The 56,498-nt window shown below is 60.6% G+C and carries 47 protein-coding genes and 1 tRNA gene; 14 read left to right on the top strand and 34 right to left on the bottom strand.

The window, feature by feature from the left end; translation table 11 throughout:
• Positions 1–88 precede the first annotated feature (88 nt).
• From J2Y90_RS07080 to J2Y90_RS07045, 8 genes are all read right to left on the bottom strand, one after another.
• Complete coding sequence (locus tag J2Y90_RS07080; RefSeq protein ID WP_016772222.1) at positions 89–886, bottom strand: MetQ/NlpA family ABC transporter substrate-binding protein; 798 nt, start codon at positions 884–886, stop codon at positions 89–91.
• Between the two features lie 166 nt (positions 887–1,052).
• Positions 1,053–1,985 (bottom strand): sigma 54-interacting transcriptional regulator, encoded by a 933-nt coding sequence (locus J2Y90_RS07075; RefSeq protein WP_253497860.1) that lies wholly within the window; start codon positions 1,983–1,985, stop codon positions 1,053–1,055.
• 51 nt (positions 1,986–2,036) lie between these two features.
• Positions 2,037–2,618: an alpha/beta hydrolase gene (locus J2Y90_RS07070; protein WP_064361616.1), complete on the bottom strand. Its 582-nt coding sequence runs from the start codon at positions 2,616–2,618 to the stop codon at positions 2,037–2,039.
• A gap of 363 nt (positions 2,619–2,981) precedes the next feature.
• Positions 2,982–3,383, bottom strand: a complete 402-nt coding sequence (locus J2Y90_RS07065) for an ExbD/TolR family protein (protein WP_007972930.1) — start codon at positions 3,381–3,383, stop codon at positions 2,982–2,984.
• Position 3,384: 1 nt separating this feature from the next.
• On the bottom strand, positions 3,385–4,110 hold the full coding sequence (locus J2Y90_RS07060) for a MotA/TolQ/ExbB proton channel family protein (RefSeq protein ID WP_253497857.1): 726 nt from the start codon (positions 4,108–4,110) through the stop codon (positions 3,385–3,387).
• Positions 4,111–4,155: 45 nt separating this feature from the next.
• A complete protein-coding gene (locus tag J2Y90_RS07055; RefSeq protein ID WP_253497854.1) occupies positions 4,156–4,965 on the bottom strand; it encodes an energy transducer TonB in 810 nt (269 codons plus the stop codon).
• Positions 4,966–5,308: 343 nt separating this feature from the next.
• A complete protein-coding gene (locus tag J2Y90_RS07050; RefSeq protein ID WP_253497851.1) occupies positions 5,309–5,635 on the bottom strand; it encodes a hypothetical protein in 327 nt (108 codons plus the stop codon).
• 280 nt (positions 5,636–5,915) lie between these two features.
• Positions 5,916–8,276 (bottom strand): TonB-dependent receptor, encoded by a 2,361-nt coding sequence (locus J2Y90_RS07045; RefSeq protein ID WP_253497848.1) that lies wholly within the window; start codon positions 8,274–8,276, stop codon positions 5,916–5,918.
• A 165-nt stretch (positions 8,277–8,441) separates the two neighbouring features.
• Between J2Y90_RS07045 and J2Y90_RS07040 the strand changes: the two genes are divergently transcribed.
• A complete protein-coding gene (locus J2Y90_RS07040; RefSeq protein WP_042608540.1) occupies positions 8,442–9,386 on the top strand; it encodes a LysR family transcriptional regulator in 945 nt (314 codons plus the stop codon).
• A 177-nt stretch (positions 9,387–9,563) separates the two neighbouring features.
• Positions 9,564–11,180, top strand: a complete 1,617-nt coding sequence (locus J2Y90_RS07035) for an alkaline phosphatase family protein (RefSeq protein ID WP_253497845.1) — start codon at positions 9,564–9,566, stop codon at positions 11,178–11,180.
• A gap of 107 nt (positions 11,181–11,287) precedes the next feature.
• On the opposite strand, the gene J2Y90_RS07030 is transcribed toward J2Y90_RS07035, so the two are convergent.
• A complete protein-coding gene (locus tag J2Y90_RS07030) occupies positions 11,288–12,208 on the bottom strand; it encodes a TauD/TfdA dioxygenase family protein (RefSeq protein WP_253497842.1) in 921 nt (306 codons plus the stop codon).
• Positions 12,209–12,390: 182 nt separating this feature from the next.
• Between J2Y90_RS07030 and J2Y90_RS07025 the strand changes: the two genes are divergently transcribed.
• Complete coding sequence (locus J2Y90_RS07025; RefSeq protein WP_212615023.1) at positions 12,391–13,311, top strand: LysR family transcriptional regulator; 921 nt, start codon at positions 12,391–12,393, stop codon at positions 13,309–13,311.
• A gap of 101 nt (positions 13,312–13,412) precedes the next feature.
• Here J2Y90_RS07025 and J2Y90_RS07020 read toward each other — a convergent pair whose 3' ends face one another.
• Positions 13,413–14,426, bottom strand: a complete 1,014-nt coding sequence (locus J2Y90_RS07020) for an ABC transporter substrate-binding protein (RefSeq protein ID WP_253497839.1) — start codon at positions 14,424–14,426, stop codon at positions 13,413–13,415.
• A gap of 396 nt (positions 14,427–14,822) precedes the next feature.
• On the opposite strand from J2Y90_RS07020, the gene J2Y90_RS07015 reads away from it, so the two are divergent.
• Genes J2Y90_RS07015 through J2Y90_RS07005 form a run of 3 tightly spaced genes read left to right on the top strand, consistent with a single transcriptional unit; the run spans position 14,823 to position 18,858 of the window.
• The gene (locus tag J2Y90_RS07015; protein WP_253497836.1) at positions 14,823–16,421 is read left to right on the top strand and encodes an ABC transporter permease; all 1,599 of its coding nucleotides are present in this window, start codon (positions 14,823–14,825) and stop codon (positions 16,419–16,421) included.
• Positions 16,418–17,233, top strand: a complete 816-nt coding sequence (locus tag J2Y90_RS07010) for an ABC transporter ATP-binding protein (RefSeq protein ID WP_253497833.1) — start codon at positions 16,418–16,420, stop codon at positions 17,231–17,233. The genes J2Y90_RS07015 and J2Y90_RS07010 overlap by 4 nt, the downstream gene beginning before the upstream one ends.
• 14 nt (positions 17,234–17,247) lie before the next feature.
• Positions 17,248–18,858 (top strand): arylsulfatase, encoded by a 1,611-nt coding sequence (locus tag J2Y90_RS07005; RefSeq protein ID WP_253497830.1) that lies wholly within the window; start codon positions 17,248–17,250, stop codon positions 18,856–18,858.
• Positions 18,859–19,056: 198 nt separating this feature from the next.
• On the opposite strand, the gene J2Y90_RS07000 is transcribed toward J2Y90_RS07005, so the two are convergent.
• Entirely contained in the window at positions 19,057–20,127 is a 1,071-nt protein-coding gene (locus tag J2Y90_RS07000; RefSeq protein ID WP_253497827.1) for a fatty acid desaturase, read from the bottom strand.
• Positions 20,128–20,227: 100 nt separating this feature from the next.
• On the opposite strand from J2Y90_RS07000, the gene J2Y90_RS06995 reads away from it, so the two are divergent.
• A complete protein-coding gene (locus J2Y90_RS06995) occupies positions 20,228–21,232 on the top strand; it encodes an AraC family transcriptional regulator (RefSeq protein ID WP_042610181.1) in 1,005 nt (334 codons plus the stop codon).
• A 3-nt stretch (positions 21,233–21,235) separates the two neighbouring features.
• Here J2Y90_RS06995 and J2Y90_RS06990 read toward each other — a convergent pair whose 3' ends face one another.
• The 4 genes from J2Y90_RS06990 to J2Y90_RS06975 all read right to left on the bottom strand — a co-directional run bounded on the left by J2Y90_RS06990 (position 21,236) and on the right by J2Y90_RS06975 (position 24,870).
• Complete coding sequence (locus tag J2Y90_RS06990; protein WP_253497825.1) at positions 21,236–22,459, bottom strand: type II toxin-antitoxin system HipA family toxin; 1,224 nt, start codon at positions 22,457–22,459, stop codon at positions 21,236–21,238.
• Positions 22,452–22,700: a helix-turn-helix domain-containing protein gene (locus tag J2Y90_RS06985; protein WP_064361629.1), complete on the bottom strand. Its 249-nt coding sequence runs from the start codon at positions 22,698–22,700 to the stop codon at positions 22,452–22,454. The genes J2Y90_RS06990 and J2Y90_RS06985 overlap by 8 nt, the downstream gene beginning before the upstream one ends.
• A gap of 111 nt (positions 22,701–22,811) precedes the next feature.
• Positions 22,812–24,200, bottom strand: coding sequence for a heavy metal sensor histidine kinase (locus J2Y90_RS06980; RefSeq protein WP_253497823.1), 1,389 nt, complete (start codon positions 24,198–24,200; stop codon positions 22,812–22,814).
• A complete protein-coding gene (locus J2Y90_RS06975) occupies positions 24,190–24,870 on the bottom strand; it encodes a heavy metal response regulator transcription factor (RefSeq protein WP_253497821.1) in 681 nt (226 codons plus the stop codon). The genes J2Y90_RS06980 and J2Y90_RS06975 overlap by 11 nt, the downstream gene beginning before the upstream one ends.
• A gap of 136 nt (positions 24,871–25,006) precedes the next feature.
• Here J2Y90_RS06975 and J2Y90_RS06970 point away from each other — a divergent pair, with 136 nt between their 5' ends.
• Both J2Y90_RS06970 and uraH read left to right on the top strand, forming a co-directional pair.
• On the top strand, positions 25,007–25,492 hold the full coding sequence (locus J2Y90_RS06970; protein ID WP_041477439.1) for a GlcG/HbpS family heme-binding protein: 486 nt from the start codon (positions 25,007–25,009) through the stop codon (positions 25,490–25,492).
• An 11-nt stretch (positions 25,493–25,503) separates the two neighbouring features.
• Positions 25,504–25,914, top strand: a complete 411-nt coding sequence (gene uraH / locus J2Y90_RS06965; RefSeq protein WP_056786996.1) for a hydroxyisourate hydrolase — start codon at positions 25,504–25,506, stop codon at positions 25,912–25,914.
• Positions 25,915–26,040: 126 nt separating this feature from the next.
• On the opposite strand, the gene J2Y90_RS06960 is transcribed toward uraH, so the two are convergent.
• Complete coding sequence (locus J2Y90_RS06960) at positions 26,041–26,718, bottom strand: Crp/Fnr family transcriptional regulator (protein ID WP_253497819.1); 678 nt, start codon at positions 26,716–26,718, stop codon at positions 26,041–26,043.
• An 84-nt stretch (positions 26,719–26,802) separates the two neighbouring features.
• Here J2Y90_RS06960 and J2Y90_RS06955 point away from each other — a divergent pair, with 84 nt between their 5' ends.
• Positions 26,803–27,330 (top strand): DUF962 domain-containing protein, encoded by a 528-nt coding sequence (locus J2Y90_RS06955; RefSeq protein WP_253497817.1) that lies wholly within the window; start codon positions 26,803–26,805, stop codon positions 27,328–27,330.
• A gap of 88 nt (positions 27,331–27,418) precedes the next feature.
• Here the strand turns inward: J2Y90_RS06955 and J2Y90_RS06950 are convergent, their stop codons facing one another.
• From J2Y90_RS06950 to dibA, 6 genes are all read right to left on the bottom strand, one after another.
• Complete coding sequence (locus J2Y90_RS06950) at positions 27,419–28,408, bottom strand: sulfate/molybdate ABC transporter ATP-binding protein (RefSeq protein WP_253497815.1); 990 nt, start codon at positions 28,406–28,408, stop codon at positions 27,419–27,421.
• 3 nt (positions 28,409–28,411) lie between these two features.
• A complete protein-coding gene (gene cysW, locus J2Y90_RS06945) occupies positions 28,412–29,284 on the bottom strand; it encodes a sulfate ABC transporter permease subunit CysW (RefSeq protein WP_085733385.1) in 873 nt (290 codons plus the stop codon).
• Between the two features lie 12 nt (positions 29,285–29,296).
• Complete coding sequence (cysT, locus tag J2Y90_RS06940) at positions 29,297–30,115, bottom strand: sulfate ABC transporter permease subunit CysT (RefSeq protein ID WP_007952818.1); 819 nt, start codon at positions 30,113–30,115, stop codon at positions 29,297–29,299.
• A gap of 172 nt (positions 30,116–30,287) precedes the next feature.
• A complete protein-coding gene (locus J2Y90_RS06935) occupies positions 30,288–31,301 on the bottom strand; it encodes a sulfate ABC transporter substrate-binding protein (RefSeq protein WP_064361638.1) in 1,014 nt (337 codons plus the stop codon).
• 147 nt (positions 31,302–31,448) lie between these two features.
• Complete coding sequence (oscA, locus tag J2Y90_RS06930) at positions 31,449–31,631, bottom strand: sulfur starvation response protein OscA (protein ID WP_007917682.1); 183 nt, start codon at positions 31,629–31,631, stop codon at positions 31,449–31,451.
• Positions 31,632–31,869: 238 nt separating this feature from the next.
• Entirely contained in the window at positions 31,870–33,789 is a 1,920-nt protein-coding gene (gene dibA / locus J2Y90_RS06925; protein WP_253497813.1) for a phosphodiesterase DibA, read from the bottom strand.
• Between the two features lie 147 nt (positions 33,790–33,936).
• Here dibA and desA point away from each other — a divergent pair, with 147 nt between their 5' ends.
• On the top strand, positions 33,937–35,121 hold the full coding sequence (gene desA / locus J2Y90_RS06920) for a delta-9 fatty acid desaturase DesA (RefSeq protein WP_253497810.1): 1,185 nt from the start codon (positions 33,937–33,939) through the stop codon (positions 35,119–35,121).
• 211 nt (positions 35,122–35,332) lie between these two features.
• Complete coding sequence (locus tag J2Y90_RS06915; protein WP_253497807.1) at positions 35,333–36,322, top strand: GGDEF domain-containing protein; 990 nt, start codon at positions 35,333–35,335, stop codon at positions 36,320–36,322.
• A gap of 137 nt (positions 36,323–36,459) precedes the next feature.
• Here J2Y90_RS06915 and J2Y90_RS06910 read toward each other — a convergent pair whose 3' ends face one another.
• The 3 genes from J2Y90_RS06910 to gabD form a co-directional block, all read right to left on the bottom strand.
• Positions 36,460–37,671, bottom strand: coding sequence for a response regulator (locus J2Y90_RS06910; RefSeq protein WP_253497804.1), 1,212 nt, complete (start codon positions 37,669–37,671; stop codon positions 36,460–36,462).
• Positions 37,672–37,806: 135 nt separating this feature from the next.
• A complete protein-coding gene (gene gabT / locus J2Y90_RS06905) occupies positions 37,807–39,084 on the bottom strand; it encodes a 4-aminobutyrate--2-oxoglutarate transaminase (protein WP_253497802.1) in 1,278 nt (425 codons plus the stop codon).
• A gap of 185 nt (positions 39,085–39,269) precedes the next feature.
• On the bottom strand, positions 39,270–40,712 hold the full coding sequence (gabD, locus tag J2Y90_RS06900; RefSeq protein WP_253497800.1) for an NADP-dependent succinate-semialdehyde dehydrogenase: 1,443 nt from the start codon (positions 40,710–40,712) through the stop codon (positions 39,270–39,272).
• Positions 40,713–41,145: 433 nt separating this feature from the next.
• On the opposite strand from gabD, the gene J2Y90_RS06895 reads away from it, so the two are divergent.
• A tRNA-Arg gene (locus tag J2Y90_RS06895) sits at positions 41,146–41,222 on the top strand.
• A gap of 77 nt (positions 41,223–41,299) precedes the next feature.
• Here J2Y90_RS06895 and J2Y90_RS06890 read toward each other — a convergent pair.
• A complete protein-coding gene (locus J2Y90_RS06890; protein ID WP_253497798.1) occupies positions 41,300–41,569 on the bottom strand; it encodes a hypothetical protein in 270 nt (89 codons plus the stop codon).
• 46 nt (positions 41,570–41,615) lie between these two features.
• Positions 41,616–42,176, bottom strand: a complete 561-nt coding sequence (locus J2Y90_RS06885) for a YbhB/YbcL family Raf kinase inhibitor-like protein (RefSeq protein ID WP_253497795.1) — start codon at positions 42,174–42,176, stop codon at positions 41,616–41,618.
• Between the two features lie 138 nt (positions 42,177–42,314).
• Between J2Y90_RS06885 and J2Y90_RS06880 the strand changes: the two genes are divergently transcribed.
• Entirely contained in the window at positions 42,315–43,838 is a 1,524-nt protein-coding gene (locus J2Y90_RS06880; protein ID WP_253497793.1) for an FAD-dependent oxidoreductase, read from the top strand.
• 121 nt (positions 43,839–43,959) lie between these two features.
• Here the strand turns inward: J2Y90_RS06880 and pgaD are convergent, their stop codons facing one another.
• The 7 genes from pgaD to J2Y90_RS06845 form a co-directional block, all read right to left on the bottom strand.
• On the bottom strand, positions 43,960–44,481 hold the full coding sequence (gene pgaD / locus J2Y90_RS06875) for a poly-beta-1,6-N-acetyl-D-glucosamine biosynthesis protein PgaD (RefSeq protein ID WP_253497791.1): 522 nt from the start codon (positions 44,479–44,481) through the stop codon (positions 43,960–43,962).
• Entirely contained in the window at positions 44,478–45,833 is a 1,356-nt protein-coding gene (gene pgaC / locus J2Y90_RS06870; RefSeq protein ID WP_253497789.1) for a poly-beta-1,6-N-acetyl-D-glucosamine synthase, read from the bottom strand. The genes pgaD and pgaC overlap by 4 nt, the downstream gene beginning before the upstream one ends.
• Before the next feature lies 1 nt (position 45,834).
• On the bottom strand, positions 45,835–47,832 hold the full coding sequence (gene pgaB, locus J2Y90_RS06865; protein WP_253497787.1) for a poly-beta-1,6-N-acetyl-D-glucosamine N-deacetylase PgaB: 1,998 nt from the start codon (positions 47,830–47,832) through the stop codon (positions 45,835–45,837).
• 12 nt (positions 47,833–47,844) lie between these two features.
• On the bottom strand, positions 47,845–50,325 hold the full coding sequence (pgaA, locus tag J2Y90_RS06860) for a poly-beta-1,6 N-acetyl-D-glucosamine export porin PgaA (protein ID WP_253497785.1): 2,481 nt from the start codon (positions 50,323–50,325) through the stop codon (positions 47,845–47,847).
• Positions 50,326–50,561: 236 nt separating this feature from the next.
• Positions 50,562–52,067: a YdgA family protein gene (locus J2Y90_RS06855; RefSeq protein WP_253497783.1), complete on the bottom strand. Its 1,506-nt coding sequence runs from the start codon at positions 52,065–52,067 to the stop codon at positions 50,562–50,564.
• Positions 52,068–52,220: 153 nt separating this feature from the next.
• Entirely contained in the window at positions 52,221–55,724 is a 3,504-nt protein-coding gene (locus J2Y90_RS06850; RefSeq protein WP_253497780.1) for an AAA domain-containing protein, read from the bottom strand.
• Between the two features lie 71 nt (positions 55,725–55,795).
• Entirely contained in the window at positions 55,796–56,431 is a 636-nt protein-coding gene (locus tag J2Y90_RS06845) for a hypothetical protein (protein ID WP_039756312.1), read from the bottom strand.
• Positions 56,432–56,498 lie beyond the last annotated feature (67 nt).

Genomic DNA, 56,498 nt, shown 5'->3' with positions numbered 1-56,498 from the left:
AAGGCTGCGATCTTTTTTTGGGCACGCACAAAAACGCCGATGACCATCACTGGCCATCGGCGTTTTTACATCAGATCAAAGCGTCAGATCAGAACGCCGGCAACACCGCGCCGCTGTACTTCTTCTCGATGAAGGCTTTGACTTCCGGACTTGTCAGGGCCTTGGCCAGTTTCTGGATCGCGTCGCTGTTCTTGTTGTCCTCACGGGCCACCAGGAAGTTCACGTACGGCGAGTCAGCGCCTTCAATCACCAGCGCATCTTTCTGCGGGTTCAGCTTGGCTTCCAGGGCGTAGTTGGTGTTGATCATGTCCAGATCAACTTCTTTCAGTACGCGTGGCAGCAGGGCCGATTCCAGTTCCTTGAACTTGAAATTGTGCGGGTTCTTGGCAATGTCTTTTGGCGTTGCCAAAGCGTTTTTCGGGTCTTTCAGTTCGATCAGACCGGCCTTCTGCAGCAGGATCAGGGCACGGCCGCTGTTGCTGCCTTCGTTAGGGATGGCGATGGTCGCGCCGTCCGGCAGTTCAGCCAGGGTCTTGTACTTGCTCGAGTAGCCACCGAACGGTTCAACGTGGACGCCCTGCACGGTCACCAGGTACTTGGATTTGTCGTCCTTGTATTTACCCTGGTTGAAGCTGTTCAGGTACGGCAGGGTCTGGAAGTAGTTGGCGTCCAGACGCTTCTCGCCCACCTGTACGTTCGGTTGCACGTAGTCGGTGAAAACCTTGATTTCCAGGTCCACGCCTTCTTTGGCCAGGGTCGGCTTGATCAGCTCGAGGATTTCAGCGTGTGGCACCGGCGTTGCGGCAACCACCAGTTTCTCGCCGGCGTTGGCGAAAGAAGCCGTGAGCGCAGCCGCCAATGCGGTAAACAACAGAACCTTTTTCATGCAGTGTCCTTATCGAAAATCACGGTCGTCATCGACGACGGCATTAATACGTGTGCCAGTGAAGTGATATCGCTGGCGTGAGGCGGACAATACCCGGATTTTTTATTCCCGGACAATAACGTTTATTCAGCTTCATATTCCATTTTGTTCATGTTGAAGAAAACGGTTAAACCGTCTCGCTCAACTGAATCAGCCAATCTTTCAATGCCTTACGTTCTGCACTGGTACCGCCGATGTGGGTCTGCCTCACCAGTCGTTCGATCTGAACCTGCGGCGCAGACGCGTCGGGCAGGTTTAGATGCTCCGGCAGAATCTCGTCACCTGTGCTGACCAGCAGGGCGAAGTGAATGACGTTTTCCAGTTCGCGGGTATTCCCTGGCCAGCTGTGTTGTTCGAGTACACGCTGCGCGGCTTCGCTGATCAGCGGCACAGGCAGGTCGAGACGCTGGCTATAGATGCCGAGAAAATACTCGGCGAGCGAGAGGATGTCGCCGGTGCGCGCGCGCAACGCCGGCAACTCCAGATGACCTTCGCTGAGGTAGTGATAGAGCCGCTCGTGGAATTTTCCGGCGTCCACGGCCTGGGCCAGATCGATACTGGTCGCGGCAACCAGGCGCACATCCACCGGGCTCGGCTGATGCGCACCGACGCGGGTGACTTCGTGGTTTTCCAAGGCTGCGAGCAACTTGATCTGGATCGGCAGTGGCAGGTCGCCGATTTCATCCAGGTACAAGGTGCCGCCGTTGGCCGAACCGAACCAGCCGGCTCGGCTGCTGGCCGCACCGCTGTAGCTGCCGGCGGCGTAGCCGAACAGTTCGGCATCGGCGTAGGTCGGGCTGATCGCGCCGCAATTCACCGAAACGAACAGGCCGCTGCGGTCACTGGCGCGATGGATATGCCGCGCGAGCAACTCTTTACCGGTACCGGTCTCACCGCGAATCAACACGGAAATCGAACGCGGAGCCAAGTGCTCCAATTCCTCGCGCAACTGCCGCGAGCGCGGGTCGACAAACACCAGCGCCTTGGCGCGAATGCTCAGGGGGCTTTTTTCCGCGTCGGGAAAGGTCAGCAATGGCTGACCGAAGGTTTCGAAACTCATGGCAGGCTCCCGCCCAAAACCGCCAGCCGACGGGGGCGTTGAAAAATAAGGTCAGGCGCGACGGCGGGCGTGGTGTTCCAGACGGTTTTGCAGGCGATAGAGGTAGGCGAAACCCTGCTCCCAACGCTGATGCCCGGACTTGACGTTGATGTGCCCGGCCCCGGCGAGAATCCCCGCCTCCGCGCCCCAGTTGCGCGCCAGCTCCAAAGCGCGCGGCGCACTGACGGCGGCGTCGTTGTCGGAGCTGACGACCTGGCTGGGGAACGGCAACAGATCCGTCGGAATCGGTGCGAAATTGCGCAACGCCGGGGCGCAAGCAGGACGCTCGACATCGGCCGGCGCGACCAGTAACGCCCCGCGCACCTGACGCAGGTATTGCAGCGGCGCCGTCGCCGCCCAGTGGGCAACCGTGATGCAGCCGAGGCTGTGAGCAATCAAAATCACCGGCGTGCTGTCGGCGGCAACCGCTTCGGCCAGCGCGGCGACCCAGTCCTCACGGCGCGGTGTCAGCCAATCGGCCTGTTCGACCCGTGCGCTGTTCGGCAGGCTGTTCTGCCAATGGCTTTGCCAATGATCTTCTGGCGATCCTTGCCAGCCCGGCACAATCAGGTAACGGATTGATTCGTTGCGCATGGGGAGCTCTCCTGCGTCGTGTCTGTTCTGGGTCGAGTATAGGGAGACGAGTTATATTCGTTAAGGAATAAGAAGCTATTTATTAAGACCTGAATCGAATATAAGGTTTGTGCATGGCTGGAAATCTTTTCCCCCTCACCCCAGCCCTCTCCCCCACGGGGGCGAGGGGGAAAGGGAGCCGATCTTCATGTCGTTCAAATCCTGAGTTCGGCTCGAAATCTCAGGTCTGCGCAACTCGAACAATCACCTCGGTCAGTCCCCTCTCCCCCCGGGAGAGGGCTAGGGTGAGGGGCTTTTCTCCCTGCCAAAAATAAAAAAAGGGCCGCACCCTGCCAAGGAGACGGCCCCGGAAAACAAAATCTGTTACCGCGCAGTGATCACCGACAACTTGGTGATCCCTGCCCGTTCGATCGAAGCCATGGCCCGCGCCACTTCGCCGTAGTTCACCCCGTCATCGGCCTGCAATTGCACACGCACTTCCGGGTCCTTGGCTTTGGCCGACTTGAGGTTGAATTCGAGCAGGTCCGGCTGAATCTCGTCCTTGTTGATAAACAGTTTGCCGGCGCCGTCGATGCTCACCACCAGCGGATCCTTCTGCTCGACCGGCGCCACCGCTTCGGTCTTCGGCAGGTTGATCGGTATCGCGTTGGTCAGCAGTGGCGCGGTGACAATGAAGACCACCAGCAGCACCAGCATCACGTCCACCAGCGGCGTCACGTTGATCTCGCTGAGCACCTCGTCCGTGTCTTGCGTGGAGAAGGCCATGTCAGGATGCCTCCTTCACTTTTGCCGCGTTGCCCGGCGTTGCCACCTTGTGCGCGGTCGGGTGGATCAGTACGCGGAATGCACTCTTCTGCGCCAGGCTGTAGAAGTCGTGGGCGAAGTCATCCAGATCCGCTGCGGTCAATTTCAGACGCCGCAGAAAGTAGTTGTAAACCAGCACCGCTGGCACCGCGACGGCGATCCCCACACCGGTCGCGACCAGTGCCGCACCGATCGGGCCGGCCACCGTTTCCAGGCTCGCCGAACCGGCAGCGCTGATGCCTTTCAAGGCCTCCATGATTCCCCACACCGTGCCGAACAGACCAATGAACGGCGAGGTACTGCCAATACTTGCGACCACCGCCAGACCGGTTTCCAGCGAGCGCCGTTCACGCACGATCTGCTGGCGCAAGGCGCGCTCGAGGCGATCCTGATGGTTGATCGCCTGGCTCAGATCATTCGCCTGCGGCGCCTCGCCCACCTGGATTGCCGCGTAACCGGCCTGCGCTACTCGCGCTGCTGCGCCGGGCTGGGTTTCGCTCAATTCGGCGGCGGCATCCAGACTCGACGCCGCCCAGAAACGTTTATGAAAGCGCCGATCCTGCGCCTTCAGAAGGCCGAACTGCACAGCCTTGAGCAGAGCCAGGCCCCAAGTGGCGACGGAAAAAACCACCAGCAGCCAGATCACCGCGCTTTCGATGGATTCCAGTGGAGATGCCAGTAACGTCATGATGTGTTCCCTCGTGTAAACATTTCGCGCGAATTTGGTTTCGGTTTAATGAATCTTGAAATCGATGGGCACGCTGACCCAGCCGTCCTGAGCGACATCACCCTGCTTGGCCGGAACGAAACTCCAGCGCTTCACAGCGTTCAGCGCGGCGTCGTCGAGCTGCTGGCGGCCGCTGCTTTTGGCAATCTGGATCTCACCCGGCTTGCCGCTGGCCAACACATGCACCCGTAACAACACCGTGCCTTCCCAACCGCGACGCTGGGCCAGCGACGGATACTCCGGCGCCGGGTTTTTCAGGTACGCGGCGTTGGCCGAGGCCGGGGTGACCGGTGCCGGCGCGGGTGGTGCAGGTGGCCCTGGCGCTGCAACCGGGGCTGCCGGTTGTGGCGGCGCGGGTGGCTGCTCGACCGCTTTCGGCGCTGGTTTGGGTGCTTGCTTGACCACCGGTTTGGGTTTCGGAACAGGTTTTGGCGGCGGAGGTTTTACAGCCAGTTCGTCCTGCACCGGTGGCGGTGGCTCGACCACAGGCGTAGGCGGTGGCGGCTCGACAACCGGTGGCGCGGGTGGCGCCGGGCGCGAAAACTCGATGGTCATTGGTGGAATTTCCGGCGGCACAATTGGCAACGCCGGGGTCGGATGCTGATTGATCCAGTAGATCACCGCGCCGTGCACCACCAACGCCAGTACACCGAGCAGGATCGTCTCGCGCCGGCTCAGAATGCCTTTGGGCGCACGCTGCAAACGCAACTGCGCCAATGGCACGCGATGCGGCCGGCCAAGATCGACCAATTCGCCACTCGGCATCTGACGCCACAGCAATTCCTGTGCGCTGGCGGCGGTCTGGACATTGCCCATTGATTCACTCCCTGCGATCTTTTTCACGTTCTCTGCCGCAATGCTGCCGACCCCCCGTTTTTTGGAGCCCCCACGGCGAGTCGCTGGATGAATCATCGGGCTAGACGCTTATCTCCGAAAGTAATTTTTAATCTTATGTATAGGCGTTTATGGAATATGCAAAACCGTCATTTTCAGCAAGGCCACGTCATACAAGGCTTTCAAGGACAGCGGATAAAGGACATGCTTTCGCGGCATGAAATGTATTCGTGCAAAGCATGGCTTTATGGATGCCAACTCATCGAAACATCAAATAAAAAGGCCGGCACACTTGCGTGGCCAGCCTTTATTTATTTCAGCAACATTACTGTTTGACGAATTCCCCACCCAGGGTCACCACATCACCGTCAAAGTTTGTACGGGAACCTGCAGCACGCAATTTTGCGTAGTTATGGTCAGGGGAAAACAGGGACCAGGTTTGATAACCACTGTTGCCGTTCTGAGCGAGTACCGCGATCGTCGTAGGGTTGCCGGTGCTGTTCTGGAAGTGGTAATTACCGTAGCGGATGTCGTAGTTCACGCCGCCTTGACTCAGCGTACCGCTGAACGAGCCATTGGAGTCGTTGCCATCGGTAATAACCAGTTTCGCGCCAGAGTTTGAGTTTACATAAGTTCCATTGATGCTCGACATGATTCGATTTCCTTTATCGTTGAATAAGTGTCTTCCGATGAGCGCAAGTTTCCTCCTGAAAACTCACGACGGTCAGGATGGTCTGACACTCAAACATTGTCCACTCATGCGACTAACGAAATTGCAATAAGCACTATTCAAGTTGCTCATAACTTATTTCAAATCTGTCGAGGATTAATTCCATTTTAACTAGCGACTGATGGGGGTCTGTTACAAGCCGATCAGTAACAACATAACGCGGCATTGCCGGGCGACAGCATGCAGCGCCTCGATGGATCAATCAAAAGTCGTAGCGACCGGTAACGCCGAGGGTCCGTGGCGTGCCGAGCAGGCCCTCATAGCCGCCGTTGCCGCCGGTCCACAGGGTCGTGTAGTAGGTTTTGTCGAAGGCGTTTTTCAGCCACAGCGAAACATCCCACTGGCCCTGATTGAAATCGCCGCGCAGGCCGGTGGAGAGGTTGACCACCGCGTAGCTGGGGATCTGCCCGTAGTCGGAATCCTCCACCGTGCCCACCGCTTTGGAGCGGAACGCGTAGCTGCCGGTGACGTAGGGTTCGAAGCCGTTATCCAGATTCCATGTGTATTCGCCGTTGGCGTTGCCGATCCATTTCGACGCGCCGACCACTTGATGGCCGCTGAGGTCGCAGGAGGCCGGCGCACCCGGGGCCTGGCTGACTTCCGGCGGGCACGGCGCATCCTTGTAGGAGAGATAGCTGACGTCGTTGTACGAGCCGTTGAAATTCAGCGTCAGGCCACGCAGCGGCACCACGGTGCTTTCGAACTCGATGCCGCGCGAGCGCACCGAGCCGGCGTTGGTCAGGTATTGCACGCGGTTGGCGGCGTCATAGGCGTTGGTCTGGTAGGCATTGACCTGGGTCCAGAACACGTTGGCGTTGAGTTGCAGGCGGCGATTCCACAGGGTGCTTTTGAAACCGAGTTCGGCGTTATTCGCACGCTCGGTGCCAATCAATAACGAGTCGGCGCCAGCGGTAGGTGCGGAGCCGACCGCAAGGTTGACCCCGCCGGATTTCTCGCCATGGGACAGCGTGGCGTAACCGAGCACGTCGTCGGTTATGCGATAGCTCAGGTTGAGCAGTCCGGAGGGGCTGGAGCTGTACTGATTCAAGTCTCCGGAATCGTAGGCGCCGGCACGCCCGCGGCGCGCATTGGCTGCCGCGCCGGCCACTGCCACACCGCCGAGCGGCGCGTTGCGGCTGACCGAGGCGTTTTTCTCTTCGTAGGTGCCGCGCACCCCGGCAGTGAAATCCAGGCGCTCGCTCAGGTGCCAGGTGCCTTGGGCAAACAGGGCGAAACTGTCGGTCTTGATATGCCCCTTGCCGACGCTGGTGACGTTGGCCAGGGCGCCGGCCGGGGTGCCGTTCCAGATGTCGGCCTGCGGGCCGTAATAGGCGAAGGATTTGTTGTCCAGATCCGAGCCGAAATAGTAGGCACCGACCACGTAATCGAAGAACTCGCCCTTGGGCGAGGCCAGGCGAAATTCCTGTGAATACTGTTTGTCTTCCACCGACACGCCGGCGTTGTAACTCGCCGGCACATTGAGGCCGTCGTCGTTGCGCGGGGTGAAATTCCAGAAGCGGTACGAGCTGACCGAAGTCAGGGTGAAATCGCTCGGCAACGTCCAGTTGGCTTCCACCGAAGTGCCGCCCTGATGCACGGTGACGTGTTGGTCGTTGTCGAGATTGACCTTGCGGTGCCGGCCGTTGACCAGCGTCGCCCCGGCCGCGCTGGCCCGCGATTCATACAGATTGACGCCGTTGATGGTCGGCCCGGCGTTGTACAGCACGCGGGTGCCGGCGCTGGAATCTTCTTCGTTGTAATCGCCGATCCAGCGCAGATTGAAATCTTCATTGGGCTTGAACAACAGCTGCGCGCGGAAGCCTTCGCGCGAACCACCGTTGAGGTCGTGGCCGTCGTATTCGTTCTTGATGTCGCCGTCACTGCGCGTGCGGTAAGCAGAAAAGCGCCCGGCCAGTTGATCATTGAGCGGCCCGGAAATGGTGCCCTTGGTCTGGAAATAACCGTCCTCGCCGACCGAGGTTTCGATGCTGCGCTCAGGCGTGAATGACGGCGCGCGGGTGCTGATGTTGATGACCCCGGCGGTGGTGTTCTTGCCGAACAGCGTGCCCTGCGGCCCACGCAGAACTTCGAGCTGCTCAATGTCCATCAGATCGAACACCGCCATCCCCGGACGGCCTAGATAGACGTTGTCGATGTACAGACCAACGCTGCCTTCCAGACCATCACTGGCCGGGTTGTTGCCCAGACCGCGGATCGACACGCTGGACTGGCGCGCATGCATGTAGGCGACGTTGACGCTGGGCACCAGTTGCTGCAGATCCTGAATCCGGTAGACCCGCTGCGTCTCCAGATTCTGCCCGCTGACCACGCTCATCGGCGTCGGCACATCTTGCGAGCTTTCTTCGCGGCGGCGGGTGGTGACGGTCACCGTTTCCAGCTGCGAACCATTGGCCGCCGCTGTGCCTGCCGGAATCGGCGGCGGCGTGTCGGTTTCGGCGGCATAACCGTGAGTCCAGCTGGCGCTGCCTGCCAGCAACAGCGCCAAAGGCAGGCGTTTGAGCCGTCGGGGTGATGGGGGTAACGCGAGATTCAACGGACTCATGGCGCGGCTCCTGGTCAAAAAACACACAGACATCTTCAGCACTGCATATTCTTTTCAGTTATTTATTTATGGATTTACAAATATTTACTGCATAAGAGATTGCCTTTATAAGGAGTCGACCTAATGCATATCCAATGCATTTCCCGGATATTTTTTATGTGAAAAATGCATATCGACTTGCGCCAGCTTCGTCACTTCATCGCTCTGGCTGAACAACGCAGCTTCGTCGCTGGCGCGCAGGCGGTGAACCTGTCGCAGTCAGCATTCAGCCGCAGCATTCAGGCGCTGGAACACAGCGTCGGCTGCCAGTTGGTCGATCGTGGGCGCAAGGAATTGCCGCCGACCAAACAGGGCCAGGTCCTGCTCGAACATGCGCGGCGACTGGTCAGCGGTGCGCAGCAGATGGCCAACGAGATCAGCCAGTTCAACGGCCTCGAAGCAGGGGAATTGCGCTTTGGTTGCGGGCCGGCGCCGGCGGCCGGATTGATCCCGCGCGCGATCGGCGCCTTCATCGGCCGCTACCCGAAAGCACGGGTGCAGTTTCAGGTCGATGACTGGCAAAGCCTGAGCAAACGCCTGCTCAGCGAGGAGTTCGAATTCTTCGTCGCCGACACCCGGCAGTTCGAGGCGGATCCGGATTACCAGACCCACCGCTTGCGCGCGCGCAAGTGGCATTTCTGCTGCCGCGCCGGGCATCCATTGACGGCGTTTGAACGGATCACCGCCGAGCAGTTGCTGAGTTATCCACTGGCGGTGAGCATCCGCCCGCCGAACCTGCGCAAGGTCATCGTCGACCTCAGCGGTCGCCCGGATTTCACCCCGAATGTGGAGTGCGAAAACGGTTCGAGCCTGTTGAGTGTGGTGCTGCGCTCGGAGGCGATCGGAATTGTCGGCGCGTATTCCGATGCGTTGCATCTGGCCAAGGGTGAGCTGGTCTGTTTGAAGATCGAAGGCCTCGCCGATGATCTGGAGGAGCTGTATACCCGCTATGGGATTGTCAGCCGCGCCGGGTATCGGTTGTCACCGTTGGCCGAAGCGATGATCGAGCAGATCAAGGCGATCGATGCGGTGGATGATGAGGTGTGTTCGCTGGAGAATTTTGCGGTCTGAGCTGCCCCTTCGCGAGCAGGCTCGCTCCCACAGGAATACGCATTTCAAATGCGGGAGCAAGCCTGCTCGCGAAGGGGCTGATGCAATCCCTGCATAAACCCCATTCCCCAAATGCACTTGCCGAACACCCCTACCGACGGCGAAAACCCTCACCTGTCCCACTGACCGGTGAACCCCATGCCCACCCCGCCCAACCCCGTGCGCAACGTGCTGTACATCATGTGCGATCAACTGCGCCGCGATTACCTGTCCTGCTACGGCCACCCGCATCTGCACACGCCGAACATCGATCGTCTCGCTGCCGAAGGCGTGCGTTTCAGCCGTGCCTACACCCAGGGCACGATCTGCGGCCCGTCGCGGATGTCGGCCTATACCGGGCGTTATGTCAGCAGCCATCAAGTGGCCTGGAACGCCGTGCCCTTGCCGCTGGATGAACTGACGATTGGCGATTACCTGCGGCCTCACGGCATCCGCACCGCGCTGGTCGGCAAGACCCACGCCACGGCCAATGTCGACGCCTTGCAGCGCCTGGCGATCAACTCGCAAAGCGCGCAAGCCGAGTTGCTCAATGAGGTCGGATTCGAACCGTACCTGCGCCACGACGGCATCTACCCCGACGATCCGTTATTCGACGGCAAGCGTGAATCCGCGCCCTACACCCACTATCTGCGCGAACACGGCTTCGACGGCCGCAATCCCTGGCACGACTGGGCGAATGCCGCCGAAGGCGAGGACGGTGAAATCCTCAGTGGCTGGAAAATGCGTTATGCGAATTTGCCAGCACGAATTCCCGAGCAACACTCCGAGACTGTCTACACTACAAATCGCGCCATCGACTTCATCGCTGAGCAGGGCGAGAAATCCTGGTGTTTACACCTCTCATACATCAAACCGCACTGGCCCTACATCGTACCAGCGCCATACCACGCCTTGTACAGTACGAAATCGATTCTCAAACCGGTCCGCGCGACGCCCTCTGAAGCCAGCAAACACCCCGTATATGCTGCCTTTCGCCAGCATCAGGAAAGCCTCAACTTCTCCCGCGACTCAGTACGATTGAATGTAATCCCCACCTACATGGGCTTGATCAAGCAGGTGGACGATCAATTGGGGCGGCTGTTCGATTTTCTGCAGAGCAACGGGCGCTGGGATGACACGTTGATCGTGTTCACCAGCGATCACGGCGATTTCCTTGGCGATCATTGGCTGGGCGAGAAGGAGTTTTTGCTGGAACAGGCGGTGGGCGTGCCGTTGATCGTGCGCGACCCTCGGCCGGCGGCGGATGTCACCCGTGGCACTGTCGATGATCGACTGGCGGAAACCATCGATGGGTTGCCGACGTTTCTTCAAGCGTTGGGATTAGCGGGCGCCGAACATCGGCTGGAAGGGCGCTCATTGATCCCATTGCTGCACGGGGAAAATCCCGATTGGCGCCGTTATGCGATCAGCGAGTACGACTACGCCTTTCAGGCACCGGCGCGGGAACGACTGGACCAACCGATCGATCGTTGCCGCATGACCATGGTGCGCAGCGAGCGCTGGAAATACCTGGCGTACGACGGCTTTCGACCGCAGCTGTTCGATCTGTTGAATGACCCGCACGAACTGCGTGATCTGGGCGATGACCCGGCGTACGCAGCGGTGCGCGAGGAGCATGCGGGGTATTTGTTTGAATGGATGCGCGGGTTGAAGCGGCGCACAACGATCAGCCATCAGGAGATCGACTTGCGTGGGCAGCGGTTTCGTTATGGAGAGCCGGAAAGCGAGAAGGTCGTTCAGATCGGAGTGTGGTGAAAGCCCTTCGCGAGCAGGCTCGCTCCCACAGGGATTGGCGTCGATCACATCCGTTGTGTCCGGCACTAATCCATTGTGGGAGCGAGCCTGCTCGCGAAGAGGCCCGATCAAACGCCGACGATATCCGCGCCCTTGATAGTCTGGCTCCGCTGCCCATTCACCCCCACCGGCACCTCGCCCTTGAGCGTCACACGGCGCACCACCCGATCCTGGGTGCCGTAATCATCAATCGCGTAATGCTGCGTCGAACGGTTATCCCAGATCGCCACATCACCCGCCTGCCAGCGCCAGCGCACGGTGTTTTCCTGGCGGATCACATGGCTTTGCAACAAGCCGAACAGGTGCGCCGAATCTGACTGCGAATAGCCTTTGATGCGTTTGACGAAATGCCCCAGCAGCAGGCTCTTTTCGCCGCTGACCGGATGCACTCGCACCACCGGATGCTCGGTTTCGTAAACAGTCGAAGTGAAGACTTTGCGATAGCGCTCCAGTTTTTCCGCAGAGACGTCCGGTTTCGCTCCGGCATAGTCGTACTCGTTGCTATGCACGGCGGTGAGTTTGTCGGCGAGTTCACGCAGCTCGATCGGCAAGCCGCTGTAAGCGGTCGCGGTGTTGGCCCAGAGCGTATCGCCGCCGAAGGCTGGGGCGACTACCGAGCGCAGGATCGAGGCTTTCGGGTAGGCGTCGACGAACGTCACGTCGGTGTGCCAGGAATTGGCGCGCTGACCTTCTGCGCCGTCCAGCTCGAGCAGATAACGGGTGCCTTCGCGCGATGGCACGGTCGGGTGCGCTACCGGCTCGCCGAGCAGATGAGCGAAGGCTTCCTGACGCTGATCGTCGAGCTGAGTCTGTTCGCGGAAAAACAGCACTTTGTATTCAACCAGCGCCTGCTGGATTGCTTCGACGGTGGCGGCATCCAGCTCCCCGGACAGGTGCACGCCGCGGATTTCCGCACCGATACGCCCGGCTACCGGGTGAATTTCCAACGCGTGAGAAACGGACTTTACGGCGAGTGCGGCATTACTCATGGGACGACCCTCATCGACGGCTTGCGATTTTGCCGGCAGCGAAACAACGCTCTATCTATATTCCATTTACATCTAATAGATATTCACATGCTTCGTTGACGGAATAAGAGCTTGCATTTAAAACCTCAAGCAACCCTCGTCGCAAATGCCTTCGAGCTATTTTTAGGATGCCGGAAAAGCATATGGATCTTCGCCAGTTGCGCTACTTCATCGCCCTCAACGAACACCGCAGTTTTGTCCGCGCGGCAGACGCCATGGGCATCACTCAACCGGCATTCAGCCGCAGCATTCAGGGGCTGGAGCAAGAGTTCGGCTGCGTGCTGGTGGATCGCGGCAACAAGGATCTGCGTCCGACCCCGGAGGGCCAGGTAGTGCTGCAACACGCCCTGAGCCTGGTGCAGGGGGCGGCGTTGCTCAGCGCTGAAGTGACGCAGATGACCAAGCTCGACGCCGGCGAAGTACATTTCGGTTGCGGCCCGGCGCCGGCGGTGAAACTGGTGCCGGACGCGGTGGCGCAATTCATCAATGCGCACCCGAAAGTGCGCACCTGTTTTCAGGTGGATAACTGGGAAAAGCTCAGCCGTGCGCTGAGCCGCGAAGAGATCGAATTCTTCATCGCCGACATTCGCCATTTCGAGTCCGATCCGAATTTCCAGACCCAACCGCTGACACCCAAGCGCGGCGTATTTTTCTGCCGCCCGGGACATCCGTTGTTGGCCAAGGAGAGTCTGTCGACCAACGACATGTTCGACTACCCGCTGGCCGCCACGCTGATTCCGCCGGGCATTCGCAAGCTGCTGGCGAACCTCAGCGGACGCATCGATTTCTCGCCGACCATCGAGACCGAACACTTTCCGGCGCTGGTCAAAGTGGTGCTGCAATCCAATGCCATCGGCGTCGGCACGGAAGAGGCGTTTGTCGAGGATGTCGCCAAGGGTTCGCTGGTGTTGTTGCACTGGCGCAACCTGCCGCAGAACCTCGAGAGCATGAACGCCCGTTGCGGCATCGTCAGCCGTACCGGGTTCCGGCTGTCCCCGGCGGCCAGGGCGATGATCGAGACGCTGGTGGCGGTGGATCGGCAGGATGTCAGCGTCGCCGTCTGAACCCCCTTCGCGAGCAGGCTCGCTCCCACACTGGAACTGTGCACATATCCAAATGTGGGAGCGAGCCTGCTCGCGAAGAGGTCAGCGAAGACGCTGGAGATCTAAAGCTTGGCGGCTGAGAGTTCAGGCGCCACCCAATCACTGACCTTGAACGGCTTGCGAATCAGCCTCTGCTGCGCCGCCAGGTCGACCTTGTCCTGCAGGCCACTGAGAAACACCGGATCCAGCGTCGACGGGAAAATCTCGCTGAGATTCTGATCCTTCAGATCCTGAGCAAGAATCACCGGCGGATAACTGGCCAGCCCCGATACCAACTGCACATAGGCCTCTTTGTTGCTGTCCTGAGTCAGCCACTCGACCGCCTGCTGCTGCGCCTTGAGCAGCTTCGCGATGACCTCAGGATGGGCGTCGACGAACTTGCCATTGCCCAGCAAAACCGCCTGCACGCTGCCAGCGCCGCCAAGGTCCTTGGTGTTCAGCGGCAATTCCGCCAGGCCTTTGGCTTGCAAGGCACTCAGCGCGGAGCTGCCCCACGATGCATCGATCTGCCTGGCCGCGAGTGCCGAGACCGCGGCGTTGAAGTCCAGATTGATGACCTTCACGTCCTTCTCGCTCAGCCCCTGACTGGCCAGCGCCGCATCGAACGACAGTTGCGTCGCCGTGCCGCGAAAGATCGCCACGCGTTTGCCCTTGAGATCCTGCAGGGTCTTGATCCCCGAGCCCGGCACCACGCCGAGGTATTGCTTGACCCCGCGCGCCGTGGCGCTGAGCAGACGCGTGTCCAGCCCGTTGGATTTGCCGATGATCGCGGCGAGATCGCCGAGATAGGCCAGATCGACCTGACCGTTGGCAAACGCCTCATTGATCACCGGCCCGGCGCCCTTGAAGAAACTCCACTGGATCTTGATGCCCTGCTCGGCGAAGGCCTTTTCGAAGATCTGCTGATCGCGCAGCACATCGACGATACCGCCACCACTATGTTGAGTGCCGGCGCTGAGGTCGGGCACGGCGATGCGGATTTCCTTGAGCTCCTCGGCCTGGGCATTGAGCGTGAGAAAGCCTGCAAGCGCCGGGACGGCCAACAGGCTGAGGATTCGTTTGAACGGAAGGTTCATGGGTGCGGCTCCTAGATCGCTGAGGAGCCGAAAGTAGGCTGGATGCACACCTTCACTTAAATACTATAAATGCACATTTTTATATCCATATGAGCTAAGCGAGGGCGTGTGCGGCTTGCAGCGCCATATGCATTAACAGCATCTAAAATATTCTTCGAATGCATTGGATGCGCGTAAGCAGGCAAGCCTTAAATGGATTCGCTTATCTCCCGATAGCATCTAACGAAAATTTGTTAGATCAGTTTCATATATGACGAAACCCAGTGTGGGAGCGAGCCTGCTCGCGAAGAGGCCATGCCAGCCGCCATCAATGCTGCCTGAAACAGCCATTTCGCGAGCAGGCTCGCTCCCACATGAAAAGCGGTTCGCCATGCAACCCGACAACGGAGGTCACCCATGGCCCGTCAATCCCTGCTCAGCCTGCCGCTGGCCGCGCCGCCGCTGAAAAGCCGCCGCTCCTGGCCGAGTCTGAACCACCGTCTGTTGCCTTGGCTGTTGCCTGTCAGCCTGTTCGCCCTGTGGTGGCTGGCCGCGCGCAATCAGTGGATGAGCGAGCAGATCCTGCCGGCGCCATCGCTGGTGTGGAGCAGTGCCGTGGAACTGGCGCAAGGCGAGTTGTGTAGCCATTTGTGGATCAGCCTGCAACGGTTGTTCTGGGGCTTGCTGGCAGGCGTTTCGGCCGGCGCGGTGCTCGGCGCCGCACTGGGTTTCAGCCGAAGTCTGGAGCGACTGATCTTCCCGACATTCGCCGGGTTGGCGCAGGTGCCGACGCTGGCATGGATTCCGCTGTTCATGGTGTTTTTCGGCATCGGCGAAGTGCTGAAACTGGTGGTGCTGATCAAAGCCATCGTCGTGCCGGTAACCCTGCACACACTGGTCGGCGTGCGCGATGCGCAACCGGAACTACGCGAAGCCGCCGCCGTGTTGCGCCTGCCGCCGCGTCTGTTGATTCGTCGCCTGGTGCTTCCCGCCGCGCTGCCGGCGTTCATGGCCGGAGTACGCCTGGCACTCGCCGCCGGCTGGACCTCGTTGCTGGCGGTCGAGCTGCTGGCCTCCAGTGAAGGCATCGGCTATCTGATGGTCTGGGCGCGGCAGCTGTTCATGCTCGACATCGTGTTCGTGTGCATTGTGATCATCGGTCTGATCGGCGTGGCGATGGATCGCGGCATCGGCCTGCTCGACCACAAACTGGTGCACTGGCCGCACCCGGCCACCGCGCAAATCACTCGCGGCCCGCGCTATCAAGGCTGGCAACGCCTGCAACCGTGGCTGCTGCCGCTGGGCTTGCTGGCGCTCTGGCAACTGGCCAATGATCAACAGTGGGTCGACGCGAGCATTCTGGTCAGCCCTGCGGCTGTACTGAGCACGACATGGGACGGACTGCTCGACGGCACGCTCGTCAACGGCATGGCGCTGAGCCTGAGCCGCACCCTGGGCGGCTTGCTGATCGGTGGCGGCCTCGGTTTCGCCCTGGGCTTGCTGCTCGGCATGTCACGTCTCAGCGAACGCCTGCTCGGCCCGACACTCGCCGCACTGCGGCAGATTGCGATTTTCGCCTGGGTGCCGCTGCTCACTGCATGGTTCGGCCTCGGCGAACAGGCCAAGTGGGTGTTCGTCGCGCTCGCTGCGTTCTTTCCGCTGTTCGTCGCCACCCAGCGCAGCGTCGCCAACCTGTCGCCGCAACTCAACGAAGCCGCACAAGTGCTGCGCCTGAGCCTCGGCCAGCGCCTGCGCCGACTGGTGCTGCCCGGCGCTGCGCCAGGGATTTTCGCAGGGCTCAGATTGAGCCTGATCTACGCCTGGCTCGGCACCATCGGCGCTGAATATTTCATGCCGTCCAATGGCGGCATCGGCAGTCAGATGATCGGCGCGCAACAGTTACTGCGCATGGATCTGATCATGGCCGGCATGCTGCTGGTCGGCCTCACCGGCGCCCTGCTCAACCTGATCGGCCAACGCCTGGAAATTCGCGCGACCCGCTGGAGACACGCATGAACGCACCGATTGTCAGCTTCAACCACGTAGGCAAATCCTTCGCCGTCAACGGCTTCGAACTGGAGGCGATTCGCGAATTCAACCTCGACATCGCCGAGGGCGAATTCGTCGCCATTGTCGGTTCCAGCGGCTGTGGCAAATCCACCCTGCTGCGTTTGCTGGTCGGCCTCGCCACCGAGTTTCGCGGCCAGATCAGCGTCGACGGCAAAGCCGTCAGCGGCATCGGCGGCGAGCGCGGCATCGTCTTTCAGGAACATCGCCTGTTCCCATGGCTGACGGTCGCCGACAACATCGGCCTGGGCCTGGTCAACGAACCCCTGAGCGGAGCGCAGAAACAACAGCGCATCAAGGATTTCATCGAACTGGTCGGCCTCAGCGATTTCACCGAGGCCTATCCGCATCAGCTTTCTGGCGGCATGGCGCAGCGCGTGGCGATCGCTCGCGGCCTCGTCGCCAGCCCGCGAATCCTGTTGCTCGACGAACCTTTCGGTGCCCTCGATGCGCTGACCCGCCAGCAAATGCAGGACGAGCTGTTGGCGATCCGCGAACGGGCAAAGATCACCACGATTCTGGTGACCCACGATGTCGAGGAAGCAATCTTTCTTGCCGACCGCGTGGTGGTGATGGAGCCGCGTCCTGGGCGGATCAAGCAAGTGGTCGACATTGCCTTGCCGCACCCGCGCCAGCGCAGCGGTTACGACTTCCATCAGTTGCGTGAAGAACTGCTGCACGAGCTGACCAGTGATGACCATTACCAACCGAGCGCACCGGTGCAGATCCGCGATCTGCCGCTGACGTTCATTGCCTGCTGAACAGGAGTTTCGCGATGCCGCAACGTCCCAACTTTCTAGTGATTCTGGCCGACGACCTAGGCTTTTCCGACATCGGCGCGTTCGGCGGCGAAATTTCCACGCCGAACCTCGATGCACTCGCCCACAACGGCCTGCGCCTGACCGATTTCCACACCGCACCGACCTGCTCGCCGACGCGCTCGATGCTGCTGACCGGCACCGATCACCACATCGCGGGCATCGGCACCATGGCGGAAGCGTTGACCCCGGAACTGATCGGCAAGCCCGGTTACGAGGGCTACCTCAATGACCGCGTCGTCGCCTTGCCCGAGCTGCTGCGCGAGGCCGGTTATCAGACTTTGATGAGCGGCAAATGGCACCTCGGCCTGAAGGCCGAACTGGCGCCCCATGCGCGCGGCTTCGAGCGCTCGTTTTCACTGTTGCCGGGCGCGGCCAACCACTATGGGTTCGAGCCGACCTATGATGAGCAGACGCCGGGGCTGCTGAAATCCACCCCGGCGCTGTACATCGAAGATGATCAGTTTCTCGACGAGTTGCCGAAAGATTTCTATTCCTCCGATGCCTTCGGCGACAAGCTGTTGCAGTACCTCAAGGAACGCGATCAGACCCGGCCGTTCTTCGCCTATCTGCCCTTCTCCGCGCCACACTGGCCGTTGCAGGCGCCCGCCGAGATCGTTGAGAAATACCGTGGCCGCTATGACGCCGGCCCGGAAGTGCTGCGCCTCGAACGCCTGGAAAAACTCAAGGCGCTGGGCTTGATCGAGGCTGACGTCGAGCCGCATCCGCTTGTTCAACTCAGCGCACAGTGGGACGCCCTGAGCGACGAGCAAAAGCAGATATCCGCACGGGCCATGGAGGTCTACGCGGCGATGGTCGAGCGCATGGACTGGAACATCGGCCGTGTCGTCGATTACCTGCGCCAGCAAGGCCAGCTCGACAATACCTTCATCCTGTTCATGTCTGACAACGGTGCCGAAGGCGCACTGCTGGAAGCGTTCCCCAAGTTCGGTCCGGAGCTGATGACCTACCTGAACCAGCATTACGACAACAGCCTCGACAACATCGGCCGGGCCAATTCCTACGTCTGGTACGGGCCGAACTGGGCGCAGGTGGCGACCGCGCCGTCGCGGTTGTTCAAGGCCTTCACCACCGAGGGTGGGATCCGCGTGCCGGCGCTGCTGCATTATCCGCAACTGCCGCTCAAAGGGCAGATCAGCCATGGTTTCGGCACGGTAATGGACATCACCCCGACCATCCTCGATCTGGCTGGCGTGCGTCATCCGGGCAAACAGTGGAAAGGCAAAGCGGTCGCGCCGCTGCGGGGTAAATCATGGCTGGGCTTTTTGTCCGGCGAGACCACGCAAGTGCATGACGAGAACACGGTGACGGGGTGGGAATTGTTCGGACGCCGGGCGATTCGCCAGGGCTCATGGAAAGCGGTGTTCATTCCAGGGCCGGTCGGGCCGGCGACCTGGCAGCTCTATGATCTGGCGAGCGATCCGGGGGAGATTCATGACCTGGCGTTGAGTCAGCCGCAGAAACTCACTGACCTGATCGGGCATTGGCAGCGGTATGTCGAGGAGACCGGGGTGATCCTCAGTGCTTCGCCGTTTCAGCCGGATTGAAGCAAGATCAAGAGCCCCTCACCCCAGCCCTCTCCCAGAGGGAGAGGGAGCCGACCGAGTTGTCTGCCGTCAAACATCGACCTGTGAAATCCAGTCGATTAAGGATTCAGCGGCGTCCTTTCACATCGGCGTAGCTCTTCAATATCCCTCGGTCAGTCCCCTCTCCCCCCGGGAGAGGGTTAGGGTGAGGGGCATTTGTCAGGCCTCCACCACCTGCGCGGACACCACCTCTTCGTCCCTGCCCGCAAACCGGTTCGCCCGGCCGAACGTGCCGAAATCATTGAAGCGCACGCCCATCTCACGCATGACCTTATGCGCCACCGGCACGGTCATCTGGCGAATGTAAAACGGCTCCTTCACCACGAAATGATGAATCCCGTGACTGCTGCCGAAGTTGAAGCAGAACGCCTGCAACGGCCACAGCCACCACGGGTTCAGCACCTGACATTGCTGCAGCACGTTGCCCGGTTCGACGTCACCGTAGTAGTGCATGTTCGAGCTGATGAAATGCAGGCAAAAAGTGCGCAGCACGTTCGGGCCGATGATCACCACGGCGGCGATCTCGATCACTTGCATTACCGAGAGCGTGGTGGCCGACCACACGATTGGCGAGCCCAGCAAATAGGCGATGCCGTTGGCCGCATGAAAGCCGAGAAACACATACCACGCGCCCCAGTGCAGCAGCGCCAGCGGTGCGTAGACCTTGAGCACGCGTTTGCCGATGCTCAGCTTGTGCGCCCACGTCCTGGCCCGCAGCAGGCGGATGAACGCCGACATGAGGTTGTCGCCCACCATCAACAGCCGCGCAAAACCCCACGGCTCGCCGTTGGTGATCGCGCGCTCTTCCATGTCGGCTTCGGTGCCGGACACCTTGTGATGGTTAAGGTGCAGATGACGACGGATCCACGGGTTGATCGTGCTCGGCCGCGCCAGCCAGACCAGTCCCATCATCAGGTTGTGCGGCACGCGCTGCTTGCGGAAATACATGCTGTGGATCAGGTCGTGCTCAAGCTCATGGGTCAGCGAGGCGAAAAAAGCATTGAGCAGCAGACACACCCACCAAGCCATATGGCCAGTGATGTACAGCGCCGCCGAGCCGATCATCCCGGCCAGCGCGAACGCCAGAATCCCCGCGCCCAGTGCATCCTGATGCTGAAGAATCGGGTAGCGCTCACGCAATTCCACACCTTTGGCCAGCACCACCTGGCGAATATGCGCCGAGCGCTGCGCCGCATTCAGTCGTTCAGGGCTTGCAGAAGTACCGTCCATGCTTCCATCCTCGGGTCTAAGATATGTGCATCGTGCCTCGCTTGTGCTTGTACCGCGCTAGCCAGGAACGCCAACCTGTTGACCGGACGCGCCAATCAGCATGAAGGAACCGACCTCCCTCGCCAGCTGGACCCGTGCCCTGCGCAAGCAACTCGACGCGCTGGGTCTGGACAGCCTCGCCCTGTGCCAGCAGGCCGGGCTCGACCCGACGCTGATGGACGACCCCAACGCGCGTTATCCGCTGTCCGGCACCACGCGTTTGTGGGCACTCGCGGTTGAGGCCAGCGGCGATCCGGCGCTGGGCTTGCGCGTGTCGCGCTTCGTCAGCCCGACCACGTTCCACGCGCTCGGTTATGCACTGGTGGCCAGCGGCAGTTTGCGCGAGGTGTTCGAGCGCATCGTGCGTTATCACCCGGTGGTCAGCGATGCGCTGGAGCTGGAACTGAGCCGCCGCGAAGACCGCTATCAATTCCGCCTGAAAATCCCCTCAGGCAACCCGGCTCCGGCCTTCGAAGCCATCGACGCCTTCGCGGCGATCTACGTGCGCACCTGCCGCAATCGTCTCGGCCGTGACTATGCACCGCTGGCGGTGTATTTGCGCCGCCCGGAACCGCACGACGCCCAGCAATGGCACAAAGTCCTCCGCGCGCCAGTGTATTTTTCCGCCGCCGAAGACCGCCTGGAGTTCGCCCTCTCCGACTTCGACAGCCACCTCGATGACGCCAATCCGGAACTCGCAGAACACAACGAAGCCGTACTCAAACGCACCCTCGCCCAGCTCAAACCGCTGACCTGGGAACGCAAAGTGCGCGATGCCATTGAAGAACAACTGCCCGAAGGCGAACCGAGCGCCGAACGCATCGCCCAGGCCTTGCACCTGAGCCTGCGCAGCCTGCAACGGCATCTTGCCGACGAAGGCTGTCGCTTCGACACCCTGCTCAACGAAAGCCGTGAAAACCTCGCGCTGCTGCACCTGCGTGATCCGCAATGTTCGTTGAGTGAAGTTAGCTATCTGCTGGGCTTCGCCGACACCAGCAGCTTCAGCCGCGCGTTCAAGCGCTGGACAGGGATGACGCCGGGGCAGTTTCGGGATCAGTTGCGCTGAGTTTCAACTGTTGCGCAGGCTGCGCGCCAGACCGGCCGACCATTGTTCGATCATTGCAGCGCCCACCTCTGCGAAGGCAGGATGATTTGCGCTGTACTCCGCCATTTCGCCCAGCGCTTGCTGTACACCCTGCGCGACCATTTGCAGTAACCGGTTGCAACGCGCTTCACTTAGATTGCAGGCCGTACGACCAAACTTGGTAAGCATTTTATGCTTGGGCCACGCCTTCGAACCGCCCAACAGCAGTGCCATACTATCGCTCTTGATGTACACCGACGTGGTGATGATGTCGTACGCCGGAGCCAGCCTGACCAATGCGCGCTCGCCACAATCCTCATAGAGCACGCCAAAGTTTTTCAGGTGGGCATCGCCGTTTTTCAATGCCGCCGACAAAGCGACAATCTTGAAGAAAGCTTCCAGTGCGTGCTTGAGTAATGAGGGCGAAACAAACGCCTTGATCTGCCGTGCGACTCCTTCGTAAGAGCCATCGTATTTGGCCTTCGACGGCCAGCCGTTGAGCACGCAAAAGTCTTCGAAACCGAGGTATCCGGTGTCGCTCAAGTCAAAACGCTCGATGACGAGAAATTTGCCATGCTCGCTGAGTTCGAAATGCGGCACGTCGAGGCCACAAAGTTGCGCAGCGCGCAGGCAGAAATATTCGTTGGTTGCCAGCTCGGGATACTCTTCGGCACGGAAGGCTTTGACCAGATGAGTCGAGCCTCGGTGCATCAGTCGGTCTATTGCAGCGGCACTGTCACGCACCAATACTTTGGGCTGCACGCCTGAAACCCCGGAATACTGCCCGTAAGTCTGCAAAAGATCCTCGAACAAACCTTGCGCTCCGTCATTAACCAACAACTCAGCGAGCGAGGTTTCAGGTGGACGATCAGTTGTCGATGCGCTCGCGATCGAAAGACGCCCGAGTTGATGCGGGCCGACGATACTTAGTAAAGCGAAGTCATCGAAGCCGCGCACGGCTTTGCTGAAACGCCGGACCAACTCATCGCGCAACGCACCTTCAGGAAGATTCATCTCGAATATCGGATGAATGCCGCGTTCACAACCATAACTTTCCAGGCGTGTCGGCATGGTCAGCGAAACGGCATTTTCATCAATCGCATCGTCCCGATAGCTGAACACGCTGTCGACATCTGCGTGCCCGCGCCCCAATCTTCCAACCTCATGGCCGCCGACGCAGACCTGCAAGCGGTCCAATGCCTCAGCCATGGAAGTTCACCTTGCGCAGCGTGTCGAGTGTCGGCCGTCGAGAGGCGCGGGGGATTGCGGCCAATTCGTAGCCGAATCCGTTAAGAATCGCTTCGACTTTACGCAGACCGATTTCCGAGATTGTGTTGTTTTCAATCCCCGAGATTGTTGCGCGGCTCATGCCGTATTGCTGCGCCAAAGCTTGCTGGGACAGCTTTTCAGCCTTACGCAAGCTTCTGATCAACTCGCCAATTTTTTCCATCACCGCCCCAAATGCATTGCTTACAATGCAAATCCACCAAAAGAATTTAATTGCATCATCAACAATGCAATTAAATGAGCTTAGCGTAGATGGTCAGCCATCGCTAACGTCTTAACACCGCCCCTCAAACCCCAACTCAAACACCGTCCCCGCCACATCACTACTCACCCGCACCTGCCCGCCATGCAACTGCATGATCGACTGCACTATCGCCAGCCCCAACCCGCCCGAATCCCCCGGTTCAGCACGCGAGGGATCGACGCGATAAAAGCGGTCGAACAGCTTGCCCAGATGCTCCGGCGGGATAACCGGGCCGTGGTTGTGTACTTGCAGCCAGCACATACCCGGTTCATCGCGGCGGCGCAGGCTGATCAGGGTGCCGGGGTCGGCATGGCGTACGGCGTTGGCCAACAGGTTGCCGAGGGCGCGCTGCAGCAGTTGCTGGTCGGCGGGCAATTCGCCGTGCATGCGGTTTTGCAGTTGGAGATCGCGGTCATCGGCCAGGGCTTCGAAGTAATCGCAGAGCTCGTCGCCAACGCTGCGCAAGTCCAGTGTTTGCAGATTGAGCGCGCGTTCGGCCTGTTCGGCGCGGGCGAGGAACATCAGGTTCTCGGCCATGCGCTTGAGCCGTTCGAACTCTTCCATGTTTGAGGCCAGCACTTCCTGATACTCGGCCGTGCTGCGCGGATGGTTCAGGGCCTGGCCGTTGCTGGCCAGCAAAGTGTGCAACGGCGTGCGGATTTCGTGGGCGAGGTCGGCGGAGAACTGCGACAGGCGCTGCACGCTGTCGTCCAGCCGTGCCAGCATGGCGTTGAGCGCGTGCACCGGCTCGCGCAATTCGGTCGGCGTGCCCTCGGTGGGCAGGCGTCGGTCGAGACTGCGCAGATCGATGCTGCGCACCGCTTGACTCAACTGATGCAACGGTTGCAATCCCCGGCGCAACAACAGCAAGCCCAAGGCAAAGGCGAGCAATGCGCCGAGGCCAACAGACAGATACAGGCGCAGGCGATAACTGCCGAGCATCTGTTCGCGCTCGCTGAGCACTTTGCCGGCGATCACCGTCAGGGCTTCACCGTTGGGGCCTTGGGCCTGGCCGGACAGCAAGGCCAGTTCGGCGCCGTCGCTGGACTGCCAGGTGAGCACGTCGCGGCGCTGCGGCATTTGTTCTCGCGCTAATGCATGGAGCACCGGCAATTCGCGCTGACGCGGGTTGATCGCGATCACGCTGGAGCCGTCCGCCCGGCGCACCAGCAGCAGACTGTCGAGATTGCCGAGCATGTTCTGATACAACCGTGGCCGCGCCTGCAAGGCGTCGAGGCTGTCGCTGTCAGCGAGCAAGGCGCGCACTTGTTCCAGGCGACCGAGCAGGGCCATGTCGTCACGAAAGGCCAATTCCGAGGCCAGCGAGCGGTAGAGAAAAACGCCGATTGCGCTGAGTACCAGCGCGCAGACCACGGCGAAGGCCAGAGCCAATCGCCAGGCGATCGATTTACTCCACATCGTCCGGCGCTTCCAGCTGATAACCGACGCCACGCACGGTGTGGATAAGTTTCGGCATGTACGGGTCGTCGACCTTGGCGCGCAAACGCCGGACTGCGACTTCGACCATGTTGGTGTCGCTGTCGAAATTCAGGTTCCACACCTGCGAAGCGATCAGCGTGCGCGAGAGCACTTCGCCTTGGCGGCTGGCGAGCAATTGCAACAGGGCAAACTCTTTGTTGGTCAGGGCAATGCGCTGGCCGCCGCGACTGACCCGGCGGCGCAGCACGTCGATCTCCAGATCAGCGATGTTGTACGACTCGGCTTCGCGCAGCGGCCCGCGTCGCAGCAGCGTGCGCACCCGCGCGAGCAGTTCGGCGAAAGCGAAGGGTTTGAGCAGGTAATCATCGGCGCCCAGTTCCAGCCCACGAACGCGGTCTTCGATAGCGTCCTTGGCGGTGAGAAACAGCACCGGTGTGGCGCCGCGCTGGCGGATCAGTTGCAACAATTGCCAGCCGTTCAGACCCGGGAGCATCACGTCGAGGATGATCAGGTCGTATTCCTGCTGCTCGATAAAATAGCGGCCGTCGAGGCCATTGAGCGCCACATCCACGGCGAAACCCGACTCGCCCAGGCCCTTGGCGAGGAAGTTGGCGGTTTTGGCTTCATCTTCTACGACCAGCAAACGCATGGCACACCTCGATTGATCAGGCACACAGGCTAGGCGTGTTCGGCGCCGTTGCCCATTACAAACTTGTAATCCGCCTGACGGGGTTCTGACGAAGTGCGCCGGTTAAGGTGCAGACCTTCCCATTCGGAGCCTGCACATGACCGTCAAATACCTTGTCGCCAGCCTGATCCTCGGCCTCAGCGGCGCAGCAAGTGCCACGCCAGAACTGCCGCGCCACGCCGATCTCGACCTGAAAACCGCACGCTGGCTGGCGGACAAGGCGATGAGCAGTTGCACCGGCACGGTGTCGGTACTCGACCGTGGCGGTAACTTGCTGGTGACGTTGCGTGGTGACGGCGTCGGGCCGCACAACACCGCCGCCAGCCAACGCAAGGCCTACACCGCGCTGTCGACCAAGACCCCAACGCGGCTGTTCGCCGAGCGCGCCCGCAGCAACCCGGAAACCGCCAACCTCAACACCCTCGATGAATTGCTTTTGCTCGGCGGCGGTATCCCGCTGTTCGCCGGCAGCGAACTGGTCGGCGCCATGGGCGTGGCCGGTTCCGGCGGCGGTGAGCAAGACGAAAACTGCGCCCGCGCCGCCGCCGACAAAGCCGGCCTGACCATCACCCGTTCCCACTAAGGAGATCCACCATGACGACCCTGCGCATGACCCTCGCCGCCCTCGGCCTGAGCGCTGTTTCCAGCCTGACGATGGCCGCCGGCAATCCGCTGAGCGTGCACGTGCTCAACCTGGAAAACGGCCTGCCGTCACCGGGCATCAACGTCACCCTGGAAAAACACGTCGGCGAAAACTGGCAGCCACTGGCCCAGGGCACCACCAACGAGCAAGGGCGGATCGCCGAGCTGTTCCCGGCCAAACAGCCATTCGAAGCCGGTGAATACCGCGTGGTGTTCAAGACCGGCGAGTATTACCAAAAGATCAAGCATGAGACGTTCTTCCCGGAAATTCCGGTGATCTTTCAGGTCAAGCAGACCGATCAGCACTACCACATCCCGCTGCTGCTGAGCCCGTACGGTTTCTCGACCTATCGTGGTTCCTGATCCAGACCCCGATTCCCTGTGGGAGCGAGCCTGCTCGCGAAGGCGTTGTATCAGTCGACATCATCATTGAATGACCCACCGCTTTCGCGAGCAGGCTCGCTCCCACATTGGGATTTCAGGCGCCCGTCAAATCGTGGCCAAGGCCCGCAATCGCGCGCTATCGAGGATTTCGATCTCGCCGTAAGCCAGACCGATAACCCCCTGCCCCTGCAGATCCTTGAGGATCTGATTGGTGGTCTGCCGCGACAGCGACAGCATCGCTGCCAACTGCTCCTGCGGTAGCTGCAGCGTCCGGCGTGGTGCGTCGAGTTCGCCGTAGCCTTCGGCGATCATCAGCAAGCGATGAGCCAAGCGCGCCGGGGCTGGCAGCAGGCTCAACTGTTCGAGATTGATGAAAGCGAGGCGCAACTTGTGGCTCATCAGCAGCGCCAGATGCCGCCAATATTGCGGCTGTTCGTCGAGCAGTTTGAGCAATGCCGCTTGTGGAATATTCAGCAAGGTACACGGCCCGACTGCATAGGCATCATGGGTGCGTGGCTGGCCGTCGAACAGGCAGATTTCGCCGAACCAGTGCGGCGCCTCCACCAGACTCAACAACGCCTCCTTGCCCTGCTCGCTGACTGCGCCGATGCGCACGGCGCCATCAAGCACTGCGTACAGACCGCACGGGGCATCGCCGCGCTGGAACAGCCGCTGCCCCGGCGTGAGCCGCCGCTCTCGAGCCAGCGCCAGCAGGCTATCCTGAAAGGACGCCGGCAGATGACTGAACCACTGGCCGCTGAGCAACCGTGCACGAATTTGCATAACCACTCCTGGAGTGTCGCCTGCCCGACAGAACGAACGCCGATCCCGAGGGATGATGCATTCAACCATACTGGAGGAACAACAATGAAAAGCCTCGTCGACCACCTCAGTCAATACGCCGCCTACCACCGCGACCCGCGCAACATCGTCAGCCACTTTATCGGCATTCCGCTGATCGTGGTGGCGGTTGCTGTTCTGCTGTCGCGGCCGGAGTGGTCGCTGGGCGGGTTGTGGGTATCTCCCGCCGTCGTCGTGGCGCTGGCGTCGGCGTGGTTTTACCTGCGTCTGGAGTTGAAGCTCGGCGTGTTGATGACGCTGCTGATGGGCCTGTCGGTGTGGGCCGGGCATGCACTGGCGCAGCAAAGCACCCTGGTCTGGTTGAGCAGCGGCCTGGCGATGTTCGTGATTGGCTGGGTGATCCAGTTTGTCGGGCATCACTATGAAGGGCGCAAACCGGCGTTTGTCGATGACATCAGCGGGCTGATTGTCGGGCCGCTGTTCGTTGTGGCTGAGTTGGCGTTTCTGCTGGGGATGCGGCAGGAGTTGAAAGCGCAGATTGAAGCGCGGGCAGGGGTGGTGCGAGTCAATCCGAATCGCAAAGCAGCGGCTTAGGCCGCTTGAAAGATCGCAGCCTTCGGCAGCTCCTACAGTTGGAATGCGTTCCCCTGTAGGAGCTGCCGAAGGCTGCGATCTTTTGCTTTTAGAGGTTGGCGACTTTCTGCCAGACCTTGGGTTTGAAAAACAGGGTTTCACCCTTGGCCAAGCCGATCAGGCTGTCGTGGTCTTTCACCACTTCCGCCTCAATCAAATCCGCCTGCCCTTCGACCTTCAGCGTCACCCGCGTGGTCGCGCCCAGTGGACGGATATCGCGCACCTCGGCAGCGTGGTGATCTTCCAGCTCATGTCTGGACAACGACACTTCGTGCGGGCGGAACAGCACATGGTTGTCATCGCTCAGCAGCAGGCGGTTCGAGTCACCAAGGAAGTGATAAACGAAATCGCTGGCCGGGTTTTCGTAGACGTCGCCCGGTGAGCCGATCTGCTCGATCACGCCCTTGTTCATCACCACGATACGGTCGGCGACTTCCATTGCTTCTTCCTGGTCGTGGGTCACGAACACCGAAGTCAGGTTGATGTCTTCGTGCAGCCGCGCCAGCCAGCGCCGCAGTTCCTTGCGCACCTTGGCGTCGAGGGCGCCGAACGGCTCGTCGAGCAGCAGTACTTTCGGTTCCACCGCGAGGGCACGAGCCAAGGCGATGCGCTGACGTTGACCACCGGACAACTGCTCCGGATAGCGATCCGACAGCCAGTCCAGTTGCACCATGTTCAGCAGTTCGTGGACCTTGGCCGCGATCTGGCTTTCGCTCGGACGCTGGTTTTTCGGTTTCATGCGCAGGCCGAACGCGACGTTGTCGAACACCGTCATGTGGCGGAACAAGGCGTAATGCTGGAACACGAAACCGACGTTGCGATCCCGCACATCGTGGCCGGAAACGTCTTCGCCGTGAAAGACGATGTTGCCCTGATCTGGGGTTTCCAGACCGGCGATAATGCGCAGCAAGGTGGTCTTGCCGCAGCCCGAAGGGCCCAGCAGCGCGACCAGCTCACCGCTCTGGATATCCAGGCTGATGTTGTCCAGCGCCTTGAACGCATTGAAATTCTTGCTGACGTTACGCACTTCGATCGACATGAATTATTCCTCCGCGGCGCTGGCGCGCAGGCGGTTGATACGGTTTTCGCTCCACTGCTTGAGCAGCAGGATGAAGAGCGCCAGGATCAGCAACAGGCTCGCCACGGCGAACGCGGCCACGTGGTTGTATTCGTTGTAGAGGATCTCGACGTGCAGCGGCAAGGTGTTGGTCACCCCGCGAATGTGCCCGGAAACCACCGACACCGCACCGAACTCGCCCATGGCCCGCGCGGTACACAGCACCACGCCATAAATCAGGCCCCACTTGATGTTCGGCACGGTGACGTGCCAGAACATCTGCCAGCCATTGGCGCCGAGCAGACGCGCGGCTTCTTCCTCCTGGGTGCCTTGTTCCTGCATCAGCGGAATCAGTTCACGGGCCACGAACGGCACGGTGACGAAAATTGTCGCCAGGACAATGCCCGGCAGGGCGAAGACGATCTGGATGTCGTGATCCTGCAGCCACGGCCCGAACAGGCCCTGGGCACCGAACATCAGCACGTACACCAGACCGGCGATCACCGGCGACACCGAGAACGGCAGGTCGATCAGCGTCACCAGCATGCTCTTGCCACGGAACGAGTATTTGCTCACGCACCACGCCGCACTGACGCCGAACACCAGGTTCAGCGGCACCGAGATCAGCACGGCAATCACCGTCAGTTTCAGCGCCGACAGCGCGTCCGGTTCAAAGATCGCGGTGAAGAACGCGCCAAGGCCATTCTTCAAACCCTGCGATACGACGATGAACAGTGGCAGCAGGAGAAACAGGAAAAAGATCAGCCAGCCAAGACCGATCAGGACTCTGCGCGAAGTGGCGCTGCCACGCCGCGCAGCGTTGGCCGAAGAGGCGGCCGCAATAGACGATTGGGACATGTTCGCGCCTCCTTATGGGGTTTCGATGCGCCGCTGCAGCAAGTTGATCAGCAGCAACAGGACGAAGGAAACCACCAGCATCAGCACGCCGATGGAGGTGGCACCGGTGTAATCGTACTGGTCGAGTTTGACCATGATCAGCAGCGGCAGGATTTCGGTTTTCATCGGCATGTTGCCGGCGATGAAGATCACCGAACCGTACTCGCCGACACCACGGGCGAACGCCAGAGCGAAACCGGTCAACCACGCCGGCAGCAGCGCCGGCAGCAGAATGTGGCGGAACACCTGTAATGGTTTAGCACCGAGGCAGGCAGCCGCCTCTTCGACTTCACGGGGAATATCAGCCAGCACCGGCTGCACCGTGCGTACCACAAACGGCAGGGTTACGAAGGTCAGTGCGAGGGTAATGCCCAGCGGTGTGTAGGCGATCTTGAAACCGAGGTCGGCGGCGAACTGCCCGACCAGACCGGTCGGCGTGTACAGCGCCGTCAGCGCGATGCCGGCGACGGCTGTAGGCAGGGCGAAAGGCAGATCGATCATCGCGTCGATCACCTTGCGTCCGGGGAAGGTGTAGCGCACCAGCACCCAGGCCAGCAACGTGCCGATGATGCCGTTGATGATCGCCGCGCACAGTGCGGTGCCGAAGCTCAGCTTCAACGCCGCCAGCACCCGCGGTGCGGAGATGATCGTCCAGAACTGATCCCAGGTCAGCTGGGCGGCGTGGACGAACATCGCTGCCAGCGGGATAAGCACAATCAGGCTGAGGTACACCAAGGTGTAACCCAGCGTCAGCCCGAAGCCGGGTATGACGGGGGAGATACGACGCGACATAAAAGTCCTTGGTTAAAAGCATTCCGCTGAACGCACCAATGTGGGAGCAAGCTTGCTTGCGAAGAGGGAGTATCAGCCAACTCTACGTCGTCTGACACTGCGCTTTCGCGAGCAAGCTCGCTCCCACATTTTCCGCGCCTGGCTTCAGGCTTGATGTGTGGCTGAAGTCAGATTACTGCGCCTGATAAATCTGGTCGAACACGCCACCGTCGTTGAAGAATTTCGGCTGCGCGGATTTCCAGCCGCCGAAGTCCTTGTCGATGGTCACCAGCTCCAGTTTCGGGAACTGCTGGGCGTACTTGGCGGCCACGTCCTTGTCACGTGGACGATAGAAGTTTTTCGCAGCAATTTCCTGGCCGGCCGGGCTGTACAGGTGCTTGAGATAGGCTTCGGCGATCTGCGCGTTGCCCTTCTTCTCGGCATTCTTGTCGACCACGGCCACTGGTGGTTCGGCGAGGATCGACAGCGAAGGTACGACGATATCGAACTTGTCGGCGCCGCCGTCTTCTTTCAGCGCCAGGAACGCTTCGTTTTCCCAGGCCAGCAACACATCGCCCTGACCGTTGTTGACGAAGGTGATGGTCGAACCACGCGCACCGGTGTCGAGGATCGGCACGTGCTTGAACAGGGTTTGCACGTATTCCTTGGCCTTGGCTTCATCACCGCCGTTGGCTTTCAGGCCATAGGCCCACGCGGCGAGGAAGTTCCAGCGCGCGCCACCCGAGGTTTTCGGGTTTGGCGTGATCACCGAGACGTCATTCTTGACCAGATCGCCCCAGTCCTTGATGCCTTTCGGGTTGCCCTTGCGCACCAGGAACACGATGGTCGAGGTGTACGGCGTGCTCGCTTCCGGCAGACGCTTCTGCCAGTCGGCCGGCAGGGTCTTGCCGAGCTTGGCGATTTCATCGATGTCGCCGGCCAGGGCCAAGGTCACCACGTCAGCGCGCAGACCGTCGATCACCGCACGACCCTGCTTGCCCGAACCGCCATGGGATTGCTGGATTTTCACCGTGTCGCCGGCATGATCCTTCTGCCAGAACTTGATGAATTCGGCGTTGTATTCCTGATACAGCTCGCGCGTCGGGTCATACGACACGTTGAGCAGCTCGTAATCCTTGGCAACGGCGGAACCGGCAAACACGGCACTGGCCAGCGCGGCCAAAGCGTAACGGCGAATCGACGACATGGTGAAAGCTCCTGGAATTCCTGGTGGTGGCTTTTTCTTATGTATTGCGGAAATTGTGGTGCCGTTTCAAACATCGCAGCCTGCGGCAGCTCCTGCGCACAGCCCCCTGTAGGAGCTGCCGCAGGCTGCGATCTCTTGACCTTCAGCTCAGCCCGGTTGTTTGCCCGGTTGCTGCAAACGGAATTTCTCTTTGCGTTCGATCTGTACGACTTGCGCGTTGTGCACAGTGATCTCCACCGCGCCGAACCGCAGATCGCGCAGGGCGCTCTGGATTTCACGCAAGATGGTGCTTTCGTCCTGACCGTCAACGCTGCGAAGGGATGCGCTCATGGTGCTGCTCCTTTGAAGGGGTTTTGCCTGGCAGTGGGCGGCACTGCGTTCGGCGTGGGAGCAATATAAGAGAGGCACGGATATTCTTAAAAAGACTATTTAAGAATGTTTATATAACCAGAAATGTTTATCTGCCCGCACAAGGGGTTGCAGCCTGTAAAAGCAAAAAATCGCAGCCTGCGTCAGCTCCTGCACCGGCCCCTGTAGGAGCTGCCGAAGGCTGCGATCTTTCGCTCTTTCAACCAATCACAGGTGCTCTGGCCCAATCGATATCCTGCACTGGCACCGGTCGCCCAAACCAATACCCCTGCCCCAGATCACACGCCTGCCCGCGCAAAAACGCCGCCTGCTCAACCTGCTCGATCCCCTCGGCGTGCACCTGCATGCCCATGCTCCGCGCCAGCGCGATGATCACCCGGACAATCGCCACGTCATCCTCGTCCCAGGGCAACCCGGCAACGAAGCCCTGATCGATCTTGAGTTTCTGCACCGGCAGGCGCTTGAGCCGCAGCAGCGAGGAATAGCCGGTGCCGAAATCATCGATGGCCAAGCGCACACCCAGCTCACGCAAACGGTGCATTTGTTCCAGCGCCACTTCCGGATCGTCCATCACCGCGCTTTCGGTGACTTCCAGTTCCAGATAGCCCGGATCCAGTCCCGTGTCGTGCAGCACCTGCGCCACCTGCTGGTACAACTCGCGCCGTGCGAACAACCGCGACGAGACATTCACCGCGACGAACGACAGCACCAAGCCGCTTTGCTGCCATTGGCACATCTGCCGACAAGCCTGCTGCATCACCCAGGCATCGATGTCGGCGATCAGACCGGTGCGCTCGGCAATCGGAATGAATTCCGCCGGCGACACCAGGCCGCGCTGTGGATGCTGCCAGCGCACCAGTGCCTCGACGCCGATCAGACGGCTGCTGTGCAGGTCATGCACCGGTTGGTAATAAACGCGCAATTCCTGCTGCTCCAGCGCGCGGCGCAGTTCGAAGGCGATTTCGACCCGTTGCTGGGCGTGTGCGGTCAGCTCTTCGGTGTACAGCGCGTAACCGTTGCGCCCGCTGCTTTTGGCCTTGAACAGCGCGCTGTCGGCGTTGCGCAGCAACTGCTCGGCGCTCAAGGCATCGCTGGGAAACAGGCTGATGCCGATACTGGCGTTGATAAACAGTTGATTGCCGTCAATCAGCAGCGGCTCCTTGAACGCGTCCAGAATCCGCTGCGCCAATGCCGCCGCCTGCGCAGGCTGGGGACAACTTTCCGCGAGCACCGCGAACTCGTCTCCACCCAGCCGCGCCAAGGTGATGCCGGGGCCGACCAGCTCCTGCAAACGCTTCGCCACCGCTTTGAGCAAGCGGTCGCCGACGTTGTGCCCGAGGCTGTCGTTGATCATCTTGAAGTGATCCAGATCGAGCATCAGCAGCGCGCAGCCACGCTTGTGCGTCTGCGCCGACGCCAGCGCCTGCTCGGCGCGATCGCTGAACAGCAGGCGATTGGGCAGATCGGTCAACGGATCGTGATGCGCCAGGTGTTTGAGCTCGGACTCGGAATCCTTGATCGCACTGATGTCGGAGAACACCGCCACGTAATGGCTGAGCCGGCCGAAATCATCGTGAATCACCCGGATCGTCTGCCACTGCGGATAAATCTCGCCGGTCTTGCGCCGGTTCCAGATCTCGCCACTCCATTCACCTTCGGCCTCGAGGGTGGCGAACATCGCCTGATAGAACCCCGGCGGATGGTGGCCGGACTTGAACAAGCTCGGCTGCTGGCCGATCACCTCGTCACGCCGATAACCGGTGATTTCGATGAAGGCGCGGTTGACGTGGACGATCAAGCCCCGGTGATCGGTGACCAGCACGCCTTCGCGAGTGCAGTCGAAAACGGCGGCCGCCTGACGCAAGCGCTCGCGGTCGGTGTGGCGCTCGTGCAAATGAGCACCAATTCCGAGCAACCGACCCAGACGCGCCCGCGCGAGAAAAATCAGCCCGGCGCTGACCGCTGCCAGCAGATAACCGTTGATCAGTTGCCAACGGGCCAGCTCAATGGAGTCATCGAAGAACTTGCTTGATAAATGATCAGTTACTTGCAGCCACACGGCGGCCAGCACGAGATAGAGCAGCGCTGCACGCAAGGCATCGCGGTAAGTCGCAGGCATTCGGTCGTCCATGTCCCTACAAAAAGGTTGGAATTATAGGTCAAGAAACATTCAGCGACTTCTTATCTGAAAGGGCGACTGGTTTTATCTGTGTGCTTAGTGATAATGCAACGGCTGTTTTTATCTTTATCGAGGGCCCTATAGCCTATGTGGTACGAAGGTTTTCTTGGCTTGTCGGCCTGGTCACTGGTCGCGGTCACCCTGCTGATGACCCATGTGACGATTGTTGCCGTCACGGTCTATCTGCACCGTTATTCGGCCCACCGCTCGCTCGAGCTGAATGCGGGCCTGAAGCACTTTTTCCGTTTCTGGCTGTGGCTGACCACGGCGCAGAACACCCGCGAGTGGACCGCCATCCACCGCAAACACCACGCCAAATGCGAAACCGAAGATGACCCGCACAGCCCGGTGATCAAGGGTCTGTCCACGGTGCTGCGCACCGGTGCCGAGCTGTACCGCAGCGAAGCACAGAACCCGGAAACCCTGCGCATCTACGGCAAGAACTGCCCGGAAGACTGGATCGAACGCAACCTCTACAGCCGCTATCCGCTGCTGGGCGTGGCGATCATGGGTGTTATTGATCTACTGCTGTTCGGCACGATCGGCATCACCATCTGGGCGATCCAGATGATGTGGATTCCGGTGTGGGCCGCTGGCGTCATCAACGGCCTGGGCCATGCTGTCGGCTATCGCAATTTCGAATGCCGTGACGCGGCGACCAATCTCGTGCCGTGGGGCATCCTGATCGGCGGCGAAGAACTGCACAACAACCATCACACCTACCCCAACTCGGCCAAGCTGTCGGTGAAGAAGTGGGAATTCGACCTCGGCTGGGCGTGGATCAAGGTCTTCTGCTTCCTGCGCCTGGCCAAGGTGCAGCGAATCGCGCCAATCGCCCACCGCGTCGAAGGCAAAGGCAGCCTCGACATGGACACTGCCATGGCGATCCTCAACAACCGCTTCCAGATCATGGCCCAGTACCGCAAATTGGTGATCGGCCCGCTGGTCAAGCAGGAGCTGGCCAAGGTCGATCACTCGGTGCGCCACCAGTTCCACCGGGCCAAACGCCTGCTGTCGCGGGAAACCAGCCTGCTGGAAGACCGTCATCACCTGCGCATCCAGACCATGCTCGAACACAGCCAGGCGCTGAAAGTCATTTACGAAAAACGCCTGGCCCTGCAGCAGATCTGGGTCAAGACCAGCTCCAATGGCCACGACATGCTCGCTGCCATCAAGGAATGGATTCACGAGGCCGAGGCCAGTGGCATCCAGTCGTTGCGTGATTTTGCCGATCAGCTGAAAACCTACTCGCTGCGTCCTGCGGCGGTCTGATCCGGCACTGGCTGCGATCTTCTGATTCCGAGAATCAAGAGATCGCAGCCTCGTTGCACTCGTCAGCTCCTACAGCTCGCCGCCTGGCGGGACTCGGTAATGGCCGGGAACTTCGCCGAAAATCCCCTATCTCAAAGACACTTCGCCATCTCCGGCGGGTTGTCCTGTGGCCGTTGTCGACATTGCGGCGCGCCCTTTGAGATCTGTGCCGATGGTCAACAACAACCAGAAAGACACATCCTTCACCCAATGGCCCGAGGCCGCGCAAACGCTGATGGCGCTGATGCACGCGCAGGGTGAAGTCGCGCGTCTGAGTGAACGCGAACAGTTGATCAGTTCGCTGCTGGTCAGCGTCAACGCCGTGCTCTGGGCCTTCAACTGGGAAACCCGGCAGGTGCTGTACGTCAGCCCGGCGTATGAACGAATCTTCGGCCGTTCCGCCGCGCTGTTGCTGGCTGACTACAACCAGTGGCGTGACAGCATTTATCCCGATGATCTGGAGTACGCCGAACAGAGTCTTGCCGAAGTCCTGCACCGAGGTGCGGTGGAAGATCGCGAGTACCGCATCATCGCCGCCGATGGCCAGGTGCGCTGGCTCAGCGACAAATGCTTTATCAATCGCCAGGACGAGCCCGGGCAGCCGGTGATCATCGTCGGCATCGCCGAAGACATCACCGACAAAAAGCACATGGAAACCGAGCTGCAACGCTTGGCCACAACCGACGTGCTGACGCAAAGCAGCAATCGCCGCCACTTCTTCGAATGTGCCCACCGCGAATTCGCCGAGGCTCGCCGCCAAGGCACACCGCTGGCGTTCCTGCTGCTGGACATCGATGATTTCAAAGTAATCAACGACAGTTACGGCCATCCGGAAGGCGACAACGTCCTGCAACGGATCGCCGAATGCGGGCGCGGCTCATTGCGCCGTGGCGACCTGTTCGGGCGGATTGGCGGTGAGGAATTCGCTGCGGTGTTCCCCGGCTGTGCGCCGGAGATGGCCGTGCAAGTGGCGGAGCGACTGCAGCAGGAAATCCAGCGACTGCGCTTCGACCACGACGGCCAGCCGTTCAGCATCACCGTGAGCCAGGGCCTGACCAACCTCACCGACGAAGACAAGAGCCTCGACAGCCTGTTCGCCCGCGCGGATGCGGCAATGTACGAGGCGAAACGTCAGGGCAAGAACCGGATTATTGCGGCCTGATCCGGTTTTCACGCCTGGTGCTGTACCTGTGGGAGCGAGCCTGCTCGCGAAAGCATTCTGTCAATGCACTCAAAGCTGAATGACACACCGCCTTCGCGAGCAGGCTCGCTCCCACATTGACTGGCGGTGACATCTGTTTATTTGCGCATCCGCATCAACTCCGGCAAGCCGATCTTGAGCAACCGCGCCGTCCGGCTCTTCGCCAGTTCCTCGACGCCTTCATGCTCGGTCAGCCGTGCCATCTGCGCCGCCATATTCATCACCAGCGCCTCGCGACTGTAAACGCCACCACCGAGCTGGTAGACCGAAGCAATCAACTCGCGCAACTCCAGCGGGAGCCGCCAGCGAGTTCTCAATGCCGAGCCGTAAGAAGCGGCAAACTTCGCCAACGCTTCACCGACCTCCTCCAGCTCGTCCAGCTCGCCGCCGGCCTGTTGCCATTCCTTCAAGCAGCGCAGCAGCGCCAGATCGCCGAGCCGATGCAGCATGCCCGCGCAATAGCAGCGCTCCTGATCCAGATCGAGCAAGCGCGCCAGCGTGCGCGCGTATTCCGCCGTGTGCAGTGACAATTCCCAGTAGCGCTCGGCGTAGTCCGCCAGGCATGGATCGCTGAGCCGGGCGCTGCGTTTGAGCGCCAGCCCGAGAATCAGGTTCATGCTCTGCCCGGTGCCGAGTCGCTGCAACGCCTGCGCCAACGTTTGCACTGGCGCGCCATGGTGCTGCGCAGCACTGTTGGCGGCCGCGATCAGTACCGCGGTGATCTGCGGATCGGTGCGAACCTCTTCCTCCAGCAGTCTCAGGTCCAGCCCTTGGGGATTGAGGCTGCGCTTGATCGCCACCTGTACGTCGGTCATCAGCGGCGCGCCATCGGCCTGCTCGCGACGCCGTTCCAGAAACACCGACAGGGTCATGCCCGGCGCCAGTGCCGACACTTCGCAGACCACGGCTTCGCCGGCGTTGAGCAGCAAACCCTGCAAGCGCTCGGTCAGGCATTCCATGTTCAACGGTTTGGTGAGGTACGCGGTCGGCGCCAGCGGAATCGCTTCGCGCACGCTGGCGCTGTCGTTGCGGCTGCTCATCAGAATGAACGGCAGCGGCGGATTGCGTTTGCGCTGGCGCACACTGCGCAGCACATGCAGTCCATCGATGCCGGGTAGCTCCCAATCGACGATGGCCAGGTCATACGGCACCTCGCCAAGCAACGACAGCGCTTGCTGGCCATCGGCGCACAGATCCAGGCGCGCATCGCAGCGCACGTTGAGCAGCACTTGTTTGAGCAGGTCGCGAGACCAGGGGTCGGCCTCGGCAATCAGCACCCGGGGTACGGCGGGTAAATCAACGGCAGTCATGCGCGCTCTCCTTGCAATGCCTGAACCTTAGCCAATGCCGGCCATTCGTTACAGCGCAAACGCGACCGATGTGTTTCAAGGGGCGTAAAAAAACCCGCCGAAGCGGGTTTTTGTCGAGCAGGTCACACCAACGAATCAGAGCTCGGAGAAGCACTCTTCGATGATCGCCAGGCCTTTGTCCAGTTGCTCGTCCGGCGAAGTCAGCGGGACCAGCACGCGCAGTACGTTACCGTAAGTGCCGCAGGACAGCAGGATCAGGCCCTTGTCACGCGCCTTGGCCACTACAGCTGCCACCGCAGTCGGGTTTGGCTTGTGGCTGTCGCCGTTTTCGAACAGCTCGACCGCGATCATCGCGCCCAGCGCGCGCACTTCACCGATCACCGGGTACTTGGCCTGAATGGCCTTCAGGCCGGTAACCAGACGCTCGCCGACAGCCTTGCAGCGGTCCAGCAATTGCTCTTCTGCGAACACTTCCATCACCGCCAGCGCAGCGGCGCAAGCGATCGGGCTACCGGCGTAGGTGCCGCCGAGGCCGCCCGGGGCGATGGCGTCCATGTACTCGGCCTTGCCGCACACGCCGGCCAGCGGGAAACCGCCAGCGATGGACTTGGCGAAGGTGGTCAGGTCGGCGGCAACGCCCATCTGCTCCATGGCGAAGAAAGTGCCGGTACGGCCAGCGCCGGTCTGCACTTCGTCAGCGATCAGCAGAATGCCGTGCTGGTCGCACAGCGCGCGCAGACGCTTCATGAATTCTTTCGGCGCGACGTAGAAACCACCCTCACCCTGAACAGGTTCGATGATGATCGCGGCGATGTCTTTCGGCTCGGCGTCGTTCTTGAAGATGCGTTCGATGGAGGCGATCGAATCGTCGATGCTCACGCCGTGCAGTTCGTTCGGGTACAGCGCGCGGAAGATGCCGCCTGGCATCAGGCCCATGCCAGCGGAGTACGGCACGACTTTACCGGTCAGGCCCAGGGTCATCATGGTGCGACCGTGGTAAGCGCCGGTGAAAGCGATCACGCCAGCGCGGCCGGTGGCGGCACGGGCGATCTTCACGGCGTTTTCCACTGCTTCGGAACCGGTGGTGACCAGCAGGGTTTTCTTGGCGAAATCACCCGGCACCTTGGCGTTGATTTTTTCGCACAGCTCAACGTACGGCTCATAGGCCAGCACCTGGAAGCAGGTGTGGGTCAGCTTGTTCAGTTGTTCGGTTACGGCAGCGATGATTTTCGGGTGCACGTGGCCGGTGTTCAGTACCGCGATACCGCCGGCGAAGTCGATGAACTCGCGACCTTCAACGTCGGTCACGGTGGCGTTCTTTGCCGACTCGGCGAAGATCGGATGAATCTGGCCAACACCGCGTGGAACAGCTGCGGTACGGCGGGCCATCAGTTCAGCGTTAGTCTTGCTCATTACAGTCCTCATTCGCCGCTCATCGGGCGGCGTGGCTCAAGGATGAAGCGGGAGGAATCGGCGGTGGCAGCATGCGATGATCGACTGCCACGGCGTTCCCGGCCGCAGAGAAAATTCCGTTTTGAAACGACGCAAAGGGTCAGCGCTCTCGTGCCCTTTGCGTTTGCAGCGATCCCATTCCCGGCTTAGATGCCCAGGCAGAGGTATTTGATTTCCAGGTAATCTTCGATGCCGTACTTGGAACCTTCACGGCCCAGGCCCGAGGCCTTGATGCCGCCGAACGGCGCGACTTCGTTGGAGATCAGCCCGGTGTTGACGCCGACCATGCCATATTCCAGCGCTTCGGCGACACGGAACACACGGCCGAGGTCGCGTGCGTAGAAATACGAGGCGAGACCGAATTCGGTGTCGTTGGACATGGCGATCACTTCCGCTTCGTCTTTGAAGCGGAACAGCGGCGCCAGCGGCCCGAAGGTTTCTTCCTTGGCCACGGCTGCGTTTTCCGGCACGTTGGTAAGGATGGTCGGTTCGAAGAAGTTGCCTTCCATCGCCTTGCCGCCGGCCAGTACGGTCGCACCTTTGCTCACGGCGTCAGCGATGTGTTCCTGAACCTTGGCCACGGCTTTTTCGTCGATCAACGGGCCGGTGGTGGTGCCATCTTCCAGACCGTTGCCGATCTTCAGTTTGGCCACAGCCACTTTCAGCTTCTCGGCGAACGCATCGTAGACCGCGTCCTGAATGTACAGACGGTTGGCGCAGACGCAGGTCTGGCCGTTGTTGCGGTACTTGGAAATGATCGCGCCTTCGACGGCCTTATCCAGATCGGCGTCATCGAACACGATGAACGGCGCGTTGCCGCCCAGTTCCAGCGAGACCTTCTTGATGTCCTTGGCGCATTCGGCCATCAACTGACGACCGATTTCGGTCGAGCCGGTGAAGGACAGTTTGCGCACGATCGGGTTGCTGGTCAGCTCGCTGCCGATGTCGCCGGCGCTGCCGGAGACCACGCTGAACACACCCGCCGGAATGCCCGCACGCTGTGCCAGTTCGGCCAGGGCGAAAGCGGAAAATGGAGTTTGCGATGCTGGCTTGAGCACCATGGTGCAACCGGCAGCCAGCGCCGGGCCGGCTTTACGGGTGATCATCGCCGCCGGGAAGTTCCACGGGGTGATCGCGGCAGTGACGCCAATCGGTTGCTTGATCACGATCAGGCGCTTGTCCGGCTGATGGCCCGGAATCACATCACCGTAGATGCGCTTGGCTTCTTCGGCGAACCACTCGATGAACGAAGCGGCGTAAACGATTTCGCCCTTGGCTTCGGCCAGCGGCTTGCCCTGTTCGAGGGTCATCAGGCGCGCGAGATCGTCCTGGTTCTCGATCATCAGTTCGAACCAGCGACGCAGCTTGCCGGCACGCTCCTTGGCGGTCAGTGCACGCCAGGCCGGCAGCGCCTTGTCGGCGGCCTCGATGGCACGGCGGGTTTCAGCGGCGCCCATCTTCGGCACGGTGCCGAGGATTTCGCCGGTGGCGGGGTTGTTGACCTTGATCGTCTGACCGTTGTCCGCATCGACCCAAGCGCCATCGATGAAGGCTTGCTGGCGGAACAACTGGGTGTCTTTAAGCTGCATGTCGGCTTTCCTTAACAGCACCGCGGCCTGCGCGGAGCAAATTATGATTGTAGAAAGGCGCCTCGCAAGGCTGCCGTCAGGGAAATCAGTGAGCGGATTGTGGCGCATCGACAGTGCACGACCGGGCGCACCTGCGCTGCAACATCCCGTCAACGAGCGTTTGAAATCTCAAACGGATCGTAGGTTCAAAGGGGGTAAAGGACAATAGGTCGTTCAAAAAAAAGAACAAAAATGCCGCTTTTCAGATCAACGCACCGAAAACCCGTGCCGCAGGAAAAACCTTAGATCAACCCCGGCAAAGCGCCAAGCGAGGGTTTTGCAGGACGTTACCGCTTTAAGGAATGCAGCGATTTCGCGCCGACACGCACACTGACAAAACCCGCCAAACCCGGCATGGACGCCCCGAGCCGACCTAGGTATGATGTCGCCCGCTGCACCAGTAGCTCAGCTGGATAGAGTACTGCCCTCCGAAGGCAGGGGTCGTGGGTTCGAATCCCGCCTGGTGCACCATGAATCAAACGAGAAAGCCCCGGACTGTGATGGTCCGGGGCTTTTTTGTTGGCGATGACAAGATCGCTGGAAGGCCGTCACTCCGTCGTCCAGTCAAACTCATCATATTCATCGTCGCCACCTCCCTCCTCCTCAACCTCGTCAAACACCTCGTCTTCTTCAACGAGGTCTTCTTCCGGCTGATTCAGCAGAAATTCCTTACGTGTCTCGGTTACTGCACGCCGCATTTGTTCGCCCTTCTCCGGGCAGTTGAGTAGCTGGGCGATGCGGTCGATTTTTGCTGCCACGGTGTCCTCCAGCGCATTGGCAATGGCTCGATAGTGCGCGTTTTCGCGGGGCAATGCCAAATGGCTGGGGATTCAGGGCAATCAGCCGCCCGGGAGCGGCCGAGCCTCAGCGGTGATAACGCCGCACCGCGCTGCTGTTGCGCAGCACATGGCCTTTGATTTTTTCCATCAGCTCGGCACGGGTCAGGCCGGCAGGCAGGACGTCCGGGGCGAGGTCGAGGGCGTAGATCTGGATGATGTAGTGGTGCGCGCTGTCGCCCACTGGCGGGCATGGACCCATGTAATGGGTGTTGCCTTTGCTGTTGGTGCCGCCGACCCCTTCGAGGGCGGATTTGGCGCCGACGCCGGCCGCGATCTGGTGGCTGGTGGATTTGATGCCGTAGTGAATCCAGTGATCGACGCCCAGGCCTTTCTGGCCGTCCGGGTCGTGCATGACGATGGCGTAGCTCTGGGTTCCAGCCGGGCCGGCGTTCCAGCTCAGCGCTGGCGACTGGTTCTTGCCACCGCAGCCAGGCGCGTCGCTGGCAGCGGCCGAGGTGAACAGACGGTTATCCGACACGCCGGGAATGCTCAGGGTGAAGCGCTCCTGGGCCTGCGCCGGGAACTGCACGCAAAGGGTCACGGCGATGGCCGCCAGCCATGGGTTGAGAGAGGTCAATCGGGTCATTCCGGGAGCACCTTGTGCAGTGAGGCCGTCGTCGGCCCGCAACTATAGCTGTACCGTTCGTGCCTTGGCAGTAGCAAATGGCTGAACCTCGCGCGGCGGCCTCAACTCACAAGAGAAATGCCTGCGAGGAAGCCGAAGATGTCCCTGCACCGTGTTGCCCGTTTCGCCGATGTCCCGCAAGACCGTGGCCTGCAAGTCGAAATCGGCGACTGCAAGATCGTCCTGCTGCGTGCCAACGGAGAGTTGCGGGCGTTTCAGGGCCTGTGTCCACATGCTGGCGCGCCGCTGGCCGAAGGTGCGTTGTGTCACGGAAGGTTGATTTGCCCTTGGCACAAAGCCGCGTACCGCGCCGAGGACGGTGGCCTGTGCGAGCCGCCGTCGCTGGACAGTCTCAAGCGCTATCCGCTGGAGTTGCGCGGCGAAGATATCTGGGTCGATGACCAGCCCCTGCCCGATACGCACACCCCGCCCGCCGACGATCCAAGAACGTTCGTGGTGGTCGGCGCTGGCGCCGCAGGCACGGCTTGCGCGGCGGCACTGCGCGAGAAGGGTTTTGGCGGGCGCATCGTGCTGGTCGACGGCGAACCGGATGCCGGCTACGACCGCACGGTGTTGAGCAAATTTGTGCTCGCCGGGGAGATGTCGCCGAAAGAGGTCCCGCCCCTGCGCGATGAGGCGTTCTATCAAGTGCAACGCATCGAACGCGTGCAAAGCGAAGTCAGCGCACTCGACGCTCCGGGCAAAACCCTTCATTTGAACAATGGCGCAATCCTGCGCTACGACGCCGCGGTTCTTGCCACGGGTGGCGCGCCCAATCCGCTGAAGCTGCCCGGCGCTGACCTGGCCAACGTTTTCGTCCTGCGGTCCAAATCCCAGGCAGAACAGATCATCAACGCCGCTCAACCGGGCCAGCGCGCGGTGATCATCGGCGACAGTTTCATCGCCCTCGAATGCGCGTCAGCCCTGCGCGAGTACGGCCTCGACGTCACCGTCCTGGCCCGCCATGCCGTCCCGTTTGCCAAGCAATTCGGCGACGCCGTGGGCAAGGCGATTCGCGCGTTGCACGAAGAGCACGGGGTGAAGTTCATCAGCGAACATGAGGCCACGCAGATCCTTGGCGAAGACAAGGTCGAGGGCGTGCTGCTCGACAATGGCCTGCGTCTGGCGGCGGATCTGGTTCTCGCCGGAGTCGGCGTGCACCCGGCTACCGAGGCCTTCGGCTCACTGTCCAAGGAAGATGATCAGTCTTTACGCGTTGATGACGGCATGCGCGTCACTGATGGCTTGTGGGCCATCGGTGATATCGCCACGTTTCCGCTGAGCGGCCAGCCGACCCGTATCGAGCACTGGCGCCTGGCCCAGCAACACGCGCGGATTGCCGCCGCCAACATGCTCGGTGGCGAGGAACATTATCTGGATGTGCCGTTTTTCTGGACGTACCACTTCGGCAAGAACTACGACTATCTCGGTCACGCTGCAGAATGGGACGAGGTCGAGTTCAACGGCGAGCCGGAAAAGCCGCCGTTCATTGGTCTGTTCGCAAAAGACGGCATCGTTGTTGCGGCGGTGGCGTGTGACAAGCAACGCGCGATGGCGCTGCTGGCCGAGCGAATGAAGCAACCTCTGCGGATGAAAGAGGCCTGGACGCTGATTCAGGCCTGACACCGGTCCGGTAGGAGCTGCGTAGGAGCTGACGAGTGCAACGAGGCTGCGATCTCTTGATCTTGCTTTTACATAAGCAAAATCAAAAGATCGCAGCCTTCGGCAGCTCCTACAGTGGAGGTCACGTCAGCCGGTTCACCGGCTCGCGATTGTCATCTTCATCGGCCTGCAGAAAAATAACCCGCTGTTGCCCCAGCGGCGCGGGCAATGCCTGCTGCTGCACCGGCCAGAAATGCGTTTCCACATGGCTGATGTCGCCGTCCTGATCGTTGTGGATGGTCATCACTCCAGGCGTGCGCAGTTTCTGGAAACGCTCATCGCAGAGCTTGAAGCTTTTGCTCAGGCCTTCATCACCAATCACCGGCGAGGGCAATCGGCGCTGGGCGAAGCTGCGGCTCTTGCGTTGCTGATAACGGGCCCAACCAATCAGGATCACGGCGTTGACCACCGCCACCCACAGATAAACCTGCAAGGTGCCCAACGCGTCGAATGCCGAATGCTCGACGCGCGGGCCGCCGGTGGTTTCGATCAATGGCCACAGGCCGCGCACCAACAGGTACAGCAGGCCGACCCAGGCCATCACCGTGAGGATGACGTCGATCACCACCAGAAAGGGCCGTTGGCGAGTGCGGATAATTTTCATTTGATGACTTCCTCCTGATCGTCGCCCAGCGGTCGGATGCCCCGATCAGGACTGACCCAGCGCGCGCGTTTCTTGTGTTGGCTGAACAACACTTTGGGGAAACTGACCAGGGTGGTCAGCAGACTGATGAGCCAGAACACCAGCGGGTACCAGACCACCCAGAACATGGTCTTGCCCAGACCCGGTTCATAGCGCCGATCGATGACGATGCTGACCGCGAACTGCACCAGGCAGACCACCGCCAGCAACAGACCGGTGAAGGCCGGCGGCATCAAGTGATCCACGGCAATCGCGTCCGGCATGACCATGAACTTGCCCATGCCCCAGAAAATCACCGACAGCAGGAAGGTGAATGCCCAACCGGTGGACAGGCAGTATTCGAACAACAGCGGCCACAGGTAGCGATGGCGGTACTGCCAGATGCCGCGAATGTTCTTGAACAGCACTTCGGCGCCGCCCTGAGCCCAACGCAGACGCTGTTTCCACAGACCGCCGATGGTCTCCGGCATGAGGATCCAGCACAGCGCGCGCGGTTCGTAGAAGATGCTCCAGTGATCGAGTTGCAGCTTCCAGCTGATGTCGATGTCTTCGGTGATCATGTCCGGGCTCCAGTAACCGACCCGGTTCAGCGCGGTGCGGCGGAACGCGACGATCACACCGGAGACGGTGAAGATGCGCCCGAACACCCGTTGCGTGCGTTTGATCAAGCCGATGATCGAAGAGAACTCGCCAACCTGCACCCGCCCGATCAAGGTCGACCGTGTGCGGATACGGGGGTTGCCGGTGACCGCGCCAAGGCGTGCGTTATCCAGCATCGGCGCAACCAGATAGGCTGCGGTATTCGGCGCCAGCAACGCGTCGCCATCAATACACACCAGATACTCGCTGCGCGCAGCGATCGCGCCCATGCGCAGCGCTACAGCCTTGCCCTGGTTTTCCGCCAGATGCAGAACCCGCAGTCGAGGATCTTCCTTGGCCAGCGCATCGAGCACAGCGGCAGTGTTGTCCTTGGAGCCATCGTTGATCGCGATGACTTCGATGTTCGGGTAATGCTGCGCCAGTGCCGCGTGGATGGTGTCGGCAGCGTTGTCGCCTTCGTTGTAGCAAGGAATCAGGATCGAGATCAGCGGCTCGCCTTCCAGTGGCGGCGGCAGCGTGTCGTCCTGCCACGGCCAGTGGCGCTCCCAGTGCAGCCAGAAATACAGGCCGCCGGCGATCCACAACCCGGACATGAACAGCGGGTAGAAGAACACGAACGACATCAGGAACTGGCCGGTCACGAGGAAGATCAGCCCAAGCGGAACGCCAAGGACAATCGCCAGAACAAGCAGGGCTAACAGTCTATCCAGCATGTTATGGATTCCATTTGTTGGAGAGTGCAGGCCTTACGGTTTTCAGGTCCGGCAGGTTGTCGAGGAAGTTGTCCGGGTAGTAACCGAAACTGGTCGCGCCCTGGCGCTTGAGCCGGCCCATCCAGTCCGCCAGCTGCGCGGCATCGATATCGGCCTGATCCTTCTGGTTCCAGTCACGCGCCTGCAATTCGAACACGGTGCGGTTGAGCGCGCCGGGACGTTTCTTCACCGTGGCGACCAGTTCTTCCAGCCACCGACCGGACTCCGCCAGCGTCTGTTTTTCCATCAACGGCATGGCCATCGGCGCCGTCCAGTCGTAGGTGGCGAGGAAGTCATCGAGGTTCTGGGCGAACCACGCTTCGCTTTCAGGGTTGAGCATCGGCTCGGCGAAGATGTTGCGCGCGGTCAGCACCTGCGGGCCGCGGATTGCGCGGACTTTGGCGGTCAGTTCGTTGGTGAAGTCGATCAGGTAACGACTCTTGAAGCGCGTCCAGCGTTGCATCGCTGCCGGGTCGTCGCGCAGCGCGGCAATCGAGCCCGGCAGCCCCTGGGCGACGTAGGCCTTCAAGGCATCCGGGCTGGCATCTTCGAAATCCGACAGCACGGCGTCGTCGTGGTAAATAACACCGTCGACCGAGGTCAGGCGCGCCATGTCTTCGTAGATTTCACCGATGACCCGTCGCACTTCCGGATTGAACGGTGACAGGCGTTTGTACTGTTTCGGATCGACCGAGGTGGTGGCGGTTTTCGGGTCCCAGCGGGTTACACGCGGCAGCTTCGAATCGAGTTCGAAACTCAGCACCGGCATCCACGCAAAAACCTTCACATGGGCACGGGTGCGCAGTTGCCAGGCGACGCGATCGAACAGGTCGGCGCGCACCGGCAAGTGGCGGTTGGGGAAGTACAGCGAGTGCACCAGACCATCGCCCTTGGGATCGGCGAAGGCTTGCAGGAACACCGTGCTGGCGCCCAGGTCAGCCATGCGCTGCACCAGTTTGCCGAGGTTGATGTCCTGCTGCGCCGGGTCCGGGTCGTAGACGTTGTCGAGATCGACGTGCACCACGCGCATCGGCGCATCGGCCTGCACCGAGACGATGCTGTTGGCGAAATGCTCGCCATCAGGATCGGAGGCGACCAGAAAGCGCGGCCCGCTCATCAGGTTATCGAGGGTGTCGAGGCCGTCGTCCAGGGTCAGGGCCATTTCATAGCCCTCCTCGCCGACCACGGTCAGCGATGTACCGTCAGCGGCGCCGTACGGCCAGACCCAGACCCGCGGTTTGTAACCGGTAACCTGGCGGATCTTCTCGGAAATAGTCTTCACGTCGGTACGAATGCGCGCCTGGAAATCGGCTTCGGATTCATAGCGCTTGGTGACCGGGTCATAACGCCGGGTCGCGGCGGCCGGCTGCAGGTTGCCCTGCGGGTTGGCGAGGATGCCTTTGTGGTTGGCGTCAGTGTGGGCGGCGATTTCCACCAGTCCGGACCTGGAGATTTCGCGTATCTGCTCCCAGGTCAGAAAATCCGAACGCTTGCGCGGCGTGCCGGCAAAGTCCACCGGCTGATTCAGCGGTGTGTCGATCCAGGTGCCAACCGGGGCCAGCAAGGCGTGCCAGTTGTAGGCGCGCAACACTGGCAGCACGCGGGTATAGAAGCTGGCGTAACCGTCGTCGAAGCTGAGCAGCACCGCTTTCGCCGGCAGCTCGGGGCCACCCTTGCGTGCGGCCATGATCTGGTCGACGGTCACCGGTTTGTAGCCGTTTTCACGCAGCCAGGCGAGTTGCTCGATCATGCGTTCGGTGCGCACTGCCACCACGGCCTGATCGGGATCACGGTCTTCAACGTCGTGATAGGCGATGCCGAGTACGTGGTTTTTCGGCCACGCTTGTTCACTGGCCGCGACCGGGCGCTCGGAGGGCGGCGCGAAGGCCGGGGCTTGCTGGGCGCAGGCGCTGATCAGAAGCGCTCCCAGCAGAAGGATGAAACGCGAGATAAAAGGCATCTTCAAACTCTTCTAGAAGCGGAAAGTGAGGTCGACAAGCAGACGCAGATCAGTTTCCCGATCACCGTCGTAAGGCCGGTTGATCACACTGAACATGCCGCCCACATCGAACACGTCGTTCCAGGCGTACCGTTGGCCGTAACCGAGTAACGCCATGCCGCCGGTGCCGTGGTCGCGCTGACTGTAAGTGCCCGCGCCGGCCTGGAATTGCTGGCTCCAGGAAGTCTCGTAACGGTGGTAGAGGACGTGGTTGACGTTGACCAGCGGCATCACGCTGAAGTCGGACTTGGGGTTGAAGTACGGCACGTCATCGGATTTCGAGTTGTGGCTGGTGCCGACTTCCAGACCGGCATCGACCTGGATGTTCGGCGCGCTGTAGATACCTTCGCGTCCGGTCACCAACGCTTCGACACGGTTGTTGCCATCGCTGAAGTGCGAGGGGCTGACCGAGACGCGCCACTCGCGGCTTTCGTTGGCGCGCCAGCGCAGGAATGCGCTGCCGCCATTGGCCTTGATGTCGCTGTTGAGTGCGCGCAGCGGCGTTTCCGCCGAGAGGTATTCGAGGCTGCCGCCGTACTGCCAGCGATCGTTGATGTCACGGGCAATCGCCAGGCGCGCGCCCTGTTTGTCACCGAAGCCGTAATCGTGATTCGACACTTCGGCTACGAGGGTCATGTCACGGGTACGCCGTTCCAGGCCGACCCGCTGGAAGCGATGGTGGCCGGTGCCTTCGGCGAAATCACCGGTGGCATAACCGGCACCGGCAAACACCCGCCAGTCTTCGTTGATCGGCGGGCTGTAAAGAGTGCTCTGGATGCCGAAATCACGGCTGCCGCTGACCGCACCGGCATCGCCACTGCCGCCACCATTGGCCTTGCCGCCGTAGGCTTCGACGCGCAGTTCGGCCATGTCATGCACTTCGCGCTCGCGGGCCAGACGCTGCACCTGACGGTTGTCCGGATAGCGCGCGACCACGTCGTCAACCAACGCATCGTTCTGCCGCCACTCCTGCAATTCCATTGCGGTGCGCGCCTGAGCAACTTCCAGACCGGCATCGCGCGGCGCCATGCCCTCGGTTTCCTTGAGCTGGTTCTCCGCGCGGCGCGGCCATTGGCGGGCGAGGTAAAGATCGGCCTGGGCCAGACGCAAGCCAAGGTTGCCCGGTGCCTGTTCGACCAGAGTCTGCAAACGCTCTTCACCATGGGGCAGATCGGAACCGTAGGTACCGGCCTGGGCGGCGAGTTGCTGGGCGTCCATCCACTCATCGTTGGGGTTGCCGATCGGCAGCCCCTTGAGTTCGACGCGCGGACGCTGGGCTTTCGCCGCGTCTTCAGCGACCTTGCGCGCTTCGTCGGCGCGGTCGCTTTCCAGCAGCGAGTAGTACAGCGCAGTGGTGTCTTCGAGGCGATCACCGACATCGGCGTCCGGCGCCGAAAGCACTTGGCGATACAGATCGGTGGCAATCTCGGGCTCACGCTGATCGAGATAAGACGCTGCCACCCAGCGCAGGGCATAGGTCGGAATCTGCACGCCCTCGGCCTGCAGCTTTTGATATTCGCCGATGACGTCGGCAGTGCGCGCCCGCGCCTTGAGCGCGCCCATGCGGTCGATGCGCCAGCGCGTCACGTCGTCATGGGCAGTGGCGTCAGGCGTCCAGGTCGCGAGGAGTTTGTCGTAATCGGCGAGCGCGCGGTCAGCAATGACGTAGCGTTCCTGTTCGCTGCGGGTGGCCAGTTCGGCGAGGCGTACGCGTTCGGCGGCGAGATCGCCTTCGAGGCGGCGCAAGGTCACCGGATCAATCAGACCGGGACGCTGACGGGCCAGACGCAGCGCCGGTTCAGGCAGACGGGCCTTTTGCAGCGCGACTACGTATTCGCGGGCGACCTCCGGTTTGTTGCCGGCGCGGATAAAGGCCTGATCGAATTCGAAAAGTGCGTCGTACTGCTTGCCGGCGCGACCGAGGGCGTAGCCCAGGGCGAGGCGGCGTGACGGATCATCGGGTTTGGCGGCGACCAGCGCCTGGGCGCGGGTGACGGCCTGATCAGGTTTGCCGGCATCGGCTTGAGTCAGCGCGAGGCCCAGTTGCAGGTCGGCGTTGTCAGGTTCCAGCGCCAGCGCCTTGTTGTAGACCTGGGTGGCCTGATCCCAGCGCTTGAGGTTGCGGTAGGCACGCGCAGCGGCGGTCAGCGCCTGAACCGGCAGGATGCGGTCGCGACCCTGGGTTTCATAGACCTTGACCACTTCGGCATCGAGCCCGGCCCAACTGGCGATTTGCAGGTGATCGCTGATCTGGCCGTCGCTGGCCTGACCCGGCGGCACCTGACGCAGCACCGTCAACGCCGGCGTGTAATGCCCGGCCCGGGCATCGCGGACCATTTCATCATAGGGTGTGTCGGCCAACGCCAGCAGCGGCCAGAGCAACTGGCTGCAGAGGGCGAATCGGAACAAAGGGCGCAAACCACGATGTAATACAGGGCCATCAATACGCGGCATTTGTCAGCATCCTTACATGGCCAGCCGGGTCGCAATGCCCTCCTTGCCCATTCGTAACGGTGGCCGACAGAAACAGCCTTCGGCCAAGCTTGGTGAGGCAGTCTGCACGCAAGCGAGGTCGAATTTTCACAGCGCAATAATTGTTCAGAATCGGCCGGACCTGCCAGATTCCAGACAGCAAAACGCCCGGCGCCTGTTCACACAGGGGCCGGGCGTCTGGAGGGCGCGCGGTGGATTTATTGCACTTGGGTGACGCCGGCGAACTTGCTCATCAGGAAGCCGATGAACTGCTCGACGGTCATTTTCTGGCCGTTGAATTCGACCTGATTGGCCGCGTAATGCAGCTTGGTCACCACGTTGGTGCCGTCGACGACGGCCAATTGCGAGCCGACCGCCATGCCGGCAAACATGTCCGCCGCTTCCTTGGACTGGTCGACGATGGCTTTGGCGTCAGTCTGGCCATCGAGTTGCGCCTGCACGCTGAGCAGATCGACCAGCATCGGCTTGGATACCTGAATGTTCAGGTCGAGCAGCGCGATCAGTTGCTTGCCGAGTTGATCCGGTGGCAGGTCCATCGATTGCGGCTTGGTCAGGTCGATCACCAGATTGGCGCGGCTTTCACCGTTGGCGGTGGTGAACGAAAGGTTCTCCAGCGCCAGTTGCGGGCCGGCGGCCAGCAGCTTTTGCAGATCGGCTTTGACCTGAGCATTTTCCGCTTCGGTCAGGTTCAGCTCCGGTGCCGGAAGCCCCTGAGCGGCGGCTTCGGCGGCGGCTTTTTCGTATGGCTGCAATTTGGTCTGGTAGATCTGCATCAGCGACATGGTCGACGGAATGTCGAGGTTCTTCAGGCTCATGGCCATGGCTGCCGACCCGACTTTCTTGTCATTGAGCGTCACTTCGCCGATTTTGTAATCGGCACGGCCCGAGGCGTTGCTGCCGTTCTCCTCGGTGCGGTTCTTCATTTCGAAGTTCTTCACCCCCAGCACCATCGGCTTGGCGCCGAAGGTGGTTTTGCTGCTGGTCACTTCCAGGGTGTTTTCCCCGGTGTAGTAGCCGTAGCTGCTCTTGGCGAGGTTGCTGGCCAGGGTCAGGCCGTTGAGCTCGATCTGCACCGGCGCCTGTTCTTCCGACACGGTGACCAGTTTCAGGTTATCCATGTAACCGTCGGCCTTGACCTTCTGCGCCTGGGCGCTGGCGGCGATGTCCATGCTCAGCCCGGAGAACTTCAGGCTCGATTGTTCATCCAGGGCGGTTTCGAACGGCACCAGGTTGAGGGTGCTGGTGGTCGATTCGTCGTAGCCGATGTTGGTCACGCCCTTGAGCGGCGCGGCGCCGTTGGTGGCGGCGAACCATTTTTCCGTGGACGGGCTCTTTTCCAGCTCGTAGTTGCTGGTGGCCATGACCGGCAACCATTTCAGCGAAACCAGACGCGAGAAAGGCAGCGGGCCGTGTTCAATGTGGTCGACAAACAGCAGCTCGACCGGCGCATCGCCGAACATCTCGCCCTCGCCCTTGAGACGATAGTGCGCGGTGCTGGTGAAGGTGTGGCGTTCCAGCGACACCAGCTCCAGCGATGCCGTGCCGTTGGAGCCGGCCATGGCGGTCTGCAGCTCTTTGTTGGCGTTGGTCACGGCGTTGTTCAGTACGCCTTCGATCTTGGTTCCGGTGTACCAGGCCCCGCCTGCGCTGATCGCGCCGATGGCAACAACAATTCCGAGGAGCACGCCTGCTGATTTATTCATGAATGACCTGATCGATTTCCGTGGCTGTGGATGAAGTCGTCTTCCTTGAACCCGAGATCGGGTCGCGGCGCGACTGTGCTGAAGTGACGAGAAGGTTAGCATTCGACACTCGTAGTGGTTCGCTTTTTAATCTGGCAAAAACGGCTGAGCCGGTCATACCGAACCCTGAGAGGGTCTGGCCCCCAAAAGGTGCCGCAAATCCCTCATGCTGTCCTGGATCATTGCCGACGCGGACTTGCCGTCATAGCGGATGCTCGATTCGTAATAACTGTAAACGCTGGACGGTTGACGCACCGAAGACAACCAGTTGAACGATCCCACCGCCAGCCATGCGTCATCCACCAGAAGCATCTTGCCGTGGACACTGCGCACCTGCGTGTTCCTGAACTTCGCGCCCGCCTCTTCGAGCAAGCGGACGCACTCGTCGAAAGCCTCCGCCCTTTTCGGCTCGGCACTGCAAAGCTCACGACTGCTGATGACCACAACGCTCACGCCACGGCTGCATGCATCGCGGATCAGCGCCGGCACCTGATCCTGGCCGATGGCATCTTTCGTAAGGTACGGCGATACGATGATCAGGCGCTGCCGGGCGCTTTCGAAGGCAGACCGCAAGGTTTCCCTGTGACCTTCCAGATCGCTGATCTGCTCCGTGAAATACGGGTTGTAAGCCGGTACCAGCCATTGCAGAGGGATTCCCTTGAGCTCATTGCGCTCGTCCCTGAACAAATGCCTGCCAAGAATCGCCGACGGATTTTTGCCGACCGGGTTGAAGAGGTTCATGTTGCCAAACACCAGAAACGCGTCTTGTGCCCGAGAGATAGCAACGTTCAAAAGAGAACCTGCATCCTTGTCGAAAAAAGGCGACCCGGGTTCGGTATCCAGACCATAGGTCGGTGAAAAGATAATCAGCCGGCGCTCAGCGCCCTGCAGACTGTGAACGGTGCCTACTGTTATGCCATGTCCGGCACCGAGGCTGTGATCCAGCGCCTGGCGAATGGCCGAGGTCTGCGCCGCGAATGGCGTAACAACGGCTACCAGGTCCTTGAAAGCTTTTTTGTCTTCGGCGAAAGAAGCCTCGATGCCTACTCGATGCTCCTGCAACCAATGAGCAATTACCTGTGCCTCGACCTGATTGCGTCGGCTTTTGCCAACACGCTGGTCCAACCCCGTCAGGTGAACATAGCCCAGGCTGGGACTGAAGCGGCGCGGGCCTTCTTCACGGAAAGGCTGGAGCAATTGTTTGTAAACCAGCTCATTGCAGATCTCGATGATTTCGCGCCAACAGCGACGATGCTCGCTGAGGAACATGCCACGGCCGCGCCTGGCATGTTTGGTATAAGGCGTCGCCAGTTGGGCGACCTGCATCAGATTGCCACTTGAAGCCGATCGGCCCGACTCGCAAAACGCGTCCCAGCCGTTATTCATCAAGCCAAAGTGCCGAGCATTGGCCAGATCAATCGAGGCCGGCAGACCGTGGACCGGAGCAATCTGATCGACGTCACCGACCACCATCGCCCGTTTGGCCAGAGCGAAAGCCGGAATGCCAATCTGTGAAGCCACTTGGCCGGCTTCGTCGACGATCAACAGATCAATGCAATTGAGCAAGGGAAGGTACTGGCTTTTCCAGCCACTGAACCGGTTGGGCAATGAATAAAGTGTGACCACCGAGCAAGGAAACAATTTGGCCAGACGGCGGTACTGACGTTCGAGTCGCTCCGGCGACAGGGTGTCCTCGACCTTGGAAAAGCGCGCCAGCGTTTGCTCGACCTCCAGCAGATACCGCGCCTCCCAATAATGGGTCGCCCATTTGAACGCTTCAAACCGCAGCCCTTTGTCCAGGGCATCCTGAATAACTGCGGTTTCAAGCTGCCCGTTGGCATCACTGAAGCTTTGCAGACGAGCAACTGTTTCGTTGAGCGTGGTGAGCGAGAGGCGTGTTGTCTTCAACTGCGTTTGCAGCCGCTCGTGGTCTTTCGAGAGTGCTTCGGCTTGCCGCACCAGTAGCGCATCGAACGTTTCGCGGCTGCCAACATGATGGATCTGCGCTCCCAAAGTTTCGCTGTGGTCGATGGCGACTCGCGCAAAAAAGACATCATCGCGGCGGGTTCGCAGCAACGTCCGACCACACCAGGCCATGAACGTGACGAAGAGGTTTTCCTGCTCTACATGAAGCTTCCAGGCCAGTTTCAGCTTTTGATTCTGCACCACCGCGTCGGCAGCCTTGTGCAGGTCTTTCACGCCTTCGTCAATAAGGTTCTCAAGTGCCGCGCGTGCCTGACCGACCATTGTCTGCGAGACGCTCGCCGCGTCGAACAGTTTATTGAGCGCGATCAGATCCTCAGTGACGCGCTCGATATGACTGCAGCACACTTCAAGCCGAGCGTGAAGCCCGGCCGTTGCAGCTTCAAGCGACGGCTCGGGCAGCCGTCCCAACACATTCTGGGCGCACTCAAGAAAATGGCCACGGGCCAATTCAAAACCCTCGGCTTTTTCCGTGAGCTGAAAATCATGCACCGAGTTTTTGCCCATGCCCTTCAAAGAATGAACGGTGAAGCCGTGCCTGTCGTTTTCGCGGCTTTTGGCAGGCAAATACAGACCATAGCTCTCAAGACCTTTGATCCAGCGACCGGCCAATGGCCCCTCTCGCTCCTTGACCTTGGCAAAGGCTTCCAGAATGTTGACGACAGCCTGATTGTTCGTCGACGTCGCCACAATCAGCGGCGGCTCCTGTTGTGCCCTCGCCTGTTTTATCCACAGTGAAGCAATGACACTCAGCAACAGCGTGGTTTTGCCCGTGCCGGGAGGGCCATCAACGGCTGTCACAGAGTCAGGCAAGGAAAAGAAGTGCACCAGCGATTCACGCTGGGATGGTGACAGCCCATAGCGGCATTCCATTTGCCCCAAATGCTCAATCGAACTCGCCAACTGCTCCTGCGCTGAGAGCAAAAGTCTCTCGGTGACCGGGTTGAGGAGCGTGTCGAGCAGATCCAGAGAGGCTTCACTGTGGTGGCGCAAATGATCGAGCAGGGTCTGGATATGCTGGGTTGCGCCATTGGCACTGGTGGCGAGCATGATCAGCGGGTGGTTGAGCCTCTCGTACTGATCGACTTCAAGCGTTTCCCAGTCCTGCCCGCAGACCTCATGACAAAAGATTCTGGCATTTTCGACAAGGTTGCTCCAGCCCGTCGGGCGAGGTAGGCGGACATAGACCCGGTCGACGTCTTCCACGGTACCGACCGTAACCTGATAGGCACTGGGCTCGAGGAAATTGCGTGGGGCAACGGGGCGCAGATTTTCAGGGTCGATGGTGAGCTTGCCGTTGCGTTGCAACAGGCCGAAGAAGAACAGGGGCGCGATGCACTCAGGCAACAGCCTGCTCGGATGGCCGTGCTCTGGTCGCAGGCCGAACAGAAAAGGGCAGACGATGACTCGTGGCGGCCAGCCCTCATCGGCGTCGACCTTGACCGCAATCTTTTCCGGTCTGGATTTTGGCCTCTGTCCGTACAATACCTTGCAGCAATGGCTGGATAGCTCGCCGCGTATGATTTCGTCCAGGGTGAGCGCGCGCGAGGCCTGATCCAGCTCTGGCATCAAATTACAGGCATCGGCCAACGCAGCGCTCAAATAATCGAGATGAACCTTTACATTCCCTTGCATCAGTTTTTTGCAGCCGTCAAAAGTCTGAGGCCATTATGCCAGCAGGGTAGAAAAACCCCATCCCGGGATTTTCAGGAATACTGAACCTCGATTTCATCCAGTTGATGATCAAAACTCTTCAGTCGCGCCGTCCAGGTATACACCAGCACTTCAAAGTCCCGGTCGATCACCGCTCCGCCGGTGGTATCCGCCCGCACATCGCAGAAATCCAGCTGATAGCGCTCGCGGGCCATGGCCGTGGCGACGTCGGACAGTTCCCGGGCATTGTTCAGCCAGTGCCAGCCTTCGTCGGCGATCTGCTTGTCGAGTTCCAGGCACTGCTTCTTCAGGGCTTCGAGGCTTTTTTCCAACGGCGTGCCGGTGAGTTCGCCCATGACTTCAGCAAAGGTTCGACCCGGCTGCCAGTAGCTGCCCCAGAAGTAGCGGTCGAACACGGTTTCGACCCGCCGCAGGGCGACTTTGGTGTCCCAGATCAACACGAGCATCTTGCCCCGTTCGAGCTGGCGCTTCTTGACCCGCTGCAGCTGGATCGAGGTCCACGCGACGACGACGATCGCCATCACCGCGATCAGCGCAACGGCGCTGTCGAGGAAAACCATTGCCGTGTCGATCTGGTGGGCCAGCATGATCCCGTAGAAATACGTGGCCGAGAGCAGCACCAGCGCGACCAGAGCGCACCAGAAGCCGAGAGCGTAAGGGTTTTTCATTATTGGTTTCCCCTGGGCCAGCACGAGCAATGTGCATTGCAGGAGCGCTTGGCATGGGGCGCCCCTC

Source organism: Pseudomonas koreensis (assembly GCF_024169245.1).
In the GTDB taxonomy this organism is placed as follows: Bacteria; Pseudomonadota; Gammaproteobacteria; order Pseudomonadales; family Pseudomonadaceae; genus Aquipseudomonas; species Aquipseudomonas koreensis_F.
This window is presented reverse-complemented; position numbering and strand designations above follow the sequence as displayed.

What these genes read in the sequence shown, in the direction of transcription:
- J2Y90_RS07080 (WP_016772222.1), bottom strand. Translation starts at nt 886, where the DNA reads ATGAAAAAGGTTCTGTTGTTTACCGCATTGGCGGCTGCGCTCACGGCT.
- J2Y90_RS07075 (WP_253497860.1), bottom strand. Translation starts at nt 1,985, where the DNA reads ATGAGTTTCGAAACCTTCGGTCAGCCATTGCTGACCTTTCCCGACGCG.
- J2Y90_RS07070 (WP_064361616.1), bottom strand. Translation starts at nt 2,618, where the DNA reads ATGCGCAACGAATCAATCCGTTACCTGATTGTGCCGGGCTGGCAAGGA.
- J2Y90_RS07065 (WP_007972930.1), bottom strand. Translation starts at nt 3,383, where the DNA reads ATGGCCTTCTCCACGCAAGACACGGACGAGGTGCTCAGCGAGATCAAC.
- J2Y90_RS07060 (WP_253497857.1), bottom strand. Translation starts at nt 4,110, where the DNA reads ATGACGTTACTGGCATCTCCACTGGAATCCATCGAAAGCGCGGTGATC.
- J2Y90_RS07055 (WP_253497854.1), bottom strand. Translation starts at nt 4,965, where the DNA reads ATGGGCAATGTCCAGACCGCCGCCAGCGCACAGGAATTGCTGTGGCGT.
- J2Y90_RS07050 (WP_253497851.1), bottom strand. Translation starts at nt 5,635, where the DNA reads ATGTCGAGCATCAATGGAACTTATGTAAACTCAAACTCTGGCGCGAAA.
- J2Y90_RS07045 (WP_253497848.1), bottom strand. Translation starts at nt 8,276, where the DNA reads ATGAGTCCGTTGAATCTCGCGTTACCCCCATCACCCCGACGGCTCAAA.
- J2Y90_RS07040 (WP_042608540.1), top strand. Translation starts at nt 8,442, where the DNA reads ATGCATATCGACTTGCGCCAGCTTCGTCACTTCATCGCTCTGGCTGAA.
- J2Y90_RS07035 (WP_253497845.1), top strand. Translation starts at nt 9,564, where the DNA reads ATGCCCACCCCGCCCAACCCCGTGCGCAACGTGCTGTACATCATGTGC.
- J2Y90_RS07030 (WP_253497842.1), bottom strand. Translation starts at nt 12,208, where the DNA reads ATGAGTAATGCCGCACTCGCCGTAAAGTCCGTTTCTCACGCGTTGGAA.
- J2Y90_RS07025 (WP_212615023.1), top strand. Translation starts at nt 12,391, where the DNA reads ATGGATCTTCGCCAGTTGCGCTACTTCATCGCCCTCAACGAACACCGC.
- J2Y90_RS07020 (WP_253497839.1), bottom strand. Translation starts at nt 14,426, where the DNA reads ATGAACCTTCCGTTCAAACGAATCCTCAGCCTGTTGGCCGTCCCGGCG.
- J2Y90_RS07015 (WP_253497836.1), top strand. Translation starts at nt 14,823, where the DNA reads ATGGCCCGTCAATCCCTGCTCAGCCTGCCGCTGGCCGCGCCGCCGCTG.
- J2Y90_RS07010 (WP_253497833.1), top strand. Translation starts at nt 16,418, where the DNA reads ATGAACGCACCGATTGTCAGCTTCAACCACGTAGGCAAATCCTTCGCC.
- J2Y90_RS07005 (WP_253497830.1), top strand. Translation starts at nt 17,248, where the DNA reads ATGCCGCAACGTCCCAACTTTCTAGTGATTCTGGCCGACGACCTAGGC.
- J2Y90_RS07000 (WP_253497827.1), bottom strand. Translation starts at nt 20,127, where the DNA reads ATGGACGGTACTTCTGCAAGCCCTGAACGACTGAATGCGGCGCAGCGC.
- J2Y90_RS06995 (WP_042610181.1), top strand. Translation starts at nt 20,228, where the DNA reads ATGAAGGAACCGACCTCCCTCGCCAGCTGGACCCGTGCCCTGCGCAAG.
- J2Y90_RS06990 (WP_253497825.1), bottom strand. Translation starts at nt 22,459, where the DNA reads ATGGCTGAGGCATTGGACCGCTTGCAGGTCTGCGTCGGCGGCCATGAG.
- J2Y90_RS06985 (WP_064361629.1), bottom strand. Translation starts at nt 22,700, where the DNA reads ATGGAAAAAATTGGCGAGTTGATCAGAAGCTTGCGTAAGGCTGAAAAG.
- J2Y90_RS06980 (WP_253497823.1), bottom strand. Translation starts at nt 24,200, where the DNA reads ATGTGGAGTAAATCGATCGCCTGGCGATTGGCTCTGGCCTTCGCCGTG.
- J2Y90_RS06975 (WP_253497821.1), bottom strand. Translation starts at nt 24,870, where the DNA reads ATGCGTTTGCTGGTCGTAGAAGATGAAGCCAAAACCGCCAACTTCCTC.
- J2Y90_RS06970 (WP_041477439.1), top strand. Translation starts at nt 25,007, where the DNA reads ATGACCGTCAAATACCTTGTCGCCAGCCTGATCCTCGGCCTCAGCGGC.
- uraH (WP_056786996.1), top strand. Translation starts at nt 25,504, where the DNA reads ATGACGACCCTGCGCATGACCCTCGCCGCCCTCGGCCTGAGCGCTGTT.
- J2Y90_RS06960 (WP_253497819.1), bottom strand. Translation starts at nt 26,718, where the DNA reads ATGCAAATTCGTGCACGGTTGCTCAGCGGCCAGTGGTTCAGTCATCTG.
- J2Y90_RS06955 (WP_253497817.1), top strand. Translation starts at nt 26,803, where the DNA reads ATGAAAAGCCTCGTCGACCACCTCAGTCAATACGCCGCCTACCACCGC.
- J2Y90_RS06950 (WP_253497815.1), bottom strand. Translation starts at nt 28,408, where the DNA reads ATGTCGATCGAAGTGCGTAACGTCAGCAAGAATTTCAATGCGTTCAAG.
- cysW (WP_085733385.1), bottom strand. Translation starts at nt 29,284, where the DNA reads ATGTCCCAATCGTCTATTGCGGCCGCCTCTTCGGCCAACGCTGCGCGG.
- cysT (WP_007952818.1), bottom strand. Translation starts at nt 30,115, where the DNA reads ATGTCGCGTCGTATCTCCCCCGTCATACCCGGCTTCGGGCTGACGCTG.
- J2Y90_RS06935 (WP_064361638.1), bottom strand. Translation starts at nt 31,301, where the DNA reads ATGTCGTCGATTCGCCGTTACGCTTTGGCCGCGCTGGCCAGTGCCGTG.
- oscA (WP_007917682.1), bottom strand. Translation starts at nt 31,631, where the DNA reads ATGAGCGCATCCCTTCGCAGCGTTGACGGTCAGGACGAAAGCACCATC.
- dibA (WP_253497813.1), bottom strand. Translation starts at nt 33,789, where the DNA reads ATGCCTGCGACTTACCGCGATGCCTTGCGTGCAGCGCTGCTCTATCTC.
- desA (WP_253497810.1), top strand. Translation starts at nt 33,937, where the DNA reads ATGTGGTACGAAGGTTTTCTTGGCTTGTCGGCCTGGTCACTGGTCGCG.
- J2Y90_RS06915 (WP_253497807.1), top strand. Translation starts at nt 35,333, where the DNA reads ATGGTCAACAACAACCAGAAAGACACATCCTTCACCCAATGGCCCGAG.
- J2Y90_RS06910 (WP_253497804.1), bottom strand. Translation starts at nt 37,671, where the DNA reads ATGACTGCCGTTGATTTACCCGCCGTACCCCGGGTGCTGATTGCCGAG.
- gabT (WP_253497802.1), bottom strand. Translation starts at nt 39,084, where the DNA reads ATGAGCAAGACTAACGCTGAACTGATGGCCCGCCGTACCGCAGCTGTT.
- gabD (WP_253497800.1), bottom strand. Translation starts at nt 40,712, where the DNA reads ATGCAGCTTAAAGACACCCAGTTGTTCCGCCAGCAAGCCTTCATCGAT.
- J2Y90_RS06885 (WP_253497795.1), bottom strand. Translation starts at nt 42,176, where the DNA reads ATGACCCGATTGACCTCTCTCAACCCATGGCTGGCGGCCATCGCCGTG.
- J2Y90_RS06880 (WP_253497793.1), top strand. Translation starts at nt 42,315, where the DNA reads ATGTCCCTGCACCGTGTTGCCCGTTTCGCCGATGTCCCGCAAGACCGT.
- pgaD (WP_253497791.1), bottom strand. Translation starts at nt 44,481, where the DNA reads ATGAAAATTATCCGCACTCGCCAACGGCCCTTTCTGGTGGTGATCGAC.
- pgaC (WP_253497789.1), bottom strand. Translation starts at nt 45,833, where the DNA reads ATGCTGGATAGACTGTTAGCCCTGCTTGTTCTGGCGATTGTCCTTGGC.
- pgaB (WP_253497787.1), bottom strand. Translation starts at nt 47,832, where the DNA reads ATGCCTTTTATCTCGCGTTTCATCCTTCTGCTGGGAGCGCTTCTGATC.
- pgaA (WP_253497785.1), bottom strand. Translation starts at nt 50,325, where the DNA reads ATGCCGCGTATTGATGGCCCTGTATTACATCGTGGTTTGCGCCCTTTG.
- J2Y90_RS06855 (WP_253497783.1), bottom strand. Translation starts at nt 52,067, where the DNA reads ATGAATAAATCAGCAGGCGTGCTCCTCGGAATTGTTGTTGCCATCGGC.
- J2Y90_RS06850 (WP_253497780.1), bottom strand. Translation starts at nt 55,724, where the DNA reads ATGCAAGGGAATGTAAAGGTTCATCTCGATTATTTGAGCGCTGCGTTG.
- J2Y90_RS06845 (WP_039756312.1), bottom strand. Translation starts at nt 56,431, where the DNA reads ATGAAAAACCCTTACGCTCTCGGCTTCTGGTGCGCTCTGGTCGCGCTG.